The organism is Aeromonas sp. 11P (assembly GCF_051920165.1).
Lineage (GTDB): Bacteria > Pseudomonadota > Gammaproteobacteria > Enterobacterales > Aeromonadaceae > Aeromonas > Aeromonas veronii.
In genome coordinates, this window is sequence record NZ_JBQBDJ010000004.1 from 1,957,868 (window position 1) to 2,015,538 (window position 57,671).

53 protein-coding genes and 2 tRNA genes (2 of these 55 running past the window's edge) are annotated in these 57,671 nt (G+C 59.0%); 21 read left to right on the forward strand and 34 right to left on the reverse strand.

What is annotated here, in order from left to right; genetic code table 11:
- A protein-coding gene (locus ACTG1P_RS08890) for a protein-glutamate methylesterase/protein-glutamine glutaminase (RefSeq protein ID WP_440001049.1) crosses the window boundary here: on the forward strand, positions 1-413 show its 3' portion. The gene continues 646 nt to the left of window position 1, outside the view; 413 of the gene's 1,059 nt are visible here — the last part of the coding sequence; the start codon falls outside the window, past its left edge; it ends in the stop codon at positions 411-413.
- A 98-nt stretch (positions 414-511) separates the two neighbouring features.
- On the opposite strand, the gene pnp is transcribed toward ACTG1P_RS08890, so the two are convergent.
- The 15 genes from pnp to rlmE form a co-directional block, all read right to left on the reverse strand.
- Positions 512-2,659 (reverse strand): polyribonucleotide nucleotidyltransferase, encoded by a 2,148-nt coding sequence (pnp, locus tag ACTG1P_RS08895; protein ID WP_278172128.1) that lies wholly within the window; start codon positions 2,657-2,659, stop codon positions 512-514.
- 167 nt (positions 2,660-2,826) lie between these two features.
- Positions 2,827-3,096: a 30S ribosomal protein S15 gene (rpsO, locus tag ACTG1P_RS08900; protein ID WP_005338797.1), complete on the reverse strand. Its 270-nt coding sequence runs from the start codon at positions 3,094-3,096 to the stop codon at positions 2,827-2,829.
- A 144-nt stretch (positions 3,097-3,240) separates the two neighbouring features.
- Positions 3,241-4,191: a tRNA pseudouridine(55) synthase TruB gene (truB, locus tag ACTG1P_RS08905; protein WP_005338798.1), complete on the reverse strand. Its 951-nt coding sequence runs from the start codon at positions 4,189-4,191 to the stop codon at positions 3,241-3,243.
- A gap of 1 nt (position 4,192) precedes the next feature.
- Complete coding sequence (gene rbfA / locus ACTG1P_RS08910) at positions 4,193-4,630, reverse strand: 30S ribosome-binding factor RbfA (RefSeq protein ID WP_005338799.1); 438 nt, start codon at positions 4,628-4,630, stop codon at positions 4,193-4,195.
- Positions 4,631-4,685: 55 nt separating this feature from the next.
- Complete coding sequence (gene infB / locus ACTG1P_RS08915) at positions 4,686-7,379, reverse strand: translation initiation factor IF-2 (protein ID WP_440001050.1); 2,694 nt, start codon at positions 7,377-7,379, stop codon at positions 4,686-4,688.
- A 20-nt stretch (positions 7,380-7,399) separates the two neighbouring features.
- Positions 7,400-8,902, reverse strand: coding sequence for a transcription termination factor NusA (gene nusA / locus ACTG1P_RS08920; protein ID WP_005338808.1), 1,503 nt, complete (start codon positions 8,900-8,902; stop codon positions 7,400-7,402).
- A gap of 14 nt (positions 8,903-8,916) precedes the next feature.
- On the reverse strand, positions 8,917-9,375 hold the full coding sequence (gene rimP, locus ACTG1P_RS08925; RefSeq protein ID WP_005338809.1) for a ribosome maturation factor RimP: 459 nt from the start codon (positions 9,373-9,375) through the stop codon (positions 8,917-8,919).
- 166 nt (positions 9,376-9,541) lie between these two features.
- Positions 9,542-9,618, reverse strand: a tRNA-Met gene (locus ACTG1P_RS08930).
- A 92-nt stretch (positions 9,619-9,710) separates the two neighbouring features.
- A tRNA-Leu gene (locus ACTG1P_RS08935) sits at positions 9,711-9,795 on the reverse strand.
- Between the two features lie 7 nt (positions 9,796-9,802).
- On the reverse strand, positions 9,803-10,129 hold the full coding sequence (secG, locus tag ACTG1P_RS08940; protein ID WP_159157528.1) for a preprotein translocase subunit SecG: 327 nt from the start codon (positions 10,127-10,129) through the stop codon (positions 9,803-9,805).
- Entirely contained in the window at positions 10,130-10,894 is a 765-nt protein-coding gene (tpiA, locus tag ACTG1P_RS08945) for a triose-phosphate isomerase (RefSeq protein ID WP_440001051.1), read from the reverse strand.
- 131 nt (positions 10,895-11,025) lie between these two features.
- A complete protein-coding gene (gene glmM, locus ACTG1P_RS08950) occupies positions 11,026-12,360 on the reverse strand; it encodes a phosphoglucosamine mutase (RefSeq protein ID WP_005338823.1) in 1,335 nt (444 codons plus the stop codon).
- A 15-nt stretch (positions 12,361-12,375) separates the two neighbouring features.
- Positions 12,376-13,221: a dihydropteroate synthase gene (folP, locus tag ACTG1P_RS08955; protein WP_440001052.1), complete on the reverse strand. Its 846-nt coding sequence runs from the start codon at positions 13,219-13,221 to the stop codon at positions 12,376-12,378.
- Positions 13,222-13,280: 59 nt separating this feature from the next.
- Positions 13,281-15,227, reverse strand: coding sequence for an ATP-dependent zinc metalloprotease FtsH (gene ftsH / locus ACTG1P_RS08960; protein WP_042060094.1), 1,947 nt, complete (start codon positions 15,225-15,227; stop codon positions 13,281-13,283).
- A 45-nt stretch (positions 15,228-15,272) separates the two neighbouring features.
- A complete protein-coding gene (gene rlmE / locus ACTG1P_RS08965) occupies positions 15,273-15,902 on the reverse strand; it encodes a 23S rRNA (uridine(2552)-2'-O)-methyltransferase RlmE (protein ID WP_440001053.1) in 630 nt (209 codons plus the stop codon).
- 97 nt (positions 15,903-15,999) lie between these two features.
- On the opposite strand from rlmE, the gene yhbY reads away from it, so the two are divergent.
- Positions 16,000-16,296, forward strand: coding sequence for a ribosome assembly RNA-binding protein YhbY (gene yhbY, locus ACTG1P_RS08970; protein WP_005338829.1), 297 nt, complete (start codon positions 16,000-16,002; stop codon positions 16,294-16,296).
- A gap of 103 nt (positions 16,297-16,399) precedes the next feature.
- Positions 16,400-16,981, forward strand: a complete 582-nt coding sequence (locus ACTG1P_RS08975) for a hypothetical protein (RefSeq protein ID WP_043822834.1) — start codon at positions 16,400-16,402, stop codon at positions 16,979-16,981.
- A gap of 76 nt (positions 16,982-17,057) precedes the next feature.
- Here ACTG1P_RS08975 and greA read toward each other — a convergent pair whose 3' ends face one another.
- From greA to pomA, 3 genes are all read right to left on the reverse strand, one after another.
- Positions 17,058-17,534, reverse strand: coding sequence for a transcription elongation factor GreA (gene greA / locus ACTG1P_RS08980; RefSeq protein ID WP_005338833.1), 477 nt, complete (start codon positions 17,532-17,534; stop codon positions 17,058-17,060).
- 156 nt (positions 17,535-17,690) lie between these two features.
- Positions 17,691-18,584 carry a flagellar motor protein MotB gene (locus ACTG1P_RS08985; RefSeq protein ID WP_103250974.1) on the reverse strand — a complete coding sequence of 298 codons (894 nt, stop codon included), beginning with the start codon at positions 18,582-18,584 and terminating at the stop codon, positions 17,691-17,693.
- Between the two features lie 8 nt (positions 18,585-18,592).
- On the reverse strand, positions 18,593-19,351 hold the full coding sequence (gene pomA, locus ACTG1P_RS08990) for a flagellar motor protein PomA (RefSeq protein ID WP_058057300.1): 759 nt from the start codon (positions 19,349-19,351) through the stop codon (positions 18,593-18,595).
- A gap of 211 nt (positions 19,352-19,562) precedes the next feature.
- Here pomA and xseB point away from each other — a divergent pair, with 211 nt between their 5' ends.
- Genes xseB through dxs form a run of 3 tightly spaced genes read left to right on the forward strand, consistent with a single transcriptional unit; the run spans position 19,563 to position 22,595 of the window.
- Positions 19,563-19,814, forward strand: coding sequence for an exodeoxyribonuclease VII small subunit (xseB, locus tag ACTG1P_RS08995; RefSeq protein ID WP_005338838.1), 252 nt, complete (start codon positions 19,563-19,565; stop codon positions 19,812-19,814).
- On the forward strand, positions 19,815-20,705 hold the full coding sequence (gene ispA / locus ACTG1P_RS09000; protein WP_005343523.1) for a (2E,6E)-farnesyl diphosphate synthase: 891 nt from the start codon (positions 19,815-19,817) through the stop codon (positions 20,703-20,705).
- Between the two features lie 21 nt (positions 20,706-20,726).
- Positions 20,727-22,595 (forward strand): 1-deoxy-D-xylulose-5-phosphate synthase, encoded by a 1,869-nt coding sequence (gene dxs, locus ACTG1P_RS09005; RefSeq protein WP_440001054.1) that lies wholly within the window; start codon positions 20,727-20,729, stop codon positions 22,593-22,595.
- Between the two features lie 73 nt (positions 22,596-22,668).
- Here the strand turns inward: dxs and ACTG1P_RS09010 are convergent, their stop codons facing one another.
- From ACTG1P_RS09010 to glyA, 13 genes are all read right to left on the reverse strand, one after another.
- The gene (locus tag ACTG1P_RS09010) at positions 22,669-23,610 is read right to left on the reverse strand and encodes an ABC transporter permease (protein ID WP_040068611.1); all 942 of its coding nucleotides are present in this window, start codon (positions 23,608-23,610) and stop codon (positions 22,669-22,671) included.
- Between the two features lie 2 nt (positions 23,611-23,612).
- A complete protein-coding gene (locus ACTG1P_RS09015; protein ID WP_005343520.1) occupies positions 23,613-24,587 on the reverse strand; it encodes an ABC transporter permease in 975 nt (324 codons plus the stop codon).
- Positions 24,588-24,686: 99 nt separating this feature from the next.
- Complete coding sequence (locus tag ACTG1P_RS09020; protein WP_440001055.1) at positions 24,687-26,243, reverse strand: ABC transporter substrate-binding protein; 1,557 nt, start codon at positions 26,241-26,243, stop codon at positions 24,687-24,689.
- Between the two features lie 69 nt (positions 26,244-26,312).
- Positions 26,313-28,037, reverse strand: coding sequence for a dipeptide ABC transporter ATP-binding protein (locus tag ACTG1P_RS09025; RefSeq protein WP_005358467.1), 1,725 nt, complete (start codon positions 28,035-28,037; stop codon positions 26,313-26,315).
- 487 nt (positions 28,038-28,524) lie between these two features.
- Positions 28,525-29,019, reverse strand: coding sequence for a phosphatidylglycerophosphatase A family protein (locus ACTG1P_RS09030; protein WP_440001056.1), 495 nt, complete (start codon positions 29,017-29,019; stop codon positions 28,525-28,527).
- A complete protein-coding gene (gene thiL / locus ACTG1P_RS09035; protein ID WP_440001057.1) occupies positions 29,016-29,975 on the reverse strand; it encodes a thiamine-phosphate kinase in 960 nt (319 codons plus the stop codon). Before thiL ends, ACTG1P_RS09030 begins: the two co-directional genes overlap by 4 nt.
- Positions 29,976-30,032: 57 nt before the next feature.
- Positions 30,033-30,446 (reverse strand): transcription antitermination factor NusB, encoded by a 414-nt coding sequence (gene nusB, locus ACTG1P_RS09040; protein ID WP_005343514.1) that lies wholly within the window; start codon positions 30,444-30,446, stop codon positions 30,033-30,035.
- Positions 30,447-30,460: 14 nt separating this feature from the next.
- Positions 30,461-30,931 carry a 6,7-dimethyl-8-ribityllumazine synthase gene (gene ribH / locus ACTG1P_RS09045; RefSeq protein ID WP_005338866.1) on the reverse strand — a complete coding sequence of 157 codons (471 nt, stop codon included), beginning with the start codon at positions 30,929-30,931 and terminating at the stop codon, positions 30,461-30,463.
- A 276-nt stretch (positions 30,932-31,207) separates the two neighbouring features.
- Positions 31,208-32,317, reverse strand: a complete 1,110-nt coding sequence (ribBA, locus tag ACTG1P_RS09050; RefSeq protein WP_416033210.1) for a bifunctional 3,4-dihydroxy-2-butanone-4-phosphate synthase/GTP cyclohydrolase II — start codon at positions 32,315-32,317, stop codon at positions 31,208-31,210.
- 149 nt (positions 32,318-32,466) lie between these two features.
- Positions 32,467-33,120: a riboflavin synthase gene (locus tag ACTG1P_RS09055; protein ID WP_440001058.1), complete on the reverse strand. Its 654-nt coding sequence runs from the start codon at positions 33,118-33,120 to the stop codon at positions 32,467-32,469.
- A 55-nt stretch (positions 33,121-33,175) separates the two neighbouring features.
- Complete coding sequence (ribD, locus tag ACTG1P_RS09060) at positions 33,176-34,285, reverse strand: bifunctional diaminohydroxyphosphoribosylaminopyrimidine deaminase/5-amino-6-(5-phosphoribosylamino)uracil reductase RibD (RefSeq protein ID WP_440001059.1); 1,110 nt, start codon at positions 34,283-34,285, stop codon at positions 33,176-33,178.
- A gap of 199 nt (positions 34,286-34,484) precedes the next feature.
- A complete protein-coding gene (gene nrdR / locus ACTG1P_RS09065) occupies positions 34,485-34,934 on the reverse strand; it encodes a transcriptional regulator NrdR (protein ID WP_005338880.1) in 450 nt (149 codons plus the stop codon).
- A gap of 150 nt (positions 34,935-35,084) precedes the next feature.
- Complete coding sequence (gene glyA / locus ACTG1P_RS09070; RefSeq protein ID WP_005338884.1) at positions 35,085-36,338, reverse strand: serine hydroxymethyltransferase; 1,254 nt, start codon at positions 36,336-36,338, stop codon at positions 35,085-35,087.
- 324 nt (positions 36,339-36,662) lie between these two features.
- On the opposite strand from glyA, the gene ACTG1P_RS09075 reads away from it, so the two are divergent.
- Entirely contained in the window at positions 36,663-36,947 is a 285-nt protein-coding gene (locus ACTG1P_RS09075; protein ID WP_005358446.1) for a hypothetical protein, read from the forward strand.
- A gap of 48 nt (positions 36,948-36,995) precedes the next feature.
- On the opposite strand, the gene torS is transcribed toward ACTG1P_RS09075, so the two are convergent.
- Positions 36,996-39,818 (reverse strand): TMAO reductase system sensor histidine kinase/response regulator TorS, encoded by a 2,823-nt coding sequence (torS, locus tag ACTG1P_RS09080; protein WP_440001060.1) that lies wholly within the window; start codon positions 39,816-39,818, stop codon positions 36,996-36,998.
- A 70-nt stretch (positions 39,819-39,888) separates the two neighbouring features.
- Here torS and torT point away from each other — a divergent pair, with 70 nt between their 5' ends.
- Entirely contained in the window at positions 39,889-40,935 is a 1,047-nt protein-coding gene (gene torT / locus ACTG1P_RS09085; RefSeq protein WP_440001061.1) for a TMAO reductase system periplasmic protein TorT, read from the forward strand.
- A gap of 37 nt (positions 40,936-40,972) precedes the next feature.
- Complete coding sequence (locus ACTG1P_RS09090) at positions 40,973-41,377, forward strand: GFA family protein (protein WP_440001062.1); 405 nt, start codon at positions 40,973-40,975, stop codon at positions 41,375-41,377.
- Positions 41,378-41,413: 36 nt separating this feature from the next.
- Here ACTG1P_RS09090 and torR read toward each other — a convergent pair whose 3' ends face one another.
- Positions 41,414-42,127 carry a two-component system response regulator TorR gene (torR, locus tag ACTG1P_RS09095; RefSeq protein ID WP_069526522.1) on the reverse strand — a complete coding sequence of 238 codons (714 nt, stop codon included), beginning with the start codon at positions 42,125-42,127 and terminating at the stop codon, positions 41,414-41,416.
- 145 nt (positions 42,128-42,272) lie between these two features.
- Here torR and torC point away from each other — a divergent pair, with 145 nt between their 5' ends.
- The 5 genes from torC (at position 42,273) to ACTG1P_RS09120 (ending at position 49,700) form a co-directional block, all read left to right on the forward strand.
- Entirely contained in the window at positions 42,273-43,439 is a 1,167-nt protein-coding gene (gene torC / locus ACTG1P_RS09100; RefSeq protein WP_440001063.1) for a pentaheme c-type cytochrome TorC, read from the forward strand.
- 27 nt (positions 43,440-43,466) lie between these two features.
- Positions 43,467-45,959 (forward strand): trimethylamine-N-oxide reductase TorA, encoded by a 2,493-nt coding sequence (gene torA / locus ACTG1P_RS09105; protein WP_440001064.1) that lies wholly within the window; start codon positions 43,467-43,469, stop codon positions 45,957-45,959.
- Positions 45,960-46,058: 99 nt separating this feature from the next.
- A complete protein-coding gene (gene torD / locus ACTG1P_RS09110) occupies positions 46,059-46,727 on the forward strand; it encodes a molecular chaperone TorD (protein ID WP_440001065.1) in 669 nt (222 codons plus the stop codon).
- A 7-nt stretch (positions 46,728-46,734) separates the two neighbouring features.
- A complete protein-coding gene (locus tag ACTG1P_RS09115; protein WP_069554383.1) occupies positions 46,735-47,103 on the forward strand; it encodes a hypothetical protein in 369 nt (122 codons plus the stop codon).
- A gap of 152 nt (positions 47,104-47,255) precedes the next feature.
- On the forward strand, positions 47,256-49,700 hold the full coding sequence (locus tag ACTG1P_RS09120) for a sensor domain-containing protein (RefSeq protein WP_440001066.1): 2,445 nt from the start codon (positions 47,256-47,258) through the stop codon (positions 49,698-49,700).
- A gap of 56 nt (positions 49,701-49,756) precedes the next feature.
- Here the strand turns inward: ACTG1P_RS09120 and ACTG1P_RS09125 are convergent, their stop codons facing one another.
- A complete protein-coding gene (locus tag ACTG1P_RS09125) occupies positions 49,757-50,035 on the reverse strand; it encodes a hypothetical protein (protein WP_113739065.1) in 279 nt (92 codons plus the stop codon).
- Positions 50,036-50,204: 169 nt separating this feature from the next.
- Here ACTG1P_RS09125 and acs point away from each other — a divergent pair, with 169 nt between their 5' ends.
- From acs to ACTG1P_RS09160, 7 genes are all read left to right on the forward strand, one after another.
- Complete coding sequence (gene acs / locus ACTG1P_RS09130) at positions 50,205-52,151, forward strand: acetate--CoA ligase (RefSeq protein ID WP_440001067.1); 1,947 nt, start codon at positions 50,205-50,207, stop codon at positions 52,149-52,151.
- A 288-nt stretch (positions 52,152-52,439) separates the two neighbouring features.
- Positions 52,440-52,889, forward strand: a complete 450-nt coding sequence (gene aroQ, locus ACTG1P_RS09135) for a type II 3-dehydroquinate dehydratase (protein ID WP_005338907.1) — start codon at positions 52,440-52,442, stop codon at positions 52,887-52,889.
- Between the two features lie 36 nt (positions 52,890-52,925).
- Complete coding sequence (gene accB / locus ACTG1P_RS09140; RefSeq protein ID WP_005338908.1) at positions 52,926-53,384, forward strand: acetyl-CoA carboxylase biotin carboxyl carrier protein; 459 nt, start codon at positions 52,926-52,928, stop codon at positions 53,382-53,384.
- A 15-nt stretch (positions 53,385-53,399) separates the two neighbouring features.
- Positions 53,400-54,740 (forward strand): acetyl-CoA carboxylase biotin carboxylase subunit, encoded by a 1,341-nt coding sequence (gene accC / locus ACTG1P_RS09145; protein ID WP_005338910.1) that lies wholly within the window; start codon positions 53,400-53,402, stop codon positions 54,738-54,740.
- A 207-nt stretch (positions 54,741-54,947) separates the two neighbouring features.
- Positions 54,948-55,211 (forward strand): YhdT family protein, encoded by a 264-nt coding sequence (locus ACTG1P_RS09150; protein ID WP_440001068.1) that lies wholly within the window; start codon positions 54,948-54,950, stop codon positions 55,209-55,211.
- The gene (gene panF, locus ACTG1P_RS09155) at positions 55,201-56,658 is read left to right on the forward strand and encodes a sodium/pantothenate symporter (protein ID WP_440001069.1); all 1,458 of its coding nucleotides are present in this window, start codon (positions 55,201-55,203) and stop codon (positions 56,656-56,658) included. Before ACTG1P_RS09150 ends, panF begins: the two co-directional genes overlap by 11 nt.
- A gap of 89 nt (positions 56,659-56,747) precedes the next feature.
- Positions 56,748-57,671, forward strand: partial view of a PTS transporter subunit EIIC gene (locus ACTG1P_RS09160; protein ID WP_440001070.1) — the 5' portion only. It continues 504 nt past the right edge of the window; 924 of the gene's 1,428 nt are visible here — the first part of the coding sequence; the start codon lies at positions 56,748-56,750; its stop codon lies off the right edge, out of view.

Below are 57,671 nucleotides of genomic sequence, written 5' to 3' on the forward strand. Positions count from 1 at the left end.
ACGGGGTCTGCCAGATAGAAGTGCGGGAGGCGAGGAACAATGACCGAGTGATCCCGGGGCTGGCACTGATTGCCCCTGGAGGCAAGCATATGCTGCTCAAACGCAGCGGTGCCTACTATCATGTCGAGGTAGTCGACGGGCCGCTTATCAACCGCCATCGCCCCTCGGTGGATGTGCTGTTTCGCTCCGTCGCCAAATATGCCGGCAAGAATGCCACCGGCATCATCATGACCGGCATGGGGGATGATGGTGCCCGGGGATTGCGCGAGATGCTGGATGCGGGTGCCAACACCTATGCCCAGGATGAGGCCTCCTGCGTGGTCTTCGGCATGCCCAAAGAGGCGATCAAGCTGGGAGCCGCCCGCCATGTGCTCCCCTTGCAAGAGATGCAGTACGCCATCCTCGGCAAGTAATCCCTTATCGAGCGTTTTGACCATAAAAAAGTCCGGCTCCCCAAGGGGTGCCGGACTTTTTACATCAACCGGAACCAATCCGGTATCAGGCGAGCAGATTACTCTGCAGCAGGCGCTTCTTCAGCGGCCGGAGCGGCGTCAGCAGCAGGTGCAGCCGCTTCGGTCGGGGCGTTCGCTTCCTTGATGGAGAGACGTACGCGGCCCTGACGGTCCACTTCCAGTACCTTCACCTTGACCACGTCACCGATGGTCAGGTGGTCAGCCACGTTCTGCACGCGAGCGTCGGTGATCTGGGAGATGTGTACCAGACCATCTTTGCCCGGCAGAATGTTGACGAATGCACCGAAATCGGCCAGACGAACAACTTTACCTTCATAGATGCGGTTCACTTCGATCTCGGCGGTGATGGCCTCGATGCGACGGATCGCTTCCATGGCGGCTTCGTTGGCCACGGCGGATATACGTACAGTACCGTCATCATCCAGCTCGATGTTGGTGCCGGTCTCTTCGGTCAGCGCACGGATCACGGAACCACCCTTACCGATCACGTCCTTGATCTTCTCAGGATTGATCTTGATGGTGTGGATACGCGGTGCGAAATCGGAGATCTGGGCACGGGGAGCCTGGATAGCTTCATCCATCACTTTCAGGATGTGCAGACGAGCGCCACGAGCTTGCTTCAGAGCAATCTCCATGATCTCTTTGGTGATGCCTTCGATCTTGATGTCCATCTGCAGCGCGGTCACACCTTCGGTGGTACCGGCTACTTTGAAGTCCATGTCGCCCAGGTGATCTTCGTCACCCAAGATGTCGGACAGCACGACGAAACCTTCTTCTTCCTTCACCAGACCCATGGCGATACCGGCAACGGAGGCCTTGATCGGCACACCGGCATCCATCAGCGCCAGAGAGGAACCACAGACAGACGCCATGGAGGAGGAACCGTTGGATTCGGTGATTTCAGAGACCACTCGCACCACGTACGGGAACTCGGCAGCGCTCGGCATCACGGCAGCAACGCCACGCTTGGCCAGACGGCCGTGACCGATTTCACGACGCTTCGGGCTACCCATCATGCCGGTCTCACCGACACAGTATGGCGGGAAGTTGTAGTGCAGCATGAAGCGATCGGCACGGTTGCCGGTCAGCTCATCGATGTTCTGGGCGTCACGCTCGGTACCCAGAGTGGCCACCACGATGGCCTGAGTTTCACCACGGGTGAACAGGGCAGAACCGTGGGCACGGGGCAGAATGCCGGTACCTACGCTCAGGGCGCGGATCATTTCCGGATCGCGACCATCGATACGCGGCTCACCACGTACGACGCGACCACGAACGATGCGGCTTTCCAGGCTGTGGAACTCTTCGCCGATCTTCTTGGCATCTTCTTCCACACCGGAAGCGATAACTTGCTCAACCACACGCCCCTTGATGGCCGCGATGGTTTCGTAACGAACAGCCTTCTCGGTGATGCGGTAGGCTTCACCCAGTTCGGCGCTCGCCAGCTCGGCAACCTTGGCTTTCAGCGCTTCGTTGACGGCAGGCGGAGTCCAGTCCCACGGCTTGGTGCCGACGGCAGCGGCAAACTCGTTGATCGCATTGATCACGGTCTGCATCTGCTCGTGACCGTATACCACGGCGCCCAGCATGACTTCTTCGGTGAGGATGGCCGCTTCGGACTCTACCATCAGCACGGCGTTGGCAGTACCGGCAACTACCAGATCCAGGTCGCTCTGCGGCAGTTCGGTGGTGGTTGGGTTCAGCACATACTGACCGTTCATGTAACCCACGCGAGCAGCACCGATCGGGCCGCCAAACGGGATACCGGAGATGGCCAGTGCAGCAGAGGCACCGATCATGGCAACGATGTCGGGGGATACGGCCGGATTCACGGACATGACGGTCGCAACGACCTGAACCTCATTGAGGAAGCCTTCCGGGAACAGCGGACGAATAGGACGGTCGATCAAACGTGAGATGAGGGTCTCACCTTCGCTCGGACGGCCTTCACGACGGAAGAAACCACCCGGGATACGACCAGCAGCATAGGTACGCTCCTGGTAGTTGACGGTCAGCGGGAAGAAATCACGGCCGTGATCGGCCTCTTTCTTGCCGACTACGGTCACAAATACGCAGGTATCGTCCATGCTGACCATAACGGCCGCAGTGGCTTGACGGGCCATCACACCGGTTTCCAGAGTGACGGTGTGTTGACCGTACTGGAATGACTTTACAATAGGATTCACGTGAATTTCCTTTTTACAATTTGGCTCTTTAAATTCGCGCACAAGTATACTTGATTCGATGCAAAAGGTAAGCGGCGACGCGAATTCTGTGAGGCAAGCAACGGCTTGAAGAGCAATAAAAAAGGGGAACCTGACGGTTCCCCTTTTTCGCGAAATCTGATGGTCGATTAACGACGCAGACCCAGCTTGGCGATCAGAGCAGCATAACGCTCGGAATCTTTACGCTTCAGGTAGTCCAGCAGCTTACGACGCTGGGAAACCATGCGCAGCAGACCGCGACGACCGTGGTGGTCCTTGGAGTGCTCTTTGAAGTGACCTTGCAGATGGTTGATCTGGGCAGTCAGCAGGGCAACTTGCACTTCGGGGGAACCGGTGTCGTTGGCGCAACGAGCGTTGTCAGCAACGATTTGAGCTTTGATCTCAGCATTTAGAGACATGGTAATACTCCAGTAGAGTGTTTAAAGGTTCACAGCCAATCTCTAATTCAGCCGTGAAATGAGGGCGGTATCATAATCTTCCCCGCCCCTTTTCGCAACGATAAAGAGGCGAAACGGGAAAGACGCGCTGATACCGCCTGAGGATCACTCCTCGTCGTGATAACGCACCAGTCGCTTGGGAGCGACGCGGCCATCATCATCAATCTCGCCAACCCCGATGAACTCGCGCTCCGGGCCGACCGTCATGCGAACCTGACCGCTTTGCGGCGCACCTGCCACCTGCACGGCCTGGCCCTGATTCACATAGGCAGCCACAACAGCCAGCATGTTCACCTCGGGCAAGCTTGCTACGGCGGTGTCCATCGGCAGCAACAGCGGATCCAGCTGCTCGCGCGGCGGGATACTCTCGGCCTTGGCCTGCTCGAAGATGCACTCGAGCTGCTCCAGGGTCAGCATCCGCTCGTACGGATAGCTGGCAACCTGGGTACGGCGCAACTGGGTCACGTGGGCGCCACAGCCCAGCACTTCACCCAGATCATCCACCAGAGAGCGGATGTAGGTGCCTTTGCTGCAGTGCACTTCAAGGCGCACTTCATCACCTTCAAAGCTCAGCAGTTTGAGCTCGAATACGGTGATGGGACGGGCTTCACGCTCGATCTCGATGCCTTCGCGGGCATATTCGTAGAGCGGACGGCCGTTGTGCTTGAGCGCGGAGTACATGGACGGCACCTGCATGATGGGGCCGCGGAACTGGTCCAGCGCCTCGATCAGGGTACCGACAGCCACGTTCACCGGACGGGTGGAGACCACCTCACCATCGGAGTCGCTGGTGTTGGTGCGCTCGCCCAGTTTGGCGGTCACCTCATAGCGTTTGTCCGCTTCCAGCAGATACTGGGAGAACTTGGTGGCCTCACCGAGGCAGATCGGCAGCATGCCGGTCGCCAGCGGATCCAGTGCGCCGGTGTGACCGGCCTTGGCAGCGTTGTAGATGCGCTTGACCTTCTGCAACACATCGTTGGAGGTCAGGCCGGTCGGCTTGTCCAGTAGCAGAATGCCGTGCACATCACGGCCCTTGAAACGACGTCTTCGGGTCATCTCAGGCTTTATCCTCAGTCGTGTCATCCGGTGCGGATTCAGCTTCTTCGTCACGGCCGGATTCGGCCATGCGACGCTTGTCTTCACGCACAGTGTTGGTCACCAGGTTGGAGAGACGCATCCCCTCGACCAGGGTCTGGTCGTAGTAGAAACGCAGCTCGGGCACCACGCGCAGACGCATGGCACTGCCCAGCAGACTACGGATATATCCGGCTGCTTCGGTCAGACCCTGCAAGCCTTCCTTGATGCGCTCGGCATCATTTTCCAGCTGCAAGAAGGTGACGTAAATCTTGGCATAGTTGAGGTCACGGGACACTTCCACATCGGAAACGGTCACCATGCCGATGCGCGGGTCTTTCACCTCGCGCTGCAGGATCAGCGCGATTTCACGCTGGATCTGCTGTCCGACCCGACGGGTCCGGCTGAATTCTCTGGCCATATTCTATCCTGCGATAAAAGGGGGCCGCGGCCCCCTATTTTGTCTAACTCTCGGCTTACAGAGTCCGTTGGATTTCAACAGTCTCGTAAACTTCGATCTGGTCGCCTTCGCGCACGTCGTTGTAGTTCTTGACCGCGATACCACACTCGTAGCCGTTGCGAACTTCGTTGACGTCATCCTTGAAGCGGCGCAGGGATTCCAGCTCGCCTTCATAGATAACCACGTTGTCACGCAGGACGCGGATACGGTTGGAACGCTTGACCACACCTTCGGTAACCATACAGCCGGCAACGGCGCCGAACTTCGGAGACTTGAAGACGCTACGCACTTCAGCCAGACCGATGATCTCCTGACGATACTCAGGGGCCAGCTTGCCGCTCATGGCCTGCTTCACTTCGTCGATCAGGTCATAGATGACGGAGTAGTAACGCAGATCCAGGCTCTCGGATTCGATGACCTTGCGCGCAGATGCGTCGGCACGGACGTTGAAACCAACCAGGATGGCGCTGGAAGCAGCAGCCAGGGTCGCGTCGGTTTCGGTGATACCACCTACGCCGGAACCCACGATCTTCACCTTCACTTCGTCGGTGGAGAGTTTGACCAGCGCATCGCAGATCGCTTCCACAGAACCTTGTACGTCGGCCTTGATCACCACGTTCACTTCGGACACTTCGCCCTCGGTCATGTTGGCGAACATGTTTTCCAGCTTGGCCTTCTGCTGGCGAGCCAGCTTGACTTCGCGGAACTTGCCCTGACGATAAAGCGCCACTTCACGGGCTTTCTTCTCGTCACGGACAACGGTGGCTTCGTCACCGGCAGAGGGAACGCCGGACAGACCCAGGATTTCCACCGGCAGGGACGGACCCGCTTCCTTGATCTCGCGACCCAGTTCGTCACGCATGGCGCGAACACGGCCGTACTCGAGACCACACAGAACGATGTCGCCCTGACGCAGAGTACCTTCTTGAACCAGTACGGTAGCAACCGGACCACGACCTTTATCCAGGAAGGATTCGATCACGACGCCGTTGGCCATGCCATCAACCACCGCTTTCAGCTCCAGTACTTCGGCCTGGATCAGGATGGCTTCCAGCAGGTCGTCGATGCCTTCACCGGACTTGGCGGACACGTGCACGAACTGGCAGTCTCCACCCCAATCTTCGGACATGACGTTGTAACGGGCCAGTTCGGTCTTGACGCGATCCGGATCCGCTTCTGGCTTGTCGATCTTGTTGACCGCAACAACCAGCGGCACACCGGCAGCCTTGGCGTGCTGGATAGCTTCGATGGTTTGCGGCATCACGCCGTCGTCCGCTGCAACAACCAGAACAACGATATCGGTCGCCTTGGCACCACGAGCACGCATGGAGGTAAACGCCGCGTGACCCGGAGTATCCAGGAAGGTGATCATGCCACTGTCGGTCTGGACGTGGTAAGCACCGATATGCTGGGTAATACCACCGGCTTCGCCAGCAGCAACCTTGGCTTTACGAATGTAGTCGAGCAGCGAGGTCTTACCGTGGTCAACGTGACCCATGATGGTCACGACCGGTGCGCGCGGCTTGGCTTCGGAGGTCTCGTCACGATCGGACAGTACCGCCTCTTCCAGCTCGTTCTCACGACGCAGCACAACCTTGTGACCCATCTCCTCGGCGACCAGCTGAGCGGTCTCCTGGTCGATCACCTGGTTGATGGTGGCCATGGCCCCCATCTTCATCATCACCTTGATGACTTCAACGCCCTTGACAGCCATCTTGTTGGCCAACTCGGCCACGGTGATGGTCTCGCCGATAACGACGTCGCGGTTCACCACGGCAGCCGGCTTGTTGAAGCCGTGCTTCATGGCGTTCGGCATGGCGACCTTGCCGCGCTTGCCTTTACGGGCTCGCGGGTTGCGAGAGTCGCGATCATCTTCACGACGACCGGCTTTCTTCGGTGCCTTGGCAGCAGCGGCAGTACGGCGGCTGGTCTCTTCCTTCCGATCCAACTCGTCTTCTGCGGCTTGCGCATGCTTGTTGGTGGTCAGATGGTAGTCGCTGCTCTCTTTGGCGCGAGCGGCCTCTTCTTCAGCCCAGCGGGCTGCGTTCTGTTCCGCCATGAGACGAGCCTCTTCGGCTTTCTTCGCGGCGAGTTCTTCAGCTTTTTTCAAAGCTGTTTGTTCCTGTTGGCGCTTCAGTTCTTCTGCTTCGCGCTTGGCCATCTTTTCTGCCTCTTGCTGAGCTGTGCTACTGGCTGCTTTGGCGGGCTGTGAAGCCTGTCGAGCCTTTGATTGTGCCTCGATCCGCGCCTTTTCCTCAGCTTCACGACGAGCTTGCTCAGCCTCACGGCGAACCTTCTCTTCAGCTTCGAGGCGAGCCTTCTCTTCGGCCTCGCGACGAGCTTTTTCTTCTGCTTCCAAACGCGCTGTTTCCTCGGCTTCCGCCTGACGCTGTTCATCTTCCAGCGCCGAGCGTCTTACATAGGTGCGAGACTTGCGCACTTCTACCTGCACTTCCTTGTTCTTGCCGCCAGTCCCCTGAACACTGATGGTGCTCTTGGTCTTGCGCTGCAAGGTCATGCGGGCAGGAGCGGCGACCTCGTCACCTCCATGCTGTTTCTTCAGGTGTGCCAGCAGAGCCTGTTTCTCAGACTCGCTGACCATGTCGTCGGCCTTGCTCTTGCTGATACCGGCATCGACAAACTGCTGGAGAAGACGATCAACCGGTGTGTCGATGTCAGTGGCAAGTTGTTTGACTGATACTTCTGCCATTCATTTTCCTCCGTTTGATCTTACTCGGACTGCTCTTCTCCGAACCAACAGATATTGCGAGCAGCCATAATGAGCTCACCTGCCTTCTCGGCAGTCAGCCCTTCAATATCAGCAAGGTCATCGATACCTTGCTCAGCCAAATCTTCCAGGGTGCCCACGCCACGGCCCGCCAGAGCGTAAGCCAGTTCGCGGCTCAGACCGTTCAGATTGAGCAACTCTTCGGACGGCTCAACGCCATCGAAAGATTCTTCTTTGGCCAGTGCCTTGGTAGTCAGGGCATCTTTGGCGCGCTTGCGCAGCTCTTCGACCATGTCTTCATCCAGACCGTCGATAGCCAGCAGCTCGTTGACCGGTACAAAGGCGATCTCTTCCAGGGTAGAGAAGCCCTCTTCCATCAGCAGACCGGCGAAATCGTCGTCGATATCCAGAGTGCTGGTGAACAGGTTCATGATGCGGTCGTTTTCGGCCTGGTGCTTGGCACGCATGTCCTCAACGGTCATCACGTTCAGCTCCCAACCGGTCAGCTGGGAGGCCAGACGCACGTTCTGACCATTGCGACCGATGGCCTGAGCCAGGTTGGCAGCTTCCACGGCGATATCCATGGTGTGGTTATCTTCATCAACGATGATGGAGGCCACATCGGCAGGAGCCATGGCATTGATCACGTACTGGGCCGGGTTGTCATCGTACAGCACGATGTCTGCACGCTCACCACTCAGCTCGGCGGAGACAGCTTGCACACGGGCACCACGCATACCGATACAGGCACCGATCGGGTCGATACGACGATCGTTGGTCTTCACCGCGATCTTGGCGCGGGAACCCGGATCACGGGCAGCGCCCATGATTTCGATCATCTCTTCACCGATCTCCGGTACTTCAATACGGAACAGCTCTTTCAGGAAGTCCGGGCTGGAACGGCTGACAAACAGCTGGGAACCACGGGCTTCCGGGCGTACTGCGTAGAGCAGGCCACGGACACGGTCGCCCGGGCGGAAGGTTTCACGCGGCAGCATGTCATCACGGAAGATCACGGCTTCAGCATTGCTGCCCAGATCCAGAATGACGTTGTCGCGGTTGCTCTTCTTGACCACACCACTGATGATGGTGCCTTCTTTATCTTTAAACTGATCAACTACTTGTGAACGCTCGGCTTCGCGCACTTTCTGCACGATAACCTGCTTGGCGGTCTGGGTAGTGATACGGTCGAAGGTCACAGAGTCGATCTGGTCTTCAACATACTCACCGATCTGGATTTCCGGCTGATCAATCTGCGCCGCTTCCAGGGTGATTTCAGCATAGGGGTTCTCCATCGCGGCTTGATCCGCAATGACTACCCAGCGGCGATAAGTATCGTAGTCACCGGTCTTGCGATCGATTTCGACCCGAACCTCAATCTCGCCTTCATATTTCTTCTTGGTCGCAGTCGCCAGCGCGGTTTCCAGAGCCTGGAAGATCTTCTCGCGGGGTACCGCTTTCTCGTTGGATACTGCGTCAACGACCAGCAAAATCTCTTTATTCATATCCGATAGCCTCGTTAACCAAAGTTCGGCACTATGTTCGCTTTTTGGATATTGGTGAAAGCCAACACGTCGTCCTTACCATCTACTGTCAGGGTGATCATGTCGCCTTGCACAGCTTTGATTACGCCTTTGAACTTGCGGCGGTTGTTTGTTGCCATCCGAAGCGTTACCGCCGCCTCTTGGCCAACGTATTTTTCGAAATGGGCAACCTTGAACAGCGGACGATCCAGGCCTGGAGAGGACACCTCGAGGTAGTACTCCTCGGTGATGGGATCTTCGACGTCCATGATGGCGCCAACCTGATGGCTGACCTCTGCACAGTTCTCGACAGTCACACCCTGCTCGCCGTCGATATAGACACGCAAGGTGGAGTGTTTACCCGCGCGGATAAACTCAATACCCCAAAGTTCAAAACCCAAGGCAACGACCGGAGCCTCGAGCAGATCGGTCAAACGTTGTTCCAACGTAGCCAAAGTCACCCTCCGAAAAACAAAAAAAGGGCATAAAGCCCAGATAGATATCGATTCAGAGTAAATTGCACATAACAAAAAGCCCCGATGTCAAATCGGGGCTTGGCGCTTTACCCTGATTGTCGCCTCGCAGCGACCGCCTTCCTGAGCGTAGGAAATGCGTGAAATTTGGTTGCGGGGGCCGGATTTGAACCGACGACCTTCGGGTTATGAGCCCGACGAGCTACCATGCTGCTCCACCCCGCGTCCGAAATCGTGCGAGATTATAGCCACTTCACTCTCTCGATACAAGACTGATTGGCTATAATACACTCGGTTTCCCGAGCTCACTGCTTAATTGGTGCCGTGGGCGGGACTCGAACCCGCACACCCTAGAGCACTACCCCCTCAAGATAGCGTGTCTACCAATTCCACCACCACGGCAAAACTCTTACTCGGGAACGTCAGTATCTTTCTTCACTGGCGCTTTGCTCTGCTCAACCTGTTGGGTTTGTTGCAGATTTTCCCACTCACTACCCTGCTTGACCTTGTTGCTGGACATAGATCCGAGCACCAGGCTGATAACGAAGAACAGAGTAGCCAAAATTGCTGTTGTTCGGGTCAGGAAACTGCCTGAACCACCGGAGCCGAATACTGTGTTCGATGCCCCTGCGCCGAAGGAGGCGCCCATATCAGCCCCTTTACCTTGCTGAATCATCACCAGACCAATCAGAGCCAGTGAAACCAGCAGATAAACGACTAAAAGAATCTCGTACATTTAACTTGCACCCTTTGCCGCTTCAACAATTCCTAAAAACGCATCGCTATCGAGGCTTGCTCCGCCAATCAGTCCGCCATCAATGTCGGGCTGTGCAAACAAATCTCTCGCGTTGCTCGGCGTTACGCTCCCACCATAGATGATTCTAACTTTCTCACCTATTACCGGAGTATCCTCCGCCAAGCGACCACGTATAAAGGAATGAACCTCTTGTGCCTGCTCGGGTGTGGCGCATTTACCTGTACCTACAGCCCAAATCGGCTCGTAGGCGATGATAGCATTATCGAAAGCCATCGCGCCATTTTTCTCTATGACGATATCCAGCTCTTCAGCGATCACCTCGAAGGCTCTTCTCGCCTGCCTAGCCGCACCTGATTCACCTAAACAGAGGATGGGAATCAAGCCTGCCGCTCTGGCTGCCGCAAACTTCTCTGCGACGATAAAACTGGTCTCACCAAAGAGACGCCTACGCTCGGAGTGCCCTACCAATACGTAACGACACCCTGCCTCAACCAGCATCCGACACGAGATTTCTCCAGTGTAAGCGCCAGTAGCGTGCTGACTCACATTCTGAGCCCCCAACTTTATTACCTTCTGCTCATTGAGCAGTGAAGCACTAAAGTCGAGATGCACATGGGAAGGACATAGAACCACATCTACTTTTCCGTCAACGCCGTCTAGGCACTGACTCGTAAACTGCTCTAACTGCGACCTACTACCGTGCAACTTCCAGTTGGCTGCTACAAACGGCTTGCGATGTCCCATCGGCAACTCCCTTGCGAAAGCGGGGCTGATAATATCCAGAGGATGCTCAGCTGACAAGTGCTATTTTTAAATTTTTGAATCGTTTGAACAAGATACAACCAGGGCAGCTAAAAAGCCGCCCTGGTTGTTCATTAAAACGCCGATTCAACCTGCTTGGCGATGCGCTGAGCCATGTCACGCACCTGCTGTTCATGCTCCCCTTCGACCATGACCCGGATCAGCGGTTCGGTACCTGATTTGCGCAACAGTACGCGACCACGGCCAGCCAACTCCTGTTCTACCTTGGCAACCTCAGCCATGACAGCATCAGCGGCCAGCGGATCCTTGCCTTCGGCAAAGCGAACATTCACCAGCACCTGCGGGAACTTGCTCATGCCGGAGCGCAGCTTGGCCAGCGGCATCTCGGCACTGCGCATGGCGGTAAGCACCTGCAAGGCGGCTACGATGCCATCACCCGTAGTGGTTTGATCCAGACAGATTATGTGGCCGGAGTTCTCGCCACCGATGCGCCAGCCCTTCTCTTCCATCATCTCCAGCACATAGCGGTCGCCCACCTTGGCACGGGCAAACGGAATGCCCAGAGTTTGCAGCGCCAGCTCCAGACCCATGTTGGCCATCAGGGTGCCGACGACACCGCCTTTGAGGCGACCATTGCGCAGAGCATCGCGTGCGATGATATAGAGCACTTCATCACCGTCGATGAGATAGCCGGTATGGTCAACCATGATCAGACGGTCACCATCACCATCAAAGGCAACCCCCAGATCAGCCTTGCACTCCAGTACCTTGGCAACCAGAGCGTCAGGCGCAGTCGAACCGACACCATCGTTGATGTTGAGACCATCCGGGGCACAGCCCATGGTGATCACTTCAGCACCCAGCTCGCGGAAAACCGACGGCGCAATGTGGTAAGTGGCGCCGTGGCCACAGTCGACCACCATTTTCACCCCATCCAGATTCATGTGGGAGGGGAAGGTGCTCTTGCAAAATTCGATATAGCGACCGGCGGCATCATCAATGCGGACCGCTTTGCCAAGCTCAGCAGATTCGACACACTTGAGCTCGTGATCCAGCTCGGCTTCGATAGCCAGCTCGACATCATCGGGCAGCTTGGTGCCATCGGCGGAGAAGAACTTGATGCCGTTGTCATAGAAGGGGTTGTGTGAGGCGCTGATGACGATGCCAGCTTCGGCACGGAAAGTGCGAGTCAGGTAGGCAACCGCCGGCGTGGGCATCGGCCCCATCAGAATGGCCTTGAGGCCTGCCGCAGAGAGCCCCGCTTCAAGCGCGGATTCCAGCATATAGCCAGAGATGCGGGTATCTTTGCCAATCAGCACCTTTTTGGTGCCCTTCTTGGAGAGCACTTTGCCGGCAGCCCAACCCAATTTCATCACGAAATCAGGGGTGATCGGGTATTCGCCAACCTTGCCGCGCACACCATCGGTACCGAAATACTTTCTTGCCATTGTCTGTTCTCTTTATTATCTGGAAATAAAATCTTGTCCCGTCATTGCCAGCCAACCGACGCGCAATGCGTCCATGGTCTCCCGTACATCGTGTACCCTGATGATGCGGGCTCCATGCTGCATGCCGATAAGGGCGCATGCCAGACTGCCCGCCAGACGCTCATCCACCGGACGGCCCAGCAGGTTGCCTATCATAGACTTTCGCGACATCCCCACCAATAGCGGCAAGCCATATTCAAGCAGTTCCTTTTGAGCCGCCAATAGCTGATAGTTGTGTGCAAGGGTCTTGCCAAAGCCATATCCCGGATCCAGCAACAGCTCATCACGACGGATCCCGGCGGCCAGACAAGCCGCAATGCGCTCATCAAAAAAGGCGCGTACCTCTCCGATCAGATCGTCATAGTGGGGCTCGACCTGCATGGTTCGCGGCTGCCCCTGCATATGCATCAGACAGACTGGAACAGCAGCCTCGGCCGCTGCCTGCAGTGCTCCCGGCTCTTGCAGCGCCCGCACATCGTTGATCAGATGGGCACCCGCCTGGCAACCCTCCCGCATCACCGCCGCTTTGGAAGTATCGAGAGAGATCATCACATCCAGCTCACGGACCATCTGTTCCACGACAGGAATGACCCTGTCCAGCTCCTCCTGCTCGCTCACATCGGGCGCACCAGGGCGGGTAGACTCGCCACCGATGTCGATGAGGGTCGCACCGTCAGAGACCATCTGCCGCGCATGGGCCATGGCCCGTTCAAACTGGTTGAAATTGCCACCATCGGAGAAGGAGTCGGGCGTCACATTGAGGATCCCCATCACATGGGGACGATCGAGAGAGAGGCTAAGCCCCTTGCTGGTTAACTGCATTTTCACGTCCATCTGATAAAGAAAAACCCCGGGCAAGCCCGGGGTTTGGAGAGTCACGATTATTTGGCCGGAGCGTCGTTGGCTTTGTCGATAGTGACATCCGCCACCGGTGCAGCCTCATCGGCCGGCTTGGCCTCGGCAGCCACAGTGGAACCGCCTTGCGGGGTATCACCGTGCTCGTCATGCCAGTTGCTCGGAGCACGAACCTCGCGACGCGCCATCAGATCATCGATCTGTTTGGCGTCGATGGTCTCGTACTTCATCAGCGCATCTTTCATGCTGTGCAACACGTCCATGTTATCCAGCAGGATCTGCTTGGAACGGGCGTAGTTGCGGTCGATGACCTGCTTGACCTCGGCATCGATGACGCGAGCGGTATCGTCGGACATGTGCTTGGCCTTGGCCATGCTGCGACCGAGGAACACCTCTCCATCTTCTTCCGCATAGAGCATTGGGCCGAGACGCTCGGACATACCCCACTGGGTCACCATCTTGCGTGCAATCTCGGTCGCTCGCTCGATGTCGTTGGACGCGCCAGTCGATACCTTCTCGGCACCGTAGATCAGCTCTTCTGCCAGACGACCGCCATACAGACTGGAGATCATTGACTCCAGATGCTGCTTGGAGTGGCTCCAGCGATCCTGCTCCGGCAGATACATGGTCACACCCAGCGCACGACCGCGCGGAATGATGGAGACCTTGTAAACCGGGTCATGATCCGGAACCAGACGACCAATGATGGCGTGACCGGCTTCATGATACGCAGTCATCTCTTTTTCGGACTCTTTCATCACCATGGAGCGGCGTTCCGCACCCATCATGATCTTGTCCTTGGCCTTCTCGAACTCGGCCATGGAGACCACTCGGCGGCTCTCACGAGCAGAGAAGAGGGCTGCCTCGTTGACCAGGTTGGCCAAATCCGCACCGGAGAAACCGGGAGTACCACGGGCAATCAGTGCCGGATTGACGTCATCCGCCAGCGGAACTTTGCGCATGTGCACTTTCAGGATCTGCTCGCGACCACGGACATCCGGCAGACCGACCACAACCTGACGGTCGAAACGGCCCGGACGCAGCAGTGCCGGATCCAGTACGTCAGGACGGTTGGTGGCTGCGATGACGATGATGCCTTCATTGCCTTCAAAACCATCCATCTCGACCAACATCTGGTTAAGGGTCTGCTCACGTTCATCGTGACCACCACCCAGACCGGCGCCACGCTGGCGACCGACCGCATCAATTTCATCGATGAAGATGATGCAGGGGGAGGATTTCTTGGCCTGTTCGAACATGTCACGCACCCGGGAGGCACCGACACCGACGAACATCTCCACGAAATCGGAACCGGAGATGGTGAAGAACGGCACCTTGGCCTCGCCCGCAATGGCCTTGGCCAGCAAGGTCTTACCGGTACCGGGAGGACCGACCAGCAACACACCGGTCGGGATCTTGCCACCCAGTTTCTGGAATTTGCTCGGGTCGCGCAAATAGTCGACCAGCTCCTTCACCTCTTCCTTGGCTTCATCGCAACCTGCAACATCAGCAAAGGTGGTCTTGATCTGATCTTCGCTCATCAGGCGAGCCTTGCTCTTGCCGAACGACATGGCACCTTTGCCACCGCCGCCCTGCATCTGACGCATGAAGAAGACCCAGACACCGATCAGCAGCAGCATCGGGAACCAGGAGATGAAGATAGAGGTCAACAGAGACGGCTCTTCCGGCTTCTCGCCCATCACTTTGACATTGTGATTGAGCATGTCGTTGAGCAGCTGGGGATCCGGCGCAGGTATGATGGTGGTGAATCGTTCACCAGTACGCTTGACGCCATTAATGACCTTACCGTCCATCCGCACTTCACGGATCTGCTCTTGGGTCACCTCTTTAACGAAGCTGGAATAGTCCAGCTGGCGACTGGTGGTATCGCTGGGGCTGAAGCTATTGAACACCGACATCAAAACGACGGCGATGACCAGCCACAGGATTAAGTTTTTCGCCATGTCACTCAAATCAGTAACCTCGCAGACTGACAGTTAACGATGAAGGTTAGGGTACTACAGTTTAAAACCGGTAGCCACAATGTAGACTTCCCGTGATCTGGCGCGGGATGAGTCTGGTTTACGAATTTTGACAGCGGAGAAAAGCTTACGAATTTCATTGAGATAGGCATCAAAGCCTTCTCCCTGAAACACCTTCACTACGAAACTGCCGTCACTACGCAATACCTGATTGCACATGTCCAGCGCCAGCTCGACCAGATACATGGCGCGAGCCTGATCCACCTGCTGGGTACCGCTCATGTTGGGCGCCATATCAGACATCACGAGATCGACCTTGTCGGGACCCACTCGTTCCAGCAAGGCGCCGAGTACAGTTTCCTCCCGAAAGTCCCCTTGCAGGAAATCGACACCAGCAATGGGATCCATCGGCAAAATGTCACATGCGATGACGCGACCCGAATCACCAACCTGTTCAACCGCGAACTGGGACCAACCACCGGGGGCTGCTCCCAAATCCACTACGGTCATGCCATGTTTCAGCAAGCGATCCTTGCCCTGGATCTCGTCAATCTTGAAAACAGCACGAGAACGCAGGCCCATTTTCTGGGCTTTTTTGACGTATTGATCGTCGAAATGTTCTTTTAACCAGCGAGTTGAACTGGGGGAACGTTTTTTCTGGGTCATGATAATCGACTTTAAAAAACCACAAGGGTTATTAGTATTAAGGGCTAAGTGGGGGTAGAATACGCCCCTTTCAACCCTGACTTATGAAGAAATTGCGATGATTCTCAACAATAAACAGAAACAGTACCTCAAGGGCCTTGCCCATAGCCTCAAGCCTGTCGTCCTGCTGGGTCAGCATGGTCTGACCGAAGGTGTACTGGCCGAGATCGATCTGGCACTGAACCATCACGAGCTGATCAAGGTTAAGGTTGCCTCTGAAGATCGCGAAATGAAACAACTGGTTATGGATGCTATCGTCCGTGAAACCGGTTCAATCAAGGTGCAAAGCATGGGTCATGTGCTGACCATTTATCGTCAAGCCAACGAACCCAAAATCCAGCTGCCCCGCAAGTAAAAGGAAAGAGCATCGCTCTTTCCTTATTCCACTTCTTCCCGAGTCGCTTGCCAAAGTAGTCGCAAAGCCCTTAACCTGCGATGAATACTTCCGGACACGCATTATGGCTCACCATCCTATTCTGACCGACGATGAGCTGGCCATGCTGCGGGACTTGGGGAGCAATCAGGACACCCATGTTCTGAGTGGTCACCTCGATGCCCCCATGCTTGGCTTGCTGCAAAAAGCCGAACACCTTGTACTCGAAGCCCGCTTCGCAGGCCATCAGCTGCGTTTTCCCCTGAGCTTTACCCAAGGGGAAGATGGCTTCGTCGAGCCCCGCTTATCTGCACCGGTCATCAGGGAGCTGGGGTTTGCCCAACCGCGCGCCTGGCGTCTCACCCAAAAAGCCAAGCTATGCAGCGAACTGGGCCTGTTTCAGGTACTCAGCCTCTCCCTCAACGGCCTCATCGTGGAAAATTTGCCAACCGACATGGTGGCCGATACCCCCATCAACGGCGAGCTCTGCATCGAGCAAGAGGCCCCTCTTCCACTGCAGGGACGACTGGTAAGGCGCATCAAAGCCAATGCCGACCATGCCACCTGGGCGCTGAGCTTTCAAATGAGCGAGAGCAACATCGAACGGCTGCGCCACTGGTTGTTTCAGCGTCATCAGGACGCCTTTACCGAGGCGTATCTGTCCTGATTTTTATCAATAATCATATAGATAAAGACAAACAGGGGAGCACCAGCCCCCCTGTTTCATCGTCTGTAGCATTCGCTTAGATATAAGCGACTTCCAGCACTTCGTATTCCACATCACCGCCCGGGGTCTTGACGATTGCGACATCGTCCACTTCCTTGCCAATCAGGGCGCGGGCAATGGGGGAGTTGACAGAGATGAGGTTCTGTTTGATATCAGCCTCATCGTCACCCACGATGCGGTAGACCACCTCTTCCTCTGTCTCGCTCTTGAGCAGAGTCACAGTCGCGCCAAAAATAACGCGGCCGTTGTTGGTCATCTTGGTGACATCGATCACCTGCGCATTGGAGAGCTTGGCTTCAATCTCCTGAATGCGACCTTCACAGAACCCCTGCTGCTCGCGAGCGGCATGGTATTCGGCGTTTTCCTTCAGATCGCCGTGCTCACGGGCATCGGCAATCGCTTCGATAATCTGGGGACGAAGCTCGGTCTTGAGATAATCGAGCTCTTCGCGCAGCTTCTCAGCGCCGCGAACAGTCATCGGAGTATGATTCATAGTCGAAACCTGGGTTGCTTGAAAATAGAAACTGCGGCCATCTGCAAGGAGGCCGCAGCAATCGGTTCGGATGAGGCATCTTAATATGAAGCCAACACAAAATCCACGTCAGCCCCCTGATGCAGATCCCACTTGCGTCATCGACATTCCCCTCGCTTACTTCCCTTCCGGTACGGAAATGGGGGACGAAACGGTCGGTTTGCCCTGCATGATGGCGATCTCCACCCGCCGGTTCATCCGACGATTTTCCGGGGTGGTATTGGGCACCAATGGTTGGGAGTCCGCCATCCCCTGCACCACCAGTCGCCCCTGATCAAAACCGGGGACCTTCAGCATCTGGTGCGCCACCGCCACCGCCCGTTGCGACGACAACTCCCAGTTGGACTGGAACAGCTCATCTTCGGTCGCCACGTTGTCGGTGTGACCGGAGATGGTGATTTCACCCGGCACATCCTTGAGCAGGGTCGCGACCTTGCGAATGACCGGCCAAAACTGGGGCTGCAGAAATGCCGAACCGGCCGGGAAAGATGCTTTTTCCCTGATCCGGATGATGATCTGCTGGCCCAACGCTTCAATTTCGATGGCACCATCCTGGATCTGATCTTTCATTTGCTCGGCGAGTGCTTTGGCCAGGGTATTGGACTGTTCTTGCGCCTTCTTCGCATCCTGCGCGGTATCGCCCCCCGTCTGCTTGCCATCACTCTTGTCCTGACCACCGGCCTGATCCGACTCGCCGGGCAGAAACTCCAGTTCTGTCTGGGTCAAATCGATGGTTTGCTGCATCACAGTATCAATTGGCGTGGGTTCCGGGCGACCGGGCCTAAACTCCTGGGCAATCACCGAGGTTCCCTTGGGAATATCTTTCACCTCAAGGATGTTCTGTACCCCGAATGCCTTGTCCATGGAACCGGCTATCTGTTTGAACTTCTGCACATCCATCTCGGCAAAGGAGAGCAACAGCACGAAGAAGCACATCAACAGCGACATCAGGTCGGCAAAGGTTCCCATGTAACCAGGGAGACCTGGTGGCGGGCACTTGCAATCAGACATAGCGCCCCCTATTCGGTGCCAGTATTACGTTTGGACTGGTTCAGATAGTTTTGCAGCATGGACTGGATCACCCGCGGGTTCTGGCCATCCTGAATCCCCATAATGGCATCAAGGATCAGGGTACGACTGAGCTTCTCCTCCCCGCTGCGCAGCTCCAGCTTGTCGGCAATCGGGATCGCCAACATATTGGCCTCTATCGCACCGTACAGGGTGGTAAGCAAGGCCACCGCCATCGCCGGCCCGATCGACTTGGGGTCACTCATGTTGGCCAGCATGGCCACCAGACCCACCAACGTACCTATCATCCCCATGGCAGGGCCCAGATCCCCAAGGGTACGGAAGACCTTGATGGCAATGACATGGCGCTCGGCTGTCAGGTCGATATCCTTTTCCATCACGGCACGCACCACTTCGGCATCGTGACCATCCACCAGCATGTCGATCCCTTTTTTCATAAATGGATTGGGGATCTCTGCGGCCTCCAGCGCCAGAAAGCCACCTTTGCGAGCCGCGTCAGCCAGTTCAACGGCTTTGGTAATCAGGTCTTCAAGCTTGTCGCCCTTGTACATAAAGGCTTTACCCGCCACCTTGAATGCCATCAGGAACTGGCCAAGGTTGAACTTCATCATGGCGATGAAGATTGATCCCAATACAGTGATGTAGACCGATGGCATATCAACATACATGCTCATGGGGCCACCCAGCAGCATGCCGTACACCACCACCCCGAAACCCAGCACTATCCCTATAAGACTGCCTAGATCCACGTCCCTACTCCTGTCACCGGTTCTTATGCCTAATTATAGTTTGTTGAATTTTCTGCTATTGCGACCCTAGCGGCAAGCATGCATCCACTGAGAATGATGGCTCATTATCGGCCAGTTTAGCGAGAGTTTGAGGGGGCGATGCTTTTCTGCCTCCCCCCTGTGGACGGTCGATGTTAATATAAGCCGTTTTTTTCAATCCCCGAGGATGGACATGGCCAGTAAAAAAATCGACCGTCTGAGTTTTGATGCCACTCTGGAAGAGCTGGAAACCATCGTTCATCAGCTGGAACAAGGTTCCCTACCCCTGGAAGAGGCACTCAAGCAGTTCGAGCAGGGAGTTCATCTGGTTCGGGCCGGTCAGCAGAAGCTGGAACTGGCCGAACAGAAGATCCAGATCCTGCTCAGCCAAGCCGATGGCAGTGACCAGCTCGCCCCCTTCCAGCCAGAACAAGGAGAGGAGTGAGTGGCGCTGGACCATTTTTCCCGTCTGCATCGTCAGCGTATTGACGACTGTCTGTCAGCACAACTTGAATCCTTGCCCGCCATGGCGCCGCGCCTGCGCGATGCCATGAGTTATGGCCTGCTGCTGGGCGGCAAGCGGGTTCGCCCGTTTCTGGTCTACGCGGTCGGCGAGATGCTGGGCGTCAAGAGCGAACTGCTGGATGGCCCTGCGGCTGCCGTGGAGTGCATCCACGCCTACTCCCTGCTGCACGATGACCTGCCCGCCATGGATAACGACGACCTGCGTCGTGGTCAGCCAACCGTTCACAAGGCGTTTGACGAAGGAACCGCCATTCTGGCCGGTGATGCGCTGCAGACCCTGGCGTTCTCCATTCTCGCCGATCACCCCATGCCCGATACCTTGATGGCCAACCGGGTGCGGATGCTGAGTACCCTCGCCCGCGCCTCCGGCTATCTCGGTATGTGTGGCGGTCAGGCACTGGATCTGCAGGCCGAAGGGCGCCAGATCTCGCTCGCAGAGCTGGAGCAGGTACACCGCCACAAGACCGGTGCGCTGATTGAGTGCGCCGTGGCGCTCGGCGCCCTGTGCAAAGCCGATGTCGATGACGCCACGCTGGCGGCCCTGCAAACCTACGCCGCCGCGATTGGCCTCGCCTTCCAGGTGCAGGATGACATCCTCGACATCACAGGTGATACCGCCACCTTGGGCAAGCCGCAAGGTTCTGACCTGGCGCTGGAAAAAAGTACCTATCCGGCCCTGCTCGGACTCGAAAATGCCCGTGAGCTGGCTCGCGAACTGCATGGGAAAGCCTTAACAGCCCTGCAATCCTTGCCCTACAATACCGACATTCTGGAAGCGTTTGCCGATTACATCATCGAGCGAACCCACTAAACGCTGGATAACAGTAACAATATGAGCGTTGATATTAGCAATTTCCCCAACCTGGCCCTCGCGGACACTCCGGTCGAGCTGCGTTCCTTGCCCAAAGATCGGCTGCCGGTGCTGTGCAACGAGCTGCGCGAATATCTGCTGCGCTCAGTCAGCCGCTCCAGCGGACACTTTGCCTCCGGTCTCGGCACGGTCGAACTGACTGTGGCCCTGCACTACGTCTACAACACTCCGTTCGATCGGCTCATATGGGATGTGGGCCATCAGGCCTATCCCCACAAGATCCTGACCGGGCGCCGTGACCAGATCCACACCATCCGGCAGAAGGATGGTCTGCACCCCTTCCCCTGGCGCGGCGAGAGCGAGTACGACGTGCTCTCCGTCGGCCACTCCAGCACTTCCATCGGTGCGGCGCTCGGTATGGCGGTCGCCGCCGAGAGTGAAGGGCTGGGTCGCAAGGTGGTAGCGGTGATTGGTGATGGTGCCATTACCGCAGGGATGGCCTTTGAAGCGCTCAACCACGCCGGCGATGTTCACAAGGACATGTTGGTGATCCTCAACGACAACGAGATGTCCATCTCCGAGAATGTCGGCGCACTCAACAACCATCTGGCCCGGGTCATGTCCGGCAAGCTCTACACCACCATCCGCGAAGGCGGCAAGAAGGTGCTGGCGGGTCTGCCGCCGGTCAAGGAGCTGGCCAAGCGGGCCGAAGAGCACCTCAAGGGAATGGTGGTGCCCGGCACCCTGTTCGAGGAGTTCGGCTTCAACTATATCGGCCCCATCGACGGTCACGATATCGAGGCGCTGGTCGAGACCCTGCGCAACATGCGCAACCTCAAGGGCCCGCAGCTGCTGCACGTCAAGACCAAGAAGGGCAAGGGTTACGAGCCGGCGGAGAAAGACCCCATCGGTTATCACGCCGTGCCCAAGTTCAATCCTGACGATTGCTCCCTGCCCAAGGCGAGCGGTGCCAAACCCACCTTCTCCGCCATCTTTGGCCAGTGGCTGTGCGACATGGCTGCCAAAGACGAAAAGCTGGTCGGCATCACCCCCGCCATGCGCGAAGGCTCCGGGCTGGTGAAATTCAGCCAGCAATATCCGGATCGCTACTTCGATGTGGCCATTGCAGAGCAGCATGCAGTCACTTTCGCCGCGGGTCTTGCCATCGCCGACAAGAAGCCGGTGGTGGCCATCTATTCGAGCTTCCTGCAGCGCGCCTACGATCAGGTGATCCACGACGTGGCGCTGCAAGATCTGCCGGTGCTGTTCGCCATCGACCGGGCCGGTCTGGTGGGCGCCGATGGCCCAACCCATCAGGGAGCGTTCGACATCAGTTTCCTGCGCACCGTGCCCAACATGGTGATCATGACCCCCTCCGACGAGAACGAGTGCCGCCAGATGCTCTATACCGGCTATCTCCATCAGGGCCCTGCCGCAGTGCGCTATCCGCGCGGCAGCAGCCTGAGCGAGGCCCCCATCTCGTCAGAAATGCAGGCACTGGAGCTCGGCAAGGGACGAATCCTGCGAGAGGGCAAGGGCACTGCCATTCTGGCGTTTGGCACCTTGCTGCACCACGCGAGAGCGGCGGCCGAAGCGCTGGATGCCACTCTGGTGGACATGCGCTTCGTCAAACCGATGGATGAGGCACTGGTGCTGTCGCTGGCAGCCAGCCACGATCAGTTTGTCACTCTGGAAGACAACGCCATCATGGGCGGCGCCGGTTCGGCGGTGAACGAGCTGCTGATGCGCAGCAAACAGTGCAAGCCGGTGCTCAACCTCGGCCTGCCGGATCGCTTCGTTGAACAGGGCACCCAACAGGAGATCTATGCCCTGCTCGGTCTGGACGATGCAGGTATCCAGCGCAGTATCGAAAGCTGGCTGCAAGCCTGATAACGCTTAAAGTTATTAAGCAAAAGAAGGGCGCCTCATTGGCGCCCTTCTTATTTTGCGTTTCTGATCCTGATTAACCTTTGTAGATCTTGGGGTTAAACACATCCCGCAGCCAGTCACCCAGCAGATTGATGACCAGCACCAGCACCACCAGACAGATACCCGGGAAGGCGGTGATCCACCAGGAGCCGGAGAAGATGTAGTTGAAGCCGACGCTAATCAGCGAACCGAGCGAGGGCTGATCAACCGGCATCCCCAGACCGAGGAAGGAGAGCGCCGCTTCACTCATGATGGCGTTGGCCACCTGCACGGTGGAGATAACCAGAATGGGAGACAAACAGTTGGGCAGAATGTGGCGGAACATGATGCGCGGGGCGCGGAACCCCATCACCTTGGCCGCTTCCACATACTCCTTCTTCTTCTCCGCCAGCACAGAGGCGCGCACAGTACGGGCGTACTGCGGCCACTCGGCGATACCGATGATCACCACCAGCATCATGATGGCAAACTTCGAGTAAAACTCGGAGCCAAAGGTTGCCTGAAAGATAGCGGAGATGATGATCGCCACCATCATGGTGGAGAACGAAAGCTGCACATCGGCAAAGCGCATCAGCAGGTTGTCGATGCGGCCACCGAAATAACCGGCAATCAGACCAATGACGATACCGAGCACCAGTTGCAGCGCCACCGCAAACAGGCCGATGGTGAGGGAGATACGGGCGCCATAGAGAATGGTACTCCAGATATCCCGCCCCTGGTTGTCGGTACCGAGCCAGAAGCGCTCCTCGCCACCTTCGAGCCAGGAGGGGGGCAACTCGGCATCCATCAGATCAAAACTGGTCTGGTCATAGACGTTGTGCGGTGCCAGCCAGGGCGCCAGCAGCGCCGCCAGCACGAACACAACAAACACCGCAAAGCTGAACATGGCTACCTTGTCCCGCAGGAAGTAGTAGACGATGTCGGAATTCTTGAAACGTGCCCAACGGCTTGGGCTTGCAGTTACAGCGTTACTCATGCTTACCCCTTGGCAGTCAGGTTAACGGTCGGGTTGATCAACCCGTAGAGCAGGTCGACCAGGGTATTGGTCACCACGAAGATCAGTCCCACGAAGATGACGTAGGCGGTGATGAGGGGCGTATCGACCCGGTGGATCGCCTCGAGGAACAGGAAGCCGGTGCCCGGCCACTGGAACACGCTCTCGGTCAGGATGGTGTAGGCCACCATGGTGCCGATCTGCACCCCACCGACGGTAATGACCGGCAGCATGGTGTTCTTCAGGGCGTGCTGATAGTAGACCTTGTTGTTGTCCAACCCTTTGGCGCGGGCGAATTTGACGTACTCGGAGGAGAGCTGCTCCAGCATCTCGGAGCGCACCAGCCGGATAAACAGCGGCAGCATGATGGAAGAGAGCGACACCGCGGGCAGGATCAGGTGCTTGATGCCATCCCAGGTGAAGAAGCCCGACTCCCAACCCAGCAGGTTGCGGGTTTCGCCGCGGCCATAGGCCGGCAGCCAGCCCAGCTGGATGGAGAAGAGGTACATCAGCATGATGGCGGTCAGGAAAACCGGGATCGAGATACCGATACTGCTCCCCGCCATGATGATCTTGGTGGGAATGCTGCGCGGGCGGATCGCCGAATAGACACCGAGTGGAATGGAGACCACCACGATGATGAGCGCGGCAGCAAACACCAGCTCAAGGGTAGCCACCAGCTTGTCGAGGATCACCTCGAGAGCGGGTCGCTTGAAGAAATAGGAGGTGCCCAAATCCCCATGCACCGCATTTTTCAAAAAGCGGCTGTATTTGATGAGGAAGGGATCGTTAAGGCCCATCTTCTCGCGCAACTCGTGACGCTGGGCTTCGGAGACGGATTGTCCCACCAGCTCGCGCAACGGGTCACCCAGGTTGTCCTGGATGGAGAAGGCGACCAGGCTGATGACGAACATCACTATCACGGCCTGATAGAACCGTTTCAGCAGGAATGTAAACATGCTTGTCCTTCTACGTGGCCTGTGTCGTGGCACAGGCTTCTGTTAGTGGGCGGAGTGGCCAGCTGACCACCCCGCCCCGTCCTTCCTTGCGACGTTCTCTTACTTGCTGACCACCAGGTCACCCAGGTAAGGGAAGTTCATCACGTTGACCACCGGCTTGATATCGACGTTCTTCTTGGCGCCATAGGCCAGATCTTCCCAGTGCAACGGCACGTAGGCAGCATCTTCGATCAGCATGGCTTCGACCTTCTTCAGCATCTCGGCACGCTTGGCCGGATCGGTCTCTGCGTTGGCATCCATCACCAGCTTGTCAGCTTCGGCGTTGGCATAACCGGCGCAGTTGTACTGACCCATACCGGTCTTGGCATCCTTGGTGAAGGTCAGGAACTCGAAGAAGTTCGCGGTATCTTCGGTGTCGGAGTGCCAGCCGATCAGCTGCATGTCCGCGGCGCACTTGTCAAACTCAGGCCAGTACTGGGCCACCGGCATGGTTTTCAGATCTACCTTGATGTTGATCTTGGCCAGCATGGCGGAGACAGCCTGGGCAATCTTGACGTCGTTGACGTAGCGGGCAGCCGGGGAGATGAAGGTCATCTTGAAGCCTTTCTCGTAACCGGCCTCTTTCATCAGCTCCTTGGCCTTGGCCAGATCATACTGGGGCACCAGCGCCTCGTTGTGACCGGCATAGCCTTTCGGGCTCAGCTGACCAGCAGGGGTACCGAAGCCCTTGTTGATCTTCTCGACGATACCCACCTGGTTGATGGCGTAGTTGATCGCCTGACGCACGCGCTTGTCTTTCAGCGCCGGATTGGTGTTCTGGTTCAGCTCGATGATGATGGCACGGGTACCGGACAGGGTAACCAGCTGGGAGTCCTTGCCATTCTTCACCCGCTCCAGATCGTTCGGCGCAACCGGATAGATCATGTCCACGTCGCCACCCAGCAGGGCTGCAACACGAGTCGCATCTTCCTTGATGGGCACCACGGTCAGGTTCTCGACGTTACCCTTGGAGGCTTTGTCCCAGTAGTTGGCGTTGCGGGCATAATCCAGCTTCACACCCTGCTCGCGGAACTTGACGGTGAACGGGCCAGTACCGGAGACGTGGGTAGAGGCATAGGAGTCGCCGTTTTTGACGATCTCGGCCTTGTCTTTGCCCGCTTCGGTCTTGCCGGTGTAGAACTTGGAGTCCATCGGGAAGATGTAGGTGACGGTCTGCAGCACCAGCGGGAAGGGCTTCGCGGTAATCAGATCGACGGTGTAGTCATCGACCTTCTTCACTTCGCTGATGGGATCGAAGATCGCCTTGAAGTCGACGGAGGATTTCAGGCGGTTGACGGTCCACACCACGTCGTCTGCGGTGAAGTCGTTGCCGGAGTGGAACTTGACCCCTCTGCGCAGGTGGAAGCGGACAGTCTTGTCATCGACACGCTCGAACTTCTCGGCCAGACGGGGCTCGAACTGCAGGTCCTGGGTGTAACGCATCAGGGGATCGAATACCAGGTGCGACATCTCCAGGGTCTGACCGGAGAGCTGCTCCTGCGGATCCAGCGAAGTGGCGTCAGAAGCGACACCCACCTTGATATCAGCGGCTGAGACACTGAAGGCGAAACCGGCGGCAAACAGCGCCAGGGCAATCTTGGACAATCCTTTCTTCATCTTGTTCTCCATGCTTTTGGCTTTCTTATGACACTTTTTTGACAAGCAGACCGGCGCACCGGCGCTCTCCTAGCTTGCGATTTCCAGCCCCTCGCGGGACATTCCCTTGAACTCCGGCATGAGGGAGATCAGCTTGCGGCTGTACTCATGCTCGGCATTGGTAAAGAGTTTCTCGGTCTCGGCCACTTCCACCAGATGACCGTGCTGCATCACCCCGATGCGGTCGCACATCTGGCGGATCACCGGCAGATCGTGGCTGATAAACAGCATGGTGAGCTTGAGCTCCTGCTGCAGATCCTTGAGCAGGTTGAGGATCTGGGCCTGCACCGACACATCCAGCGCCGAGGTCGGCTCGTCGCAGATAAGGAAGCGCGGGCGAGTGGCCAGGGCGCGGGCAATGGAGATACGCTGGCGCTGACCGCCGGAGAACTCGTGGGGATACTTGACCCCGGCACCACGACCGAGACCCACGTGATCCAGCAGATCGCCGACAATCCCCTCAATCTGGCTCTCGCTGCTCGCCAGCTGATGGAAGCGGATCGGCTCGGCAATGATGTCGCGCACCTTCATCCGCGGGTTCATCGACGAATAGGGGTTCTGAAACACCATCTGCATCTGGCGACGCAACGGGCGACGCTCGCGCTCGCTCTTGAGAGCGGTCAGATCGATCCCCTCGAAGAAAATCTTGCCGGTATCAGGCGGATAGAGACCGGTGATGGCGCGGGCAATGGTCGATTTGCCGGAGCCCGACTCCCCCACCAGACCGAAGGTTTCACCCTCGAAGATCTCGAAGCTGATGTTGTTGCAGGCGCGTACATACTGGCGGCGGCTCGGGAAGATGGAGTCCTTGGTGACGAACTTCAGATCGACATTCTCCACCCGCAGCAGCGCCCCTTCATAGGCACGCTCGTCCTGACTCTGGCCGAGCCAGTGGGTTTTGAGGTCGATATTGGTATCCGGCGCACTGGCATCCTCGATATAGGAGACCAGCGGGAAACGCACCAGCTTCACGTCGGAGCGGGGTACCGCCGAGATGAGGCTGCGGGTATAGGGGTGATTGGGGCTGCCCAGTACCTGTTCGGTCAGGCCGAACTCCACCAGATCGCCGCGATACATCACCGCCACCTTGTCGGTGACGTTGGAGACCACCCCCATGTCGTGGGTCACCAGCATGCAGCCCACCTGACGCTCTTTGCAGAGGGCGCGGATAAGCTGGAGGATCTGATCCTGAATGGAGACGTCGAGCGCAGTGGTCGGCTCGTCGGCGATGATCAGCTCCGGATCGCAGGAGAGCGCGATGGCGATAACCACCCGCTGACGCATGCCACCGGAGAACTGGTGCGGATACTGTTTGATGCGCAGCTCCGGCTGCGGAATACCCACCGCCCCCATCAGCTCCAATGCCTTGGCAAAAGCGGCTTCGCGAGAGAGGTCGGTATTGGCCAGAATGGTCTCCACCAGCTGATGCTCAACGGTGAACAACGGGTTGAGGGAGGTCATGGGGTCCTGGAAGATGAACCCGATACGGGAGCCACGGATGGCCCGCATCTCGTTCTGGCTCTTGCCGGAGATGAGCTCGCCATTGAGATAGATATCGCCACGGGCGATGCGACCCGGCGGGCTCAGCAGATCGATAACGGCGTTGCCGATGGTGGACTTGCCGGCGCCGGATTCACCGACCACCCCGACAATCTCACCCTTTTCGATAGAGAAAGAGAGATCCTTCACCGCGGCCAGCACCCCGTAGCGGGAGGGGTACTCGATCCGCAAGTTCTTTACTTCGAGCAAGGACATGTTTACCTCTGCGGGGGACATCCGTCCCAAATAATTCGTCCGTAAATCAGCCGCAGATGCCGGTTGTTACCTTGGGCAATATTTGCTCAATCCATGAGGCAGCGAAACCAGCGATCCGGGCGGGTTTTTTGCATTTTTTTGGAATAACCCGCGAGTAACTTAGACGGTTTGACCACGGGTGTAAATGATTGAGTTATACAATTCCGCAATGTTTTGTGCAGATAACCACCAATTCGGCAGAGATAAATGATGATTTTCGTCACACAAATGGCCGGTGCGTCCGTACATCTATTGGTATCATTACTTTAATTTCAACAACAACGCAACAAGCAGCATTTATCACTATTTCCAAAACAATCACCAGCCCCGAATGAGTAGTGAATATTTATGTGAAAGGGATGATAAACGGCAGCATATGCCGATGAATGAAAATTAAGCAGATATAAATCGGGGGATGCCAGAATGGTCATCCCCCGGAAGATGGCTCTCAACCGAGCCAGAATGCCAGTAATTGCATACAAATGAGGGCGAACAGAGCGGCGATCAGATCGTCCAGCATGATGCCCAGGCCACCGTGGATCCGGCGATCAAACCAGGAGATGGGCCAGGGCTTGAGCACATCAAACAACCGGAACAGCGCGAAGCCCGCCACCACCCACTCCCAACCGGCTGGCGCGGCGATCATGGTGACGCCAAAGCCGATCACCTCGTCCCAGACGATGGCGCCGTGATCCGGCATGCCGATGGCATCGGTGGCGCTCTGGCAGATACGAATACCGACCACAAACCCAACCGCCAGCAAGGCGATAAACCAATAGGTCGGCAGACCGCTCACCAGCAGATAGAGCGGAATCGCCGCCAGGGTGCCCATGGTGCCCGGCGCCTTGGGGCTGAGACCGGAACCAAACCCCACCGCCAAAAAATGAAGCGGATTTTTCAGATCCAGTCGTGTCAGCTCGGGCTTTATCCTGAACAAACTCATGCGAAGTGATCCCACCCTTTCAGTTGCAGCTCGACCGCTTGGTCGCCACGCTGGTAGTCGATGCCCGGCTCGCCCGCCACGATGCGGCCGATGCGGCTGAACTTGACCCCGCTGTGGGCCAGCGCGGTATCGAGCGCACCGTGATGCTCCTGCGGCACGGTGAAGCAGAGCTCGTAGTCATCGCCACCGGCCAGCGCCAGTTGCCACGCCTCCTGCTCGCTCACCGCATCCTGCAGCACCGGCGAGAGCGGCAGCAGATCGAGATCGATCTGGGCCCGCACGCCGGAGGCCTTGAGGATATGGCCGAGATCCGATGCCAGACCGTCGGAGAGATCCAGCGCACTGCCCGCCAGCCCGCGCAGGGCCTGACCGGCCAGAATGCGGGGATGGGGGTGGTCGAGCCGTGGCAGCACGGCCGCCAGCTGGTTCTCGTTGAGGGTGCGTTTGCCCAGCAGGTGGGAAAGCGCCAGCGCGGCATCTCCCAGAGTGCCGGTCACATAGATGCCGTCACCCGCTTTGGCACCGCTGCGCATGAGGGCGCGCCCGGCAGGCACCGACCCCTTCACCGAGATGGTGATGGAGAGCGGCCCGCGGGTCATGTCTCCGCCCACCAGCGCCACATTGTAATACTCGGCCAGCTCCAGAAACCCTTCGGCAAAACCGGCGACCCAGCCTTCGTTGATGGCAGGCAGGGTCAGCGCCAGCGACACCCAGCGCGGCTCAGCCCCCATGGCGGCGAGATCGGAGAGATTGACCGCCAGCGCCTTGTAGCCGAGATCCACCGGATCCATGTCGGGAAAGAAGTGTACGCCGCTCACCAGAGTGTCGGTGCTCACCGCCAGCTGGGTATCGGGGGGCAGGGTCAGCAGGGCACAGTCATCTCCAGGGCCCATCACCACGTCCTTGCGGGCGTGGGGAACCTTGAAGTACTTATCAATCAGCTCAAATTCACCCATACAGTAAAAAGCCAGCAATAAGCTGGCTCCTCTCTTAGATGCTGACGGACAGCAGGATCAACGCTTGTTCAGCGACTTGATCACCTTGTCCAGTACACCGTTGACAAACTTGTGGCTGTCATCGGCAGCAAAAGCTTTGGCCAGCTCGATCGCTTCGTTGATGACCACGCGCGGCGGTACATCATCACGACGGGTCAGCTCGTAGGTCGCCAGACGCAGGATCGCCTTGTCCACCATGTCCACTTCTTCCAGCGGACGGGAGAGAAAAGGTGCAAACACCTTGTCCAGCTCGCTGCAGTGGAGGGCTACCCCGAACAGCAGATCGCGGAAATAGTTCAGGTCTACACCCTTGGTGTCCTGATCGATCTTGAACTGCTCTTCGATGTCACCCACGTTAGCCTTGGTCATCTGCCACTGGTAGATGGCCTGGGTGGCGCAATGGCGGGCTTTACGGCGCTCAGACGGTTTCAATGTACTTCTCCTCGTTACACGTCCAGTTCTTTCAGGACGTTGATCATTTCGAGCGCTGCCAGTGCAGCCTCTGCACCCTTGTTACCCGCCTTGGTACCTGCACGCTCGATGGCTTGTTCAATGTTTTCAGTGGTCAGCACACCGAAGGCAACGGGAATTTCATATTCCATCATTACCTGGGCCATGCCCTTGCTGTTCTCGTTTGCCACCAGGTCGAAGTGGTAGGTGCCGCCACGGATGACAGTACCGACCGCCACGATGGCATCGTATTGACCACTCTTGGCCAGCTTCTTGATGACCAATGGCATTTCAACCGCGCCCGGCACTTTTACCAGTGTCAGGTTGCTGTCCTGCACTTGACCTTGACGCTTCAGTACGTCCACCGCGCCGTTCACCAGACTGTCGTTGATGAAGCTGTTGAAACGGGCAACAACAATAGCAACGCGCGCCTCAGGAGCGGCGATATTTCCTTCGATAACCTTCATTGGAAATCCTGTATCTGTGCAATCAAAAGGGCCGGAGTCAAAAGTGCGCACATTCTAGCACAACAGACCCACGACAAAAACCATGGCCGCAATAGACGGCCATGATCGCGATGTAACCAGTCCGGCGCACTTGCTCGCCGGTAAATTCCACGACTTCCAGACCGAAACCACCCGGAAGGGGATGGTACTTCTCTGGTGGAACTTTATTCGCCTACGTACTCAACCACTTCCAGACCGAAACCACCCGGAAGAGGATGGTACTTCTCTGGTGGAACTTTACTCGCCGACGTACTCAACCACTTCCAGACCAAAACCACCGAGGGCATGGTACTTCTTCGGCGAGCTCAGCAGGCGCATCTTGCTCACGCCGAGCGCCTTGAGGATCTGGGAGCCCACGCCAACCCGGCGTGAGGTGCCCTGCCACTTGGCTCCTTCCGGTGCCAACCCCTTGTCGGCGGCTTCAAAACCCTTGACCCTAGCCAGCAGCTCGGCGCCATGGGATTCCGCCCCCAAAATCACCAGCACGCCGCCCTCGTCGGCGATGCGGGCCATGGATTTGGGCAGCGGCCAGCTGCGGGCGGCATGGCGGTCGGTCAACAGCAGATCGCTCAGCACATCGTGCAGATGGACGCGCACCAGCGTCGGCTGGTCGGCCTGTACCTCACCCTTTTTCAGGGCGAAGTGCACCTGATTGTCGATGGTGTCACGGAAGGTGATGAGGTCGAACTCGCCAAATTCGGTGGGCAGCTTGCATTCGGCCACCTTCTCGACCGTGGTCTCGTGCTGGTTGCGGTACTCGATGAGGTCGGCGATGGTGCCAAGCTTGATGCCGTGCTCCTCGGCGAACAGCTCCAGATCAGGGCGGCGCGCCATGGTGCCATCTTCATTGAGGATCTCGACGATGACGGCGGCAGGCTCGAAACCGGCCAGACGGGCCAGATCGCAACCCGCTTCGGTGTGACCGGCACGGGTCAGCACGCCGCCATCCTGAGCCATCAGCGGGAAGATGTGGCCCGGCTGCACCAGATCGGCCGCCTTGGCATTGGGCGCCACAGCGGCCTGCACGGTCACCGCACGATCGGCGGCTGAGATACCTGTGGTCACCCCTTCTGCCGCCTCGATGGAGACGGTAAAGGCGGTGGAGAACTGGGCATTGTTGCGATCCACCATCAGCGGCAGCGCCAATTGCTTGCAGCGATCCCGGGTCAATGTCAGGCAGATGAGGCCACGGCCGTAGCGGGCCATGAAGTTGATATCCTCCGGACGGACGCAGGAGGCGGCCATGATGAGGTCCCCTTCGTTCTCCCTGTCTTCGTCATCCATCAGGATCACCATCTTGCCAGCCTTGATATCGGCAATGATTTCCTGGGTTGTGCTCAGCGCCATGGGCTACTCCATCAGTGTGCTTGGGGGTTGAGCCCGCAGGCTCAACGCAAATGCGAGTGTATGTTGCTCTAGATTGGGGCTAGCGGCTCCATTTCAATCAGAGCGGGATCACAGAAAATCGTTTTGGTGGCCAGATTCAGCGCACACCATCAGAGAAAACCGGCCTTGGCCAGTGTCTCCATGGTCAGGGTCGAGGCGCTGCTCTCCTGACGTTTACCCATCATCAGTCGCTCCAGATAACGGGCGATCTGATCCACCTCGAGGTTGACCTTGTGACCCGGTTTCCAGCTGGCGATGGTGGTCTCCTGCGCGGTGTGGGGCACGATAGTCAGGCGGAAAAGGTCCCCCTGCACCGCGTTGACGGTGAGGCTGATGCCATCCACCGCAATGGAGCCTTTCTCGGCGATGTAGCGGGAGAGTTCCCCCGGCGCCTTGATCCAGTACTCGATGGCGCGGCCGCTGCTGGAGACGCTTTTCACTTCCCCTACCCCGTCTACGTGGCCGGAGACCAGATGGCCGCCGAGACGGGAAGTGGGCATCAGCGCCTTCTCGAGGTTGACCCGATCGCCCACTCTGGCGGCGGCAAAACCGGTACGGGAGAGGGTTTCCAGCGACACGTCGGCGGTATAACTCTTGTCGCCCAGCGCCACCACGGTGAGGCAGACGCCGTTGGTGGCGATGGAGTCGCCCAGTTTGACGTCGCTAAAATCCAGGCCCGGGGCGTGGACGGTGATGGCCATATCGTCGCCCTGACGGCGCAGTTCGGCCAAGGTTCCCACCGCTTCGATAATTCCGGTAAACATGCAGATCACCTTGCTGATGACGGGGGCTGATTATGCCCCCTTGAACATTGATAAATCAGGCTATTTTGGCGGTAATGCGAATATCCGGCCCCACCATGCGCACATCCTTGATGGCGAGCTTGGGGGCCTGGAACAGCCGGGTCAGGCCCGGCAGATGGAACAGGCCGCGCCCCTCGTCGCCCATCAGTTTGGGCGCCTGATAGAGCACCAGCTCATCCACCAGCCCTTTTTCCAGCAGAGCGCCGCAGAGCCGCGGGCCCGCCTCGATGAGTACCGAGTTGACATTCTGCTTGGCCAGCAGCATGAAGAGGCTGACCAGATCCAGCTTGCCATCCAGCAGCGGCAGCTCCAACTGCTGCACCCACTCGGGCCACTCGCCGGACGCCTTGTGGCGAGCCAGCAGCACCGGGCTCTCGCTCTGGAACAGCGGCAAGTCGGGTGTGAGGCGGTTTTGCGAATCGACGATGACCCGCAGCGGCTGGCGCAGGGTCTCTTTGGGGTAGCTCGCCTTGACCGAGGGGGGCAGCTCGTCCCAGCGCACGGTCAGGGAAGCGCCATCGGCCAGCACGGTTTCGGCGCTGGAGAGCACCGCATCGTGGCGGGCCCGCAGTCGCTGCACGTCGCGACGCGCATCGGGGGAGGTGATCCACTGGCTCTCGCCGCTCGCCATGGCGGTGCGGCCATCGAGGCTGGCTCCCAGCTTGACGGTCAACCGCGGGAAGGCGGTACGCATCCGCTTGAAAAAGCCCGGGTTGAGCGCTTCGGCTTCGCTCGCCAGCAGGCCGAAATCTGTCTTGATCCCCGCTTCGGAGAGCATCCGCAGGCCACGCCCACCCACCTGGGGATTGGGGTCAACCATGGCCGCCACCACCCGGGCCACTCCGGCGTTGATCAGCGCCTCGGCGCAAGGGGGAGTACGACCGTGGTGGGAGCAGGGTTCGAGGGTTACATAGGCGGTGGCGCCACGGGCGTTGTCACCGGCGGCGCGCAGGGCGTAGACCTCGGCATGGGGCTCACCCGCCTTCTGATGCCACCCTTCGCCAACCACCACGCCATCTTTGACCAGCACGGCGCCGACGCAGGGGTTGGGGGCCGTGGTGTAGCGGCCGCGGCGGGCCAGTTCGAGGGCCCGACTCATCCATTGGTAATCATCTTGACTAAACATTCGGGCTCCTTTGACAACACATCTCGACTTTACGCAGTATCGTAGGTTCGATTAGCGCAGCGTAATCGGACGCGGCAACATGGGTGAGAATGGCGGTTTACTTCTCCAGCTTGGCAATCTCTTCGCCGAACTCGCGAATATCTGCGTGTCCTGAGGTAGAGAGGGGCGAAGCGGATATCCACTTGCCCGTCCGATACCATCATTTCTCCAATTTGGCGATCTCTTCGCCAAACTCGCGAATATCTTCGAAGCTGCGATAGACGGAGGCAAAGCGGATATAGGCCACCTTGTCCAGACTCTTAAGCTCATCCATCACCAGATTGCCCACCAGCTCGGAGGCGACTTCGCGCTCGCCGGTGGCACGCAGGCGGGATTTGATATGGTTGACCGCTTTTTCGATGGCCTCCATGCTCACCGGCCGCTTCTCCAGCGCCCGCAGGATGCCGGCACGCAGCTTGTCTTCATTGAACGGCTCGCGGGAACCGTTGGACTTGATGACGCGGGGCATCACCAGCTCGGCCATCTCGAAGGTGGTAAAACGCTCGTGACAGAGCAGACACTCACGACGGCGGCGCACCTGATGGCCTTCTGCCACCAGACGGGAATCGATCACCTTGGTATCAACCGCACTACAGAATGGGCAATGCATCGGACCTCCGGCGTTAATGGAACAGGGACCGGCCTGACGGGCCAGGATCTAGGTCGGCCAGTGTAGCACGGCCATCCAAAACCGGTAAAAGCCATAAAAAACAATGCCACCCGAGGGTGGCATTGGTCTCAAACCGAACGGTCTGACTTATCAGCCATAAACCGGGAAGCGGCGGCAGATATCCAGCACCTTCTCGCGTACGGTGGCCAGCACGGCATCGTTGTCGTGGTTGTCCAGTACGTCGCAGATCCAGTGGGTCAGCTCGATGGACTCGGCTTCCTTGAAACCGCGGCGGGTGATGGCCGGGGTACCGATCCGCACACCGGAGGTGACGAACGGGGAGCGCGGGTCGTTGGGCACGGAGTTCTTGTTGACGGTGATGTTGGCTTTGCCCAGCGCAGCGTCAGCATCCTTACCGGTCAGCTCGCGGCCGATCAGGTCAACCAGCATCAGGTGGTTGTCGGTGCCGCCGGAGACGATCTTGTAACCGCGCTCGATGAAGGTGGCAGCCATCGCCTTGGCGTTTTTCACGACCTGAGCCTGATAAGTCTTGAACTCCGGCTCCAGCGCCTCCTTGAAGGCAACGGCTTTACCGGCGATGACGTGCATCAGCGGGCCACCCTGACCACCCGGGAAGACGGCAGAGTTGAGCTTCTTGTAGAGCTCCTCGTCGTCAGCGGCGGAGAGGATCAGACCACCGCGCGGACCGGCCAGGGTCTTGTGGGTGGTGGAGGTGACCACGTGAGCGTGGGGCACCGGGTTCGGGTAGACGCCAGCGGCAATCAGACCAGCCACGTGGGCCATGTCGACGAACAGGTAGGCACCGACCTTGTCGGCGATTTCGCGCATGCGGGCCCAGTCAACGATGCCGGAGTAGGCAGAGAAGCCACCGATCATCATCTTCGGCTTGTGCTCGACAGCCTGACGTTCCATGTCGTCGTAGTCGATCTTGCCGGACTCATCGATACCGTAAGGCACGATGTTGTAGAGCTTGCCGGAGAAGTTGACCGGAGAGCCGTGGGTCAGGTGACCGCCGTGGGCCAGGTTCATGCCCAGTACGGTGTCGCCCGGCTGCAGCAGAGCCATGTAAACGGCGCTGTTGGCCTGGGAGCCGGAGTGCGGCTGCACGTTGGCGTAGGTGGCACCGAACAGCTCTTTGGCGCGTTCGATAGCCAGGGTTTCGACCACATCCACATACTCGCAACCACCGTAGTAACGCTTGGAGGGGTAACCTTCGGCGTACTTGTTGGTCAGCTGGGAGCCCTGGGCTTCCATGACTCGGGGGCTGGTGTAGTTCTCAGACGCAATCAGCTCGATGTGCTCTTCCTGACGACGGGTTTCGTCTGTGATGGCCTGCCACAATTGCGGATCATAATTGGCGATGGTCATGTCACGTTTCAACATCCGTTTCTCTCCTGAAAATCGTTTGCGCGTTAGGTGAAGTGGGCGCGGGCATTGTAACGTGAGCTGGATCAAAGAGACAGTCCAACCACCTAAAAAAATGTTGAATTTATGTTGTAAAAAACAAGATTCCCTCCCCGTTCAATACCCTGGCCGCTCCGCCAAACGGCACATTTTTCATCCCGCTGCGGGCGGGCAAAACCCGAAGGGGATCACAACGCCCTCTTTATCCATCCTGTAACATATTCATTCGAAACAAATTTAATGATGATGGAGCTGATTGCAGCCATGCATCCGAGGGGCTGCACCTAACCGGAGGAGTTCAAGATGGACCATCTGCTGACATTCGTGATCCTGGCTGTCTTTTTTCTGTTCTACTGGGTCTACTACACCAGCCAACGCAAGCATGTCCCCACCACCTCGTGGGATCAACTCCCCACCAAAGCCGACTATCTGGCGGCCCACCCTGAATCAGTCGATGGCGATATCATCTTCTGTTATCACTGCGGCCACCACGAGTTGCTGGAGGTAGGAATGGTGCACCTGACCGATTTTCGCCGGGAATGGGTCTGTGCCAAGTGCAAGCAGGTGCTGTTTCGGGAGATCGAATAACAGCGCAGGGGCTGGCCTCCTCTGAACGTTGTGCATCGCCAGCAGGGATCAGAACGGCGAATCCCTGTTGGCCACCAGCCACTGCTGCAACCCGCTCACCGCCGCGTCAAATTGCGCCCCGATTGCCGCAGGCTCACCACCTCCCGCCTCAAGGGCTGCGCAATGGCTAGCAAATTCGGTCAACCCCAGCGCCAGCGCACTCCCCTTTAGCTTGTGCGCCAGCTGACGTTGCTCACTTCCCTCACCCTGAACCAACTTATCCACCAACACCCGCCCTTGCGACTCAAACAGCGCGACCAGCTGGCGGATCCGCGCCATGCCGAGCAGGGGCAGATCGGCGTCCAGCACCGGATTGGCCCACTCGAGCTGGTTAGTCGAGGGCGCGGCAGCTAGCTGCACAGGCGGCTCGATAGCGGCGCCTTCTTGCCGAAACAGCTGATCGATGGCGTTCGCCAGCACCGCCAGCCGTACCGGCTTGCCGACAAAATCGACAAACCCGGCGGCAAGGCAGTGGCGGATATCCTCCGGATACATCTGGGCCGAGATGGCGATGGCGGGCAGCTGCCGTTCATGCATCTCCTCACTGATGGCGGCCAGATCCTCGCGCAGGGTCATGCCGTCCATATCTGGCAGATTGATATCGAGCAGCGCCAGCTCGAAGGGGCGCTCGGTCACCAGCGCCAGTGCACTGCGACCATCCTCCGCCAGGGTGACGCGATGGCCAAGGCGGGTCAGCATGCCGTGCGCCACCAGCCGGTTGATCTCGTTATCCTCCACCAGCAGGATGTCCCGGGACTGGCCAAGATGCAGCGGCTGCGCCTCGGCGGGCAGTTGGGCGCTCGAGCGCTGCAACGGCAAACTGAAGCTGAATTCACACCCCTTGCCCGGTTCGCTGGCAAGGATAAGCTCTCCCCCCATGGCGGCCACCAGCTTGCGGCTGATCGCCAGTCCCAGCCCGGTGCCGCCCTGATGGCCTATATCACGCTTGCGCTGGCGAAACGCCTCGAATACCGCCTCCTGCTCATCGGCCGGAATGCCGGGGCCGGTATCGCGCACCACGAAGCGGATGCAGGGCTCGGCACAAGGGCCCTTACAGACAAGGGGTGCCACCGTCAGGGTAATCTGGCCACGGGCGGTAAACTTGACCGCATTGCCAAGTAAATTGCCGAGCACCTGGCGCAGCTTGCCCAGATCCCCCTCGACCACAGGCGCCAGCCCGGGGGCATATTCCAGCGCCAAGGTGACCCCCTTGGCCGTCGCCTTTGGCCGAAACAGCGCGCTGAGCTCATCCACCAGCTGGAACAGGGGGAAGGGCTCGCGGCGCGCCTCTACATGGCCCGCCTCGATCTTGGAGTAGTCGAGAATGTCGTTGAGGATCTCCAGCAGGGATTCGCCACTGTGCTCGATGGCGGCCAGATAGCGCTGCTGGGTATCGCTGAGGTGGGTATCTTCCAGCAGCGTCAGACCGCCCAGGATGCCGTTCATGGGGGTGCGGATCTCGTGGCTCATGGTGGCGAGAAACACCGACTTGGCCCGGTTGGCCTGCTCTGCCTCGGCGCGGGCCTGCCGCTGCTTCTCCACCTCCTCATTGAGCCGCTCGTTGGCGTGGCTGAGCTGGCCGGTGCGCTCCTCGACCCGCGACTCCAGCTCGCGCTGATATCGGCCCAGCTCCACCGCATTGTCACGAAACACCTGCAGGGCCCGCCCCAACTCCGCCAGCTCATCGCGCCCGGTACTGGCGATCGGCTCAAGGAGAGCCAGATCCCCGCGCGCCAACCGGCTCATCCCCGCCACCGCCCGTTGCAGCGGCCAGACGATCCGGCCGTAGACCATGCGCCACATCAACAGCATCAGTAGTAGCAGGGTGAGCAGGCCAATGGCCATCAGCGCCTGCTCCAGCAGCCTGAGGCGCTGACTTAGCGCCTGCTGGCTCTGCCCCAGCGAATCGCGGGCACGGCTGACCAGCTCTCCGACCTGCTGGTTGAGACTACTCATCAAGGCTTCGTTGGCATTGGCCAGCACCCGCAGCGCCTCTCCCTTGCCGAGCCAGTCGCTGCGCAGTTGCACCAGCTTGTCGCTCTGCGCCAGCACGGTCAGCGCCTGCTCCACCGCCTGCCGGCGGGCCGGATCAGTCACCGCCCCGGCCCGCAGTTGCAAGATGGCCAGCTCCCGTTGCCCATCGTGCAGCAGTGTTTGCAGTTGCTCCTGCCGTTCGCTGCGCCACATCTCCTCGATACGCTGCTGCTGCATCAAAGTGCGATGACGCAGCTCGGTCATCTGCTCCAGCCAGTCGAGATCCTGCTCCAGCAAACGATCCAGCGTCCGGGCCGCCTGCGCACCTTGCTGTTGGTAGAGGGAACCCAATCCCGCCACCATCACGGTTTCGGCGTTCTCCATCTGGCTGCGCGCCAGCTCGGCGATCTGTCCGGCCGCCGCCACCAGACGGGCCCGCTGCGCCTCGCCCTGTACCATCAGGGTCAGTCGCTCTCCCACCAGCCAGCCCTGCTGACCCAGATTGCCGATGATGCTCTGGCTGAGCTGATCGAGGCTTGTGGAACCCTGGCCACGGCCAAGTTGTGCCAGCACCTGCTGCAGCTGTTGCCCCTGCAGGGTGAGCAAGCGTCCCTGATGCTCCCGCTCCTGCTCGCTGGTTGCGGTGGCCAGCAGCCGCGACGCGCTCTGGATCTCGCCGCTGAGGCGAGAGAGCGTGCGGGCCAGCTCCTGATCGGCCAAGGTCTGCTGCACCCCTTGCTCCAACTGGCGCAGATGGCTAAGCCCCACCCAACCCAGCAGGGAGGCACTCAGTGTGAGTAATGCCATCAAGGAGAAGGCCAGCAGCAACTTGCCACCCAGGCCGGAAAAGATTCTCACGGGAAGTCCCTTGGTTGTGGTCGGCTTTGACCGGATAATATGGCCCAACACTTTAACAAAACCCCTGGCCATGCGAAGCGTCTATCTCTCCCCGTTGTTGCTCATGTGGTTGCTCACGCTTCCCCGCGCCGCCCTCGCCTTTGCGGTCGATATCTGGCCCGGCGGCGAATTCAGCGGCCAGCCGCTGCGCCAGCAGTGGCCGGAACCCGCCGCCGCAACCAAACCGCTGACCCTCTGTGCCCTCTACCCCCACCTGCGCGACGCCTACTGGCTTTCGGTCAATCAGGGCATGGTGGACGAGGCGAAGCGGCTGGGAGTCAAGTTGCAGATCCACGAAGCGGGGGGTTACGGTGCCCTCGCCGAGCAGCGCCAGCAGTTGCAGCGCTGCGTGCAGGAAGGGAGCGACGCCATCTTGCTCGGCGCGGTGAGCTATCAGGGCTTGAGCGAGGCGCTCAAGGCAACGCCGCTGCCGCTCTTTGGGCTGGTCAACGATCTGCCCAGCGGTCTGGTGCAGGCCAAGGTGGGTGTCTCCTGGTACCAGATGGGCTGGCAGATTGGCCACTGGCTGGCGCAGCGCCACCCCGCCAGCAGCAAGCCGGTCTCGGTCGCCCTCTTCCCCGGCCCGCAGGCAAGCGGTGGCAACAACTTTGTCGAACCTGGCTTTGCCGATGCCATCAAGGGGAGCGCCATCAAGCTGGTCACCACCGAACGCGGCGACAACAGCCGGGAAATCCAGCGCACGCTGGTGCAGCAGACGCTGGCCCGCTATCCCGACCTCGACTATCTGGTGGGGGGCGCCATCGCCGCCGAAGTGGCGGTAAACGAGCTGGCGCAGCGCCATCTCGACAGGCCTCAGGTGCTGAGCACCTACTTCAGCCACGGGGTACAGCGGGGCCTGCGCCGGGGCAAGATCCTCGCCGCCAACAGCGATCAGATGCGGCTGCAGGGACGCCTTGCGGTCGCTCAGGCGGTCTGCCTGCTGCAACACCCTGATGCCAGTGCCGAGCAGTGTCCGCGGGTGATGGGGCCACCCATTCTGACGCTTTCTGCACCGCTGGCCGACCCCGCAGATTCCCTCTCGGAGGGCGCTTTTCGCCCCGTCTATCGGGTCGAATAGCCGTTCCAAATCCGATCAGCACACTCAAGGAGAAGAGATGAAAGAGTTACATGCCAGCAGCCTGTGCGGCGCCGTCGCCCTAACCCTGCCGGATCAGTTCGACTATATGGGGAACTGTCACTGCAGCGAATGCCGCAAGTTTTCAGGGGGAGATTACGCCTCGGTCGGCGGACTGGATGGCAACAAGGTCACCATCGTAAAGGGGGAAGAGGCCATCGGCCGCTACCGGAAATCGGCAGAGACCACCCTGGCCTTCTGTGGTCACTGCGGCTCCAGCCTGTTCAGCCAGAAGAGCAGCAGCGGCAAGATCAACCTGCGCCTTGGGGTACTGGACGATGTGCCGAGCCAGCGGCCCGCGTTTCACATCTTTGTCGGCTCCAAGGCGCCCTGGCACCAGATTGGCGACGACTGCCCGCAATTTGATACCCGCCCGCCGGTCTGATACCCGGTCAAACAGGTCAAGGCCGCCGCAACGGGGTCAGGAGGCTATCTCGCCGGCAAACAGATAGCCTTCACCATGGACGGTGACAAATAGCTGGGGATCCCGCGGATCCGCTTCCATCTTGCCGCGCAGCCGCCGGATCAACACGTCTATAGTGCGATCGCTCGGGCCATCGCCGCGATGGCTGATGAGGGTCAGGATCCGCTCCCGACTGAGCACCCGACCGGCATGGGCGACAAAGGCCACCAGCACTTCATATTCGGCCTTGGTCAGGCGCACCGGCACCCCGTCCTTGCTGAGCTGGCGGCGGGGAATGTCAAAACGCCAGGGGCCGAAGCGCACCGCATCGTCAGCGACCGCAGGCTCGCTCGGCGCGGCGGCCGCCAGCGAGATCCGCCACAGCAGATTCTTGACCCGCACCAGCAGTTCCCTGAGCTCGAACGGCTTGGTGACATAGTCATCGGCCCCCATCTCGAGGCCCACTATTCGGTCCACCGCATCGCTGCGGCCGGTGACCAGAATGATCCCCACCGTGCTGCGCGCCCGCAGTTCACGAGTCAGCAGCAGACCATCTTCCCCCGGCAGGTTGATATCCAGCATCACCAGATCGACCGTTTGTTCAGCCAGCACGGTGCGCATCTCCTGGCCGTTTTCGACCGCCGTCACCCGATAGCCCTCCCGCTCGAAATAGCCGGTCAGCTTCTCGCGGGTAACCGCATCATCTTCAACAACCAGAATGTGGTAGCTCATGGGCAGGGTTCACGATGGTCGACAAGGGAGGATTATTCTATTCACATTTTGTCATAAATACCCCTATTTCATTAATTTGTGGCGGCAGCCCTGTTCACAACGCCTCCCTATCATGGCTCCCATCAAAAAAGTGATGTGAGAGAGCATGATGAAAAAACTGTGGCACTTCCTGCGCACCCCCAGCCGTCGCTGGTCGGTACTGGCGCTGCTTCTGGTGGGCGTCGGCGTTACCCTCGCGGGCACCGTCGGCCTGCACTATGGCTTTGAGAAAACTAGTACTCTCGAATTCTGTATCTCCTGCCACTCCATGAAAGACACCGTCTATCCGGAGTACAAGGAGTCCATCCACTTCAAGAATGCCTCAGGGGTACAGGCGGTCTGTACCGACTGTCATCAGCCGAAGGATTTCGTCGGCAAGGTGGCCCGCAAGATGGAGGCAGCCAACGACCTCTATCAGGAGTACATAGGCCACAGCATCGACACCCAGGAGAAGTTCGAGGACCGGCGCCTGCATCTGGCCGAGAAGGTGTGGGCACGGATGAGCAGCCAGAACTCCAAGACCTGTAAGTCCTGCCACAGCTACGACAACATGGATCACGCCAAGCAGTCCCCGGCGGCTGCGCTGGCGATGAAAGATGCGGCGGCGAAGAACATGAACTGCATCGAGTGCCACAAGGGCATCGCCCACGAACTGCCCAACATGGCGGGCGGCTTCCGGGCCACTTACGCCACCCTGGTTAACGACGCGCAAGAGGCGCCAGCCGCCGAGACCCTCTACAACCTGGGTGAAAAAGATCTCTATGCCAGCGAACAGAGCACCGACCCGGTCGGCAAACTGCTGCCCGCCTCCCGTATCGACGTAGTGGACCGCAGCGGCGATCGCCTCAAGGTGACCATCGAAGGGTGGCGCGAGAGCGACGGCAAGGGCCGGGTGCTGAGCGAATACATGGGCAAGCGGGTCTTCGTCGCTACCATCCGTGATGAACTGAAAGCGAGCGAGAAAGTGCTCAAGCAGGAGACCGACAACGCCACCCATATCAAGTGGGAGCAGGTTCAGGTGCAGGCCTGGGTCGATGGCAAGGGCTTTGAGTCCTCGCTCAAACCGATCTGGGATTACGCTGGCGAGATGTACAAATCCACCTGCAACTCCTGCCACGGCGCGCCGGATCCCGCTCACTTCACTGCCAACGGCTGGATCTCGGGGCTCAAGGCGATGTCTGCCTACTATCGCCTGAGCAAGGAAGAGGAGCGCACCCTGCTCAAATACCTGCAAAACCATGCCGCCGATACCGGTGGTCAGGGTAGCCACTAAGTCCGGATTCGAAAGAGGAATAACAAGATGATCAATATTTCCCGTCGTGGTTTTCTGGGTGGCTTGCTGGCCAGCGGTGCCTCTGCCCTGATCGGCCCCTCCCTGCTCGGTCGCGCCGTGATGGCCGCCGAGTCTGGCGACAAGCTGGTGCAGTCCGGCTCCCACTGGGGCGCCTTCCGTGCCCGGGTGGTCGATGGCCGCTGGGTCGAGACCCTGCCGTTCGAGCACGACAAGCACCCCACCGACATGCTCAAGGCCTTGAGTGAAGTGGTCTACAACCCCTCCCGCATCCGCTACCCCATGGTGCGGCTGGACTGGCTGCGCAAGGGCCACCAGTCCGACACCAGCGAACGCGGCCAGAACCGCTTCGTGCGGGTCACCTGGTCCCAGGCGCTGGACTTCTTCTATCACGAGCTGGAGCGGGTGCAGAAGACCTATGGCCCGAGCGCCCTCTATGCCGGCCACTCCGGCTGGCAGTCGGTGGGCAAGTTGCACTCCGCTGGCGCCATGCTGGGGCGCGCCATAAATCTGCACGGCACCTATCTGGCCAAGGCCGGTGACTACTCCACCGGTGCCGCCCAGGTGATCCTGCCCCACGTGGCGGGCGCCATGGAGGTGTATGAACAGCAGACTTCCTGGCCGCTGGTGCTGGAGCACAGCAAAACCATAGTTATCTGGGGCTCCGATCCCATCAAGAACCTGCAGGTGGGCTGGCTGGTGCCGGATCACAGCGTCTACGACTACTGGGCGCAGCTCAAAGAGAAGGTGGCCAAGGGCGAGATCCGGGTGATCAGTGTCGATCCGGTCAAATCCAAGACCCAGAAGTACCTCAATTGCGATCAGGTGACCCTGAATCCGCAGACCGACGTGCCGCTGATGCTGGGCATCGCCCACACCCTCTACAGCGAGAAGCGCCACGACGAGAAGTTCCTGAAAGACTACACCACCGGCTTTGACAAGTTCCTGCCCTATCTGCTGGGCACCAGCGATGGTCAGGTGAAGGATGCGGAGTGGGCTGCCGCCATCTGCGGCGTACCAGCTGAGACCATCCGCGAATTGGCCCGCACCATGAGCAGCGGCCGTACCCAGCTTATCGGCGGCTGGTGTGTGCAGCGTATGCACCACGGCGAACAGTACGCCTGGATGCTGGTGGTACTGGCCTCGATGATTGGTCAGATCGGCCTGCCGGGGGGCGGTTACGGCTTTGGCTGGCACTACAACGGCGCGGGCACCATCACCTCCAGCGGCCCCATCATGTCCGGTTTCAGCTCGGTCATTCCCGGGGTCAAGCCGCTCCATGACGGCGACTGGAAGGGCTACTCCAAATACATTCCGGTGGCCCGTTTCGTCGACTGCATCCTCAATCCGGGCAAGCAGATCGCCTTCAACGGCCAGACCATCACCTACCCCCACATGAAGATGGCGGTGTTCTGCGGCAACAACCCGTTCCACCACCAGCAGGATCGCAACAAGATGGTCGCGGCCTGGCGCAAGCTGGAAACCGTGGTCAGCATCGATCACCAGTGGACCGCCAGCTGCCGCTTCGCCGATATCGTGCTGCCCGCCACCACCACTTATGAGCGGGATGACATCGAGCAGTGGGGTTCTCATTCCAATGCGGGCATTCTGGCCATGTACAAGGTGGTGGAGCCGCTGTTCGAGGCGCGGGATGACTACGATATCTTCGCCGATCTCTGCCGTCGCTTCGGTCGCGAAGCCGAGTTCACCGGCGGCAAGAGCAAGCTGGAGTGGATCCAGAGCATCTATGACGACGCCCGCCTGCAGGGCCGCGGCATCGGCATTCGTCTGCCTCGTTTCAGCCAGTTCTGGCACGGCGAAGGCTTCGTCACCTTCCCGGCGGGCCAACCCTGGGTGCGTCACGAGTCGTTCCGTCAGGAGCCGGATCTGGAACCGCTCGGTACCCCGTCCGGCCTTATCGAGATCTACTCCAAGACCATCGCCGACTACGGCTATGGGGATTGCCCGGGCCACCCGGTCTGGATCGAGCCCTACGAGCGCTCCCACGGCGGGCCGGGCAGCAAGCAGTACCCGCTGCACCTGCAATCCTGCCACCCCGACAAGCGGCTGCACAGCCAGCTCTGCTCCTCCGACAACTACCGCGCCACCTACACGGTGCAGGGGCGCGAGCCTGTCTACATGAATCCGCAGGATGCCAAATCCCGCGGCCTCAAAGACGGCGATCTGGTGCGGGTGTTCAACGGCCGCGGTCAGGTATTGGCCGGTCTGGTGGTAAGCGATGACTACGCCCCCGGCGTAGTCCGGATACAGGAAGGTGCCTGGTATGGCCCGCAAGAGGGTGGCAAGGTGGGGACTCTCTGTACCTACGGCGATCCCAACGTGCTGACCGCCGACATCGGCTCCTCCAGCCTGGCGCAGGCCACCACGGCCCATACCGCGCTGGTGGAGATCGAGAAGTTCCGCGGACAGGTGCCTGCCGTCACTGCCTTCGGCGCGCCGGAATCGGCTAAGGGCATCGACCCCATGTTCCCGGCTCTCTGACCCCGGGGGGACGAAAGCGCCCCCTTGAGTTTCCTTTATTTTTAAAGTCGTTAGAATCGGGAGCCATCAAGGCTCCCGATTGCCATCCACGGAGGAAAAATGCAGGAATTTATGGCTACCAGCGAACGCCGGGCCGAACTCTACTGGTGGTTCTCCACCCTGTTCGCCGCCGAACTCAGTGATGAGCAGATCGCCGAATATGACACCTATGATGTGCGAAGCTTCCTGAAAAGCCTCTCCACCCTGGATCCGATGCGCGAAGCCGTGGCCGAGCTCAACGATGCCATCGCCCGCCTGCTGGTGCGCCCGGATCGCCAACTGGAACTCGCCGCCGACTTCGCCGGTCTGTTTCTGGTGGATCCCAAGCAGGGCGCCCTGCCCTACGAATCGCTCTACCGTGGCGAAGCCAAGCTACTGATGCAGGCCCCGATGGCCGAGATGCAGGCCCGCCTCGATCGCCTCGGCATCAATGTCAGCGATAAATACAAAGAGCCTGCCGACCATCTGGCCATCGAGCTGGATCTGATGGGCAATCTCATCATCCGTGCGGCGGAAGCCAAGAGCGCGGCCGAGCGGGAACGCTGGCTCGACGAGCAGGAAGCGCTGCTGCACGGCCATCTGCTGGGCTGGTTCGACAAGTTCGAACGCGCCTGTCGCGCCGCCGACCGGTTTGGCTTCTACGGCGCCAGTGCCCGTCTGCTGGGGGTCTTCCTCAAGATGGATGCCAACTACCTCTCTCTGGTCAAACCGGCACCGTCCGCCGACTGAGGCCGCGATGAAAACAGCCCTGCTTCTGATTGCATGCTGGCTGCTGGCCCTGATCCCGCTGGATCAGGGCATTACTCCCCTGATCGCGCTGCTGTTCAACCCGGATCGCGAGCTCTACGGCACCGCCCAGCTCACCGGCTTTGCCGGCATCCTGCTCACCCTCTACCTTGCCAATCTCGGCGTCGAGGTGGTGTTGCGCCGCCGCTTCCAGATCGCCGGCATGCTGGCGCTACTGGCCGCCTGGATCGACTTCATCAACAGCAGTGGCAGCGAGTCGCACTTCTTGCTGCTCTATCTGCTGGCTCTCCCCTTCCACCTGATCGGCTGGCTGGTATTTGTGCGTGGTATTCAGGCGTTTGGTCGCCAGAAGGGATAACCACTCGCCCCCTTTTTCCATCCTTTTATCAGGTTTTTCTGCCAATTCTTGGCGTCAAAACAACCAGATAACTCCGCTTGACTCCCGGCCAAACAGTTCGTGCCATACTGACAACTGATGCAAGTGATAAAACAATCAATGCCGAGGTCATCATGGATGGGAAGCTTTTCAACGCCGACACCGAGGCAATGTTGACCCAGCTGTCAGATCACACCGTCCTGGAACAGCTGATGGATAATGCTCCTCTGGGCATCGGCGTCTTTGACTGCGAATTTCGCTACCGTAAAGTCAATCAGGTGCTGGCCGACATCAATGGCAAGAGCATCGAGGAGCATCAGGGCAAGCACCTCAGAGAGGTGGTTCCCAAGCTGGCACCGACCCTGGAGCCCATGTTTCAGCAGATCATGCGAAGCGGCATGCCCTACGTGGATATCGCCATCACGGGCCAAACCGCGGCGTACGACAGCAGCTCCCGCCGCTTTCAGGCCACCTACAGCCCGATGCGTGATGAGAAAGGGGAGCTGAACGGCATCCTCGCCATTGTGCGGGATATCACCGAGCAGTACGAAACCGAACAACGGCTGCAACTGGCAATGCGAGCGGCCCAAATCGGGGTGTGGGAGTGGCACGTGGCGGAGGACAGATTACTGTTCGACGGCCAAATTGAGCCGCTGCTGGGTATCGAGGCCAACCAGTTCCACGGCGGGCTGCAAGCGTTCGTCGACTGTTTTGAACCGGAATCCGGCAGCCAGCTCAAGACCGCCCTGCAAAGTCATGACCCCATCCATCTCACCCTGAGCTACCTTACCGCACTCAACGAGCGCCACTGGGTCGATATTCATGCCGACCATGTCCCCGCCACCGAGTCGGTCGGCCACCGGGTCATGGGGGTCATTCACAATGCCACCGCCCGCCGCCGTCAGGAGGAGCGACTTCATCAGGCCAACGTGGTATTCGATACCACGGCCGAGGGGATCATCATCCTCGACAGCGAGCACCATATTCTGTCGGTCAACCCGGCCTTCACCATGCTGACCCAATACAATGCCGAGGAGGTGATAGGCCACACCCCGGATATCATCATGCATCCCAGGCGCTACACCGACCTCGACTATCCCTGGTATCACCTGCGCCCCGGCAACAACGCCTGGCATGGCGAGATGGTTTGTCTGCGCAAGGATGGCAGCTACTTCTCCTCCTGGCAGCAGATCAGCGCTGTCTATGACAACTTCAACAACACCACTCACTATGTGATCGCCCTCTCCGACATCAGCGCCATTCGCAAGGTGGAGGCCGAGCTGAATCACCTTGCCTATCACGATCCCCTGACCGAGCTGGGCAATCGTCATCTGTTGCAGGAGCGGCTGGCCCTTGAGCTGAAAACCGCGCAGCTCAATAGCAAACGGTTGGGGCTGCTCTTTATCGATCTGGATGGCTTCAAGCTGATCAACGACAGCCTGGGCCACGGAGTTGGCGATGAGCTGCTCAAGCGGCTGGCAGAGCGGATCCGCGGCTGCCTGCAGCACAACGATCTGGCGACCCGCCTCGGGGGAGACGAGTTTCTGGTGCTGATCCCCTATCTGGAGGAGCCTGACGAGCTGGCAATCCTCGCCAATACCCTGCTGACCGTGTTGCGTGAACCGGTTGAGCTGGCCCATGAGCTGGTGGCAATTTCGGCAAGTATCGGTATCGCCATCTATCCGGATCATGCTGACAGCCCGGAAACCCTGGTCAGTGCCGCCGACAGCGCCATGTACGAGGCGAAAAGTCAGGGGCGCAACGGCTTCCAGTTCTATACCCCCTGCATGGCGGCTCGAGCCCGCGAGCGGATGCAGATTGAGCAGGGTCTGCTCAAGGCCCTGGAGCTCGAACAGCTCTGCATTTTCTATCAACCCATGACCAATCTGGCCAACGGCCATCTGAGTGGACTGGAAGCCCTGCTGCGCTGGCAGCATCCCAATGAGGGGATGATAGCGCCGACCCGCTTTATTCCGGTGGCAGAGGAGTGCGGCCTGATCGAGAAAATTGGCGAGTGGGTGATGCGCAACGCCTGCGAGCAGGGACAAAACTGGCTGGCCGCCGGACTGCCGGTGCCCCGCTTGTCGGTCAATGTGTCGGTGCGGGAGATGCGCTCCCCGGGCTACGTTGAACGGGTCGCCGCTATTCTGGCCGAGACCGGATTTCCGCCAGAGCGGCTCGAGATCGAGGTGACGGAGAGCATCATCCAGCGGGTCGAACAGAGTCTGGATCTCTTTACCCGCCTGAAAAGTCTCGGCGTGCAGATTGCCATTGATGACTTTGGTACCGGCTTTTCGTCACTGAGTCTGCTCAAGACCCTGCCGATCGATCGCATCAAGATCGACCGGGCGTTTGTGCAGGCATTACCGGAAGACAAGAACAGTAGGGAGCTCTGTCGCACCATCATCAATCTGGCCGACAGTCTGGATATGGAGGTCACCGCCGAAGGTATTGAAACCAAGGCACAACACGCCTTCTTGCAATCACTCAACTGCGGCGAAGGACAGGGTTATCTGTTCAGCAAACCACTGCATGTCGAACATATGGGAGATCGCCTGCATCAACGCTACGTCTCATAGCGGCAGGCATCATCATCACCAGCCGGGAGGCATCCGCCTCCTGGCTGCCGACCGGATTACCACTCAATCTGCAAGCGGGATTCCCAACCATCATCACGATCATTGAGCATACGCGTCAACGGTGATTCGCCAGCATAACGGGGAGCTGGCTCGCTGAAGGTGAATCTGGTACCGGGCTCCTTGGCCTGCCATGCATGACCAAGCTGATCGGCCACCCGATCCCGCAGCGCAGGTGAAGCCTCCTGATGGGTAATCGCAAACTCTTTCGGAGGTTCGCCAGCGGGCACTGGCGCATCAAACTGCCAGAGGGATGCACAGAGCAACAGAGAAAACATCATGACCTCCAATTAATCGACACGTCCCCTTTTACCCACTCACCGATTAATTGTCACTCTTTGTCCTGTAACCAACTGTTGCCGCCTATCCAAAAGTCTAATTGCCCCCCGCCACCAAAGGTATAAGTTGTTAAGAAACCATTAAAAGATCTATTCAAAGGAGTGACAGATGAGCGAGAGCAAGGTCTACCCGGTCAAACCCCACATCAGCAGCAATGCACTGCTGGACAAGGGCGACTACGCCGCCATGTATCAGGCCTCCGTCGAGGATCCCGATACCTTCTGGGGAGAGCAGGGAAAAATTCTCGACTGGATGAAACCCTATACCAAGGTCAAGAACACCTCCTACGATCCGGGCCATGTCTCCATCAAATGGTTTGAAGATGGCCAGCTCAACGTCTCGGCCAACTGTCTCGATCGCCATCTCGCCGAACGGGGTGACAAGATCGCCATCATCTGGGAAGGGGACAACCCCGCCGAAGATCGCAAACTCACCTACCGCGAACTGCACAGCGAAGTGTGCAAGTTTGCCAACGTCTTGAAAGCACAAGGGGTTCACCGCGGCGACGTGGTCTGCCTCTATATGCCCATGGTGCCGGAAGCCGCCATCGCCATGCTGGCCTGTACCCGCATCGGCGCGGTACACAGCATCGTCTTCGGCGGCTTCTCGCCGGAAGCTCTGGCCGGCCGCATCATCGACTCGGGCTCGCGCATCGTCATCACCGCCGACGAAGGGCTGCGTGGTGGCCGTCCGGTGCCGCTCAAGAAAAATGTGGATGAAGCGCTCACCAACCCGGATACCCAGGTCAACAAGGTGATCGTGCTCAAGCGCACCGGCGGCAATGTCGCCTGGCACAACCACCGCGACATCTGGTGGCATGAAGCGACCGCCGCCGTCAGCAGCGACTGCCCGCCCGAGGCGATGAACGCCGAAGATCCGCTCTTTATCCTCTATACCTCCGGCTCCACCGGCAAACCCAAGGGGGTGCTGCACACCACCGGCGGCTATCTGGTTTATGCCACCCTCACCTTCAAATATGTGTTCGACTACCACGAACAGGACATCTACTGGTGTACCGCCGACGTGGGCTGGGTCACCGGTCACTCCTATCTGGTCTACGGACCGCTCGCCAATGGCGCCACCACCATCATGTTCGAAGGGGTGCCCAACTACCCGGCGACCAACCGCATGAGCCAGGTAGTGGACAAGCACAAGGTCACCATTCTCTATACCGCCCCCACCGCCATCCGCGCCCTGATGGCCAAGGGTAACGAAGCGGTCACCGGCACCTCGCGCCAGAGCCTGCGCATCATGGGCTCGGTGGGTGAGCCCATCAACCCGGAAGCCTGGGAGTGGTACTACCGCACCATTGGTGACGAGCGCTGTCCCATCGTCGATACCTGGTGGCAGACTGAAACCGGCGGCATCCTGATCAGCCCGCTGCCCGGCGTTACCGATCTGAAACCCGGCTCTGCCACCAAACCCTTCTTCGGGGTGCAACCGGCGCTGGTGGACAACATGGGTGAACCGCTGGAGGGGGCCACCGAGGGCAATCTGGTGATCACCGACTCCTGGCCGGGCCAGATGCGCACCGTATTCGGCGATCACGAGCGCTTCGAGCAGACCTACTTCTCCACCTTCCCGGGCCGCTACTTCACCGGCGACGGTGCCCGTCGCGACGAGGACGGCTACTACTGGATCACCGGTCGGGTGGATGATGTACTGAACGTCTCCGGCCACCGCATGGGTACAGCCGAAATTGAATCGGCGCTGGTGGCCCATCCCAAGATCGCCGAAGCGGCGGTGGTGGGGGTTCCTCACGAGATCAAGGGTCAGGGTATCTATGCCTATGTCACCCTGATCGCCGGGGAAGAGCCGAGCCGCGAGCTGCACAAAGAGGTTAAGGAGTGGGTGCGCAAGGAGATTGGTGCCATTGCTACGCCGGACGTGATCCACTGGGCAGAGGGGCTGCCCAAGACCCGTTCCGGCAAGATCATGCGTCGCATCTTGCGCAAGATCGCCACCGGCGAGACCGACAGTCTGGGGGATATCTCCACCCTGGCGGATCCGGGCGTAGTAGACAAACTCATTCGCGAGAAGTCGGAAGCAGCCTGATCCCGCTTCGTTTGTTGCTCAATAAAGCCGGCCTTGTGCCGGCTTTGTCGTTTCTCATCCGCCAGCAAACAGCAAGGTGGCAACCACGGTGCCTTGTCGACCGAAGCGAGCAATAAATAGCCAGATGTAGAGATTAGACCAGTAAAATGCTGCTAATTTTCACGAAATCAATATAATTGCGAAATCTGTGTGCCAGGGCACACCGATTTGCGCAGAAAATGGCTAGATTTCTGGTAGTCCACAAGATAGCTGATAGATAGCAGCATTATCATCGAGGATGCACTCAATATGTCGCAAAATCACCGAATTCTCCTGCTCAACGGACCAAACCTGAATCTGCTGGGCAAACGGGAACCAGGTATCTACGGCAGCAAGACGCTTGATGAGATCGTCGCCGATCTGAAGCTTAACGCCAGCGAACTCGGTGTCACTCTGGAACATCTGCAATCCAACGCCGAACATGAGTTGGTCGGCCGCATCCATCAGGCCATGGGCCAGGTGGATTTTATCATCATCAATCCAGCCGCCTTCACCCACACCAGCGTCGCCATTCGCGATGCGCTGCTGGGAGTTGCCATCCCTTTTATCGAGGTTCACCTGTCAAACGTCCATGCCAGGGAGCCGTTCCGTCATCACTCCTATCTGTCTGATGTCGCAAAAGGGGTCATTTGTGGTCTGGGAGCCGATGGCTACCAATTCGCTTTAACCGCGGCCGTGCACCATCTGCGCGCGGCTTGATAATCACTGATCAGATAAAGAAGAAAGAGAATGCTAATGGATATCCGCAAAATCAAGAAGCTGATTGAACTGGTTGAAGAGTCCGGCATCGCCGAACTGGAGATCTCCGAAGGTGAAGAGTCCGTTCGCATCAGCCGCAACTTCTCCGGTCAGGTGACCACCGCCATGCCGCAGATGATGATGCAGCAAGCCGCTCCAGTTGCCGCACCTGCCGCTGCCGCCCCGGTTGCCGCTGCACCGGCCGCAGATGCCGCCCCGAGCGGTCACCTGATGCGCTCCCCGATGGTTGGCTCCTTCTACCGCTCCTCCAGCCCGGATGCCAAGCCGTTCGCGGAAGTGGGCCAACAAGTCAATGTCGGCGACACCCTGTGCATCGTCGAAGCCATGAAAATGATGAACCAAATCGAGTCTGACAAGGCCGGTGTGATCAAAGCGATCCTGGTTGAAAATGGTCAGGCCGTCGAATTTGACGAGCCGCTGTTCATCATCGAATAAGGGAAATCGCCACCCATGTTGGACAAAGTAGTCATCGCCAACCGCGGTGAAATTGCCCTGCGGATCCTGCGCGCCTGTAAAGAGCTCGGGATCAAGACAGTGGCCGTTCACTCCACCGCCGACCGGGAGCTCAAACATGTGCTGCTGGCCGACGAATCCATCTGTATCGGCAGACCGGCCAGTACTGAATCCTACCTCAACGTCCCGGCCATCATCGCCGCCGCCGAGGTAACCGGTGCCGTGGCCATCCACCCGGGTTACGGCTTCCTCTCCGAGAACGCCGATTTCGCCGAAGTGGTCGAAAAATCCGGCTTCATCTTCATCGGCCCGCGCGCCGAGACCATTCGCCTGATGGGTGACAAGGTCTCTGCCATCGAAGCGATGAAGAAAGCGGGCGTACCGTGTGTACCGGGCTCTGACGGCCCCGTCGATAACGACGCCAAGCACAACGCCGCCATTGCCAAGCGCATCGGCTATCCGGTGATCATCAAGGCCGCCGGTGGCGGTGGTGGTCGCGGTATGCGCGTGGTGCGCAATGAAGCGGAACTGGCGGGCGCCATTGCCCTGACCAAATCCGAAGCAGGCCAGTTCTTCAAGAACGACATGGTCTACATGGAGAAGTACCTGGAAAACCCGCGCCACATCGAAATTCAGGTGTTGGCAGACGGCCAGGGCAACGCCCTCTATCTGGGCGAGCGTGACTGCTCCATGCAGCGTCGCCACCAGAAAGTGGTGGAAGAAGCGCCGGCACCGGGCATCACCGCCGAAATGCGCAAGTTCATCGGCGAGCGCTGTGTGCGCGCCTGTATCGAGATCGGCTACCGCGGTGCGGGTACTTTCGAGTTCCTGTACGAGAACGGCGAGTTCTATTTCATCGAAATGAACACCCGTATCCAGGTGGAACATCCGGTCACCGAGATGGTCACCGGTATCGATCTGATCAAGGAGCAGCTGCGCATCGCCGCCGGTCAGCCCCTGTCGATCACCCAGCAGGATATCCGCATCCGTGGCCACGCCATCGAGTGCCGGATCAACGCCGAAGATCCAGCCACCTTCATGCCCTCTCCGGGTCTGGTGCAGCGCTTCCACGCGCCGGGTGGTCTGGGTGTGCGTTGGGACTCCCACATCTATGCCGGTTACAAGGTACCGCCCCACTACGATTCGATGATCGGCAAGCTGATCTGCTACGGCGAGAATCGTGACATTGCCATCGCCCGCATGCGTCATGCGCTGGACGAGCTGGTGGTGGAAGGGATCAAGACCAACGTACCGCTGCAAAAAGAGATCATGAAAGACGAAAACTTCCAGCACGGTGGCACCAATATCCACTATCTGCACAAGAAGTTGGGTCTGTAAGGATCGCTTGATAGAGACCTGATGATATTGCACGGTGGCAGTACCAACGCCCACTACCTGCACAAGAAGTTGGGTCTGTAAGGATCGCTGAAGAGACCGGACTTCCGATGGAAGTCTGCTCCGCAAGGAGCCTCTGCTGAAAAAGGGCCATGGCGACATGGCCCTTTTTTGTTATCCTTGCGCCCCTCAAATTTGTCGGAGGCCAAGGTGAACCGTTTCGCTCTCGCCCGCCGGGAAGCAGCTTTCTGCCTGCTGCTGACCCTGTTCTACTTCTTTGCCTGGTATGGCACCGCCTATTTTATCCCGCTCCAGCTGGAGTTGTGGGGGCTGCCACTGTGGTTCCTGCTCAGCTGCATGATGATGCCACTGCTGTTCATTCTGCTCTGCGCGCTGATGGTGAACCGGCTGTTTGTGGAGATCCCCCTCGATACCCACTCCCCTTCCGGCAAGGAGTCATCCCATGAATCTTGAGTTGATGCTGCCGCTCGTCATCTATCTGGTGCTGGTGCTGGGGGTGGGTTTCTGGGCCAGCCGTCATCGGGCGCAAGGCAACTTCGTGCAGGAGTACTTCATCGGCAACCGCAGCATGGGCGGGCTGGTGCTGGCGATGACGCTAGTGGCCACCTACACCTCGGCCTCCTCCTTTATCGGTGGGCCGGGCGCGGCCTACAAGATCGGTCTGGGCTGGGTGTTGCTGGCGATGATCCAGCTGCCCACCGTCTGGCTCACTCTGGGAGTACTGGGCAAGAAGTTCGCCATCATCGCCCGCCGGGTCAATGCGGTGACCATCAACGACATGCTGTGGGCCCGCTACCAGAGCAAGGCAGTGGTGATCCTCGGCTCCGTTACTATCATCCTCGCCTTTATCGCGACTATGGTAGTGCAGTTTATCGGCGGCGCTCGCCTGCTGGAGACCGCCACCGGCCTCTCCTACCAGCAGGGGTTGATGCTGTTTGCCAGCTGCGTGCTGCTCTACACCATCATCGGCGGCTTTCGCGCCGTGGTGATGACCGATGCCCTGCAGGGGATCATCATGCTGATCGGCACCGGCGCCCTGCTAACGGGGATTCTGGTCGCCGGTGACGGCCTGCCAAATCTTATCCACCAGCTCAGGGAGATCGATCCCAAGCTGGTGAGCCCGCAAGGAGCCGGCGACATGCTGACCCAGCCCTTCATGCTGAGCTTCTGGATCCTGGTCTGTGTCGGAGTGGTGGGGCTGCCCCACTCGGCGCTGCGCTGTTTTGGCTATCGCGACAGCAAGGCGCTCCATCGCGGCATCCTGATCGGCACTGTGGTAAGCGCCCTGCTGATGTTCGGCATGCATCTGGCCGGCGCTCTGGGGCGCGCCATCCTGCCCGGCATGGACAGCCCGGACAAGATCATGCCCTCCCTGATGATGGAAGTGCTGCCCCCCTGGCTGGCCGGGGTTTTCCTGGCGGCTCCGATGGCGGCCATCATGTCCACCATCGACTCCCAGCTGATCCAGGCTTCCGCCACTCTGGTCAAGGATCTCTACCTCAACTATCTCAATCCGAAGCAGGAGAAGCTTGAGGTACGCATCCCGCGCCTCTCTCTGCTCTGTACCCTGATCCTCGGCACTCTGGTGCTGCTGGCAGCATTGCAACCCCCCGAGATGATCATCTGGCTCAACCTGCTCGCCTTTGGCGGTCTGCAGGCGGTGTTCCTCTGGCCGCTGGTGCTCGGCCTCTACTGGTCGCGGGCCAACGGCCCGGGCGCACTGGCCAGCATGGTCAGCGGCATCGTCAGCTATGGGGTACTCAGTCAGTGGGGGATCAAGCTGGCTGGCCTGCATGCCATCGTACCGAGCCTCACGCTGGCGCTGGTGGTTTTTATCACCGTGAGCCTGCTGACCACGCCGCCCTCGCGGGAAGTGCGGGCGCTTTTCGAGCAGAAATAATAAAAAGATAAATTAGGGGTTTCAAAACTATCCCAAAATAGGTGTTTCTCAGTTAAACTGTGCGCCAAGTCACAGAACGTAGCCGCTGTATGCCCGTTAAAGTCACTCGACAAGTCGTTACTCAAGCCCTGCAGCGGCTCGGTTATGCCCTGCTGCTGCCCGTCTCCATCCTGCCGATGGCGGCGTTGATCTACCGGCTTGGGCAACCCGACGTGCTCAATTTGGCTGTGCTCTCCCTCACCGGTCAGGCGATCTTCAGCCAAATGCCGCTCATCTATGCGGTAGCGATCGCCTTTGGCCTGAGTCGGCAGGAGCTGGGGGGGCAGACGCTGGCGGGTGCGGTCAACTTTCTGCTGCTCAGCACGGCGTTCAACACCCTGGCCCCCAACCTGCACGCCGACATGATCTGCGGCCTGCTGGCGGGGCTCACCACCGCCATCATCTATCCTTGGGTGCATCAGCAAACACGGTATCGCTGGCTGCAGATCGCCAAGGGGGAGTTTCCCAGCCTGCTGGTGTCGGCCTTGGCCTGCCTGCTGATCGCCATCCCCCTTTCTCTGCTGTGGCCACCGCTGGAGCGCGGGCTAACCCTGCTCACCTCGGATCTGCTCACCACGCCATTTGGCGCCTTCTGTTTTGGCACCCTCAACCGCCTGCTCATTCCGCTCGGCCTGCATCAGGTGCTTGGCAGCGTGGTGGGCCTTGGCGAGAGCAACCTGCAGGCGCTGGCCGCTGCCCAACCCCTTCATGAAGGGTATGTGGCCGGTCTCTACCCCATCATCATGTTCGGCCTGCCGGGCGCCTGTTTTGCCATCTGGCTGCACCGCCAGCGGATGCAACGGCTGCCACAGGGCGGGCTGCTGCTCACTCTGGCGCTCACCTCAGCACTGGTGGGTATCACCGAGCCCATCGAGTTTCTGTTCGCCTTTACCGCTCCCTGGCTGTTTCTGGCCCACGCCCTGATGACGGGGATCTCGCTGGCGGTCTGTAGCGGGCTGGGGATCAAGGTGGGC

Excerpts from the sequence above, each read along its gene's own strand:
- rpsO (WP_005338797.1), bottom strand. The coding sequence starts at position 3,096 with ATGTCTCTAAATGCTGAGATCAAAGCTCAAATCGTTGCTGACAACGCT.
- truB (WP_005338798.1), bottom strand. The coding sequence starts at position 4,191 with ATGACCCGAAGACGTCGTTTCAAGGGCCGTGATGTGCACGGCATTCTG.
- rbfA (WP_005338799.1), bottom strand. The coding sequence starts at position 4,630 with ATGGCCAGAGAATTCAGCCGGACCCGTCGGGTCGGACAGCAGATCCAG.
- infB (WP_440001050.1), bottom strand. The coding sequence starts at position 7,379 with ATGGCAGAAGTATCAGTCAAACAACTTGCCACTGACATCGACACACCG.
- nusA (WP_005338808.1), bottom strand. The coding sequence starts at position 8,902 with ATGAATAAAGAGATTTTGCTGGTCGTTGACGCAGTATCCAACGAGAAA.
- secG (WP_159157528.1), bottom strand. The coding sequence starts at position 10,129 with ATGTACGAGATTCTTTTAGTCGTTTATCTGCTGGTTTCACTGGCTCTG.
- tpiA (WP_440001051.1), bottom strand. The coding sequence starts at position 10,894 with ATGGGACATCGCAAGCCGTTTGTAGCAGCCAACTGGAAGTTGCACGGT.
- glmM (WP_005338823.1), bottom strand. The coding sequence starts at position 12,360 with ATGGCAAGAAAGTATTTCGGTACCGATGGTGTGCGCGGCAAGGTTGGC.
- folP (WP_440001052.1), bottom strand. The coding sequence starts at position 13,221 with ATGCAGTTAACCAGCAAGGGGCTTAGCCTCTCTCTCGATCGTCCCCAT.
- rlmE (WP_440001053.1), bottom strand. The coding sequence starts at position 15,902 with ATGACCCAGAAAAAACGTTCCCCCAGTTCAACTCGCTGGTTAAAAGAA.
- yhbY (WP_005338829.1), top strand. The coding sequence starts at position 16,000 with ATGATTCTCAACAATAAACAGAAACAGTACCTCAAGGGCCTTGCCCAT.
- ACTG1P_RS08975 (WP_043822834.1), top strand. The coding sequence starts at position 16,400 with ATGGCTCACCATCCTATTCTGACCGACGATGAGCTGGCCATGCTGCGG.
- greA (WP_005338833.1), bottom strand. The coding sequence starts at position 17,534 with ATGAATCATACTCCGATGACTGTTCGCGGCGCTGAGAAGCTGCGCGAA.
- ACTG1P_RS08985 (WP_103250974.1), bottom strand. The coding sequence starts at position 18,584 with ATGTCTGATTGCAAGTGCCCGCCACCAGGTCTCCCTGGTTACATGGGA.
- xseB (WP_005338838.1), top strand. The coding sequence starts at position 19,563 with ATGGCCAGTAAAAAAATCGACCGTCTGAGTTTTGATGCCACTCTGGAA.
- dxs (WP_440001054.1), top strand. The coding sequence starts at position 20,727 with ATGAGCGTTGATATTAGCAATTTCCCCAACCTGGCCCTCGCGGACACT.
- ACTG1P_RS09010 (WP_040068611.1), bottom strand. The coding sequence starts at position 23,610 with ATGAGTAACGCTGTAACTGCAAGCCCAAGCCGTTGGGCACGTTTCAAG.
- ACTG1P_RS09015 (WP_005343520.1), bottom strand. The coding sequence starts at position 24,587 with ATGTTTACATTCCTGCTGAAACGGTTCTATCAGGCCGTGATAGTGATG.
- ACTG1P_RS09020 (WP_440001055.1), bottom strand. The coding sequence starts at position 26,243 with ATGAAGAAAGGATTGTCCAAGATTGCCCTGGCGCTGTTTGCCGCCGGT.
- ACTG1P_RS09025 (WP_005358467.1), bottom strand. The coding sequence starts at position 28,037 with ATGTCCTTGCTCGAAGTAAAGAACTTGCGGATCGAGTACCCCTCCCGC.
- ACTG1P_RS09030 (WP_440001056.1), bottom strand. The coding sequence starts at position 29,019 with ATGAGTTTGTTCAGGATAAAGCCCGAGCTGACACGACTGGATCTGAAA.
- thiL (WP_440001057.1), bottom strand. The coding sequence starts at position 29,975 with ATGGGTGAATTTGAGCTGATTGATAAGTACTTCAAGGTTCCCCACGCC.
- ribH (WP_005338866.1), bottom strand. The coding sequence starts at position 30,931 with ATGAAGGTTATCGAAGGAAATATCGCCGCTCCTGAGGCGCGCGTTGCT.
- ribBA (WP_416033210.1), bottom strand. The coding sequence starts at position 32,317 with ATGGCGCTGAGCACAACCCAGGAAATCATTGCCGATATCAAGGCTGGC.
- ACTG1P_RS09055 (WP_440001058.1), bottom strand. The coding sequence starts at position 33,120 with ATGTTTACCGGAATTATCGAAGCGGTGGGAACCTTGGCCGAACTGCGC.
- ribD (WP_440001059.1), bottom strand. The coding sequence starts at position 34,285 with ATGTTTAGTCAAGATGATTACCAATGGATGAGTCGGGCCCTCGAACTG.
- nrdR (WP_005338880.1), bottom strand. The coding sequence starts at position 34,934 with ATGCATTGCCCATTCTGTAGTGCGGTTGATACCAAGGTGATCGATTCC.
- glyA (WP_005338884.1), bottom strand. The coding sequence starts at position 36,338 with ATGTTGAAACGTGACATGACCATCGCCAATTATGATCCGCAATTGTGG.
- ACTG1P_RS09075 (WP_005358446.1), top strand. The coding sequence starts at position 36,663 with ATGGACCATCTGCTGACATTCGTGATCCTGGCTGTCTTTTTTCTGTTC.
- torT (WP_440001061.1), top strand. The coding sequence starts at position 39,889 with ATGCGAAGCGTCTATCTCTCCCCGTTGTTGCTCATGTGGTTGCTCACG.
- ACTG1P_RS09090 (WP_440001062.1), top strand. The coding sequence starts at position 40,973 with ATGAAAGAGTTACATGCCAGCAGCCTGTGCGGCGCCGTCGCCCTAACC.
- torR (WP_069526522.1), bottom strand. The coding sequence starts at position 42,127 with ATGAGCTACCACATTCTGGTTGTTGAAGATGATGCGGTTACCCGCGAG.
- torC (WP_440001063.1), top strand. The coding sequence starts at position 42,273 with ATGATGAAAAAACTGTGGCACTTCCTGCGCACCCCCAGCCGTCGCTGG.
- torA (WP_440001064.1), top strand. The coding sequence starts at position 43,467 with ATGATCAATATTTCCCGTCGTGGTTTTCTGGGTGGCTTGCTGGCCAGC.
- torD (WP_440001065.1), top strand. The coding sequence starts at position 46,059 with ATGCAGGAATTTATGGCTACCAGCGAACGCCGGGCCGAACTCTACTGG.
- ACTG1P_RS09115 (WP_069554383.1), top strand. The coding sequence starts at position 46,735 with ATGAAAACAGCCCTGCTTCTGATTGCATGCTGGCTGCTGGCCCTGATC.
- ACTG1P_RS09120 (WP_440001066.1), top strand. The coding sequence starts at position 47,256 with ATGGATGGGAAGCTTTTCAACGCCGACACCGAGGCAATGTTGACCCAG.
- ACTG1P_RS09125 (WP_113739065.1), bottom strand. The coding sequence starts at position 50,035 with ATGTTTTCTCTGTTGCTCTGTGCATCCCTCTGGCAGTTTGATGCGCCA.
- acs (WP_440001067.1), top strand. The coding sequence starts at position 50,205 with ATGAGCGAGAGCAAGGTCTACCCGGTCAAACCCCACATCAGCAGCAAT.
- aroQ (WP_005338907.1), top strand. The coding sequence starts at position 52,440 with ATGTCGCAAAATCACCGAATTCTCCTGCTCAACGGACCAAACCTGAAT.
- accB (WP_005338908.1), top strand. The coding sequence starts at position 52,926 with ATGGATATCCGCAAAATCAAGAAGCTGATTGAACTGGTTGAAGAGTCC.
- accC (WP_005338910.1), top strand. The coding sequence starts at position 53,400 with ATGTTGGACAAAGTAGTCATCGCCAACCGCGGTGAAATTGCCCTGCGG.
- panF (WP_440001069.1), top strand. The coding sequence starts at position 55,201 with ATGAATCTTGAGTTGATGCTGCCGCTCGTCATCTATCTGGTGCTGGTG.